The organism is Acidimicrobiia bacterium, from assembly GCA_035471805.1.
Classification (GTDB): Bacteria; Actinomycetota; Acidimicrobiia; order Spongiisociales; family JAHEDJ01; genus JAHEDJ01.
In genome coordinates, this window is the sequence record DATIPS010000014.1 from 1 (window position 1) to 57,671 (window position 57,671).

The 57,671-nt window shown below is 62.3% G+C and carries 55 protein-coding genes, 1 tRNA gene and 1 pseudogene; 44 read left to right on the forward strand and 13 right to left on the reverse strand.

Features of this window, described 5'->3' with window-relative positions:
• Positions 1-381: 381 nt before the first annotated feature.
• Entirely contained in the window at positions 382-1,404 is a 1,023-nt protein-coding gene (locus VLT15_02940) for a cytochrome c3 family protein (protein HSR44174.1), read from the forward strand.
• 123 nt (positions 1,405-1,527) lie between these two features.
• Here VLT15_02940 and VLT15_02945 read toward each other — a convergent pair whose 3' ends face one another.
• The 3 genes from VLT15_02945 to VLT15_02955 all read right to left on the reverse strand — a co-directional run bounded on the left by VLT15_02945 (position 1,528) and on the right by VLT15_02955 (position 3,226).
• Positions 1,528-2,055: a nitroreductase family protein gene (locus tag VLT15_02945; GenBank protein HSR44175.1), complete on the reverse strand. Its 528-nt coding sequence runs from the start codon at positions 2,053-2,055 to the stop codon at positions 1,528-1,530.
• A gap of 98 nt (positions 2,056-2,153) precedes the next feature.
• A complete protein-coding gene (locus VLT15_02950; protein ID HSR44176.1) occupies positions 2,154-3,011 on the reverse strand; it encodes a 3-hydroxybutyryl-CoA dehydrogenase in 858 nt (285 codons plus the stop codon).
• 80 nt (positions 3,012-3,091) lie between these two features.
• Positions 3,092-3,226: a hypothetical protein gene (locus VLT15_02955; protein ID HSR44177.1), complete on the reverse strand. Its 135-nt coding sequence runs from the start codon at positions 3,224-3,226 to the stop codon at positions 3,092-3,094.
• 81 nt (positions 3,227-3,307) lie between these two features.
• Between VLT15_02955 and VLT15_02960 the strand changes: the two genes are divergently transcribed.
• The 6 genes and pseudogenes from VLT15_02960 to lgt all read left to right on the forward strand — a co-directional run bounded on the left by VLT15_02960 (position 3,308) and on the right by lgt (position 9,807).
• Positions 3,308-4,624, forward strand: a complete 1,317-nt coding sequence (locus tag VLT15_02960; protein ID HSR44178.1) for a serpin family protein — start codon at positions 3,308-3,310, stop codon at positions 4,622-4,624.
• A gap of 63 nt (positions 4,625-4,687) precedes the next feature.
• Complete coding sequence (locus tag VLT15_02965) at positions 4,688-5,554, forward strand: PAC2 family protein (protein ID HSR44179.1); 867 nt, start codon at positions 4,688-4,690, stop codon at positions 5,552-5,554.
• Between the two features lie 68 nt (positions 5,555-5,622).
• Positions 5,623-7,227, forward strand: a pseudogene (gene leuS / locus VLT15_02970) (leucine--tRNA ligase).
• Positions 7,228-7,755: 528 nt separating this feature from the next.
• A complete protein-coding gene (locus VLT15_02975) occupies positions 7,756-8,376 on the forward strand; it encodes a class I tRNA ligase family protein (protein HSR44180.1) in 621 nt (206 codons plus the stop codon).
• 140 nt (positions 8,377-8,516) lie between these two features.
• Positions 8,517-8,954: a hypothetical protein gene (locus VLT15_02980; protein ID HSR44181.1), complete on the forward strand. Its 438-nt coding sequence runs from the start codon at positions 8,517-8,519 to the stop codon at positions 8,952-8,954.
• A 46-nt stretch (positions 8,955-9,000) separates the two neighbouring features.
• Positions 9,001-9,807, forward strand: a complete 807-nt coding sequence (lgt, locus tag VLT15_02985; GenBank protein HSR44182.1) for a prolipoprotein diacylglyceryl transferase — start codon at positions 9,001-9,003, stop codon at positions 9,805-9,807.
• Between the two features lie 35 nt (positions 9,808-9,842).
• On the opposite strand, the gene VLT15_02990 is transcribed toward lgt, so the two are convergent.
• Positions 9,843-10,646, reverse strand: coding sequence for a polyphosphate kinase 2 family protein (locus VLT15_02990; GenBank protein HSR44183.1), 804 nt, complete (start codon positions 10,644-10,646; stop codon positions 9,843-9,845).
• A 126-nt stretch (positions 10,647-10,772) separates the two neighbouring features.
• Here VLT15_02990 and VLT15_02995 point away from each other — a divergent pair, with 126 nt between their 5' ends.
• Positions 10,773-11,327 (forward strand): ComEA family DNA-binding protein, encoded by a 555-nt coding sequence (locus tag VLT15_02995; GenBank protein ID HSR44184.1) that lies wholly within the window; start codon positions 10,773-10,775, stop codon positions 11,325-11,327.
• Positions 11,324-13,459: a ComEC/Rec2 family competence protein gene (locus tag VLT15_03000; GenBank protein HSR44185.1), complete on the forward strand. Its 2,136-nt coding sequence runs from the start codon at positions 11,324-11,326 to the stop codon at positions 13,457-13,459. Before VLT15_02995 ends, VLT15_03000 begins: the two co-directional genes overlap by 4 nt.
• On the opposite strand, the gene VLT15_03005 is transcribed toward VLT15_03000, so the two are convergent.
• Positions 13,445-14,314: a hypothetical protein gene (locus VLT15_03005; protein HSR44186.1), complete on the reverse strand. Its 870-nt coding sequence runs from the start codon at positions 14,312-14,314 to the stop codon at positions 13,445-13,447. The two genes, VLT15_03000 and VLT15_03005, sit on opposite strands and share 15 nt — an antisense overlap.
• Before the next feature lie 77 nt (positions 14,315-14,391).
• On the opposite strand from VLT15_03005, the gene VLT15_03010 reads away from it, so the two are divergent.
• The 24 genes from VLT15_03010 (at position 14,392) to era (ending at position 38,991) form a co-directional block, all read left to right on the forward strand.
• Positions 14,392-14,847, forward strand: a complete 456-nt coding sequence (locus VLT15_03010) for a hypothetical protein (GenBank protein ID HSR44187.1) — start codon at positions 14,392-14,394, stop codon at positions 14,845-14,847.
• Complete coding sequence (locus VLT15_03015; GenBank protein HSR44188.1) at positions 14,844-15,662, forward strand: dihydropteroate synthase; 819 nt, start codon at positions 14,844-14,846, stop codon at positions 15,660-15,662. The genes VLT15_03010 and VLT15_03015 overlap by 4 nt, the downstream gene beginning before the upstream one ends.
• A complete protein-coding gene (locus VLT15_03020; protein ID HSR44189.1) occupies positions 15,662-16,375 on the forward strand; it encodes an SDR family oxidoreductase in 714 nt (237 codons plus the stop codon). The genes VLT15_03015 and VLT15_03020 overlap by 1 nt, the downstream gene beginning before the upstream one ends.
• 1 nt (position 16,376) lies before the next feature.
• A complete protein-coding gene (locus tag VLT15_03025; GenBank protein ID HSR44190.1) occupies positions 16,377-17,384 on the forward strand; it encodes a hypothetical protein in 1,008 nt (335 codons plus the stop codon).
• Between the two features lie 122 nt (positions 17,385-17,506).
• Positions 17,507-17,776: a 30S ribosomal protein S20 gene (gene rpsT, locus VLT15_03030; GenBank protein ID HSR44191.1), complete on the forward strand. Its 270-nt coding sequence runs from the start codon at positions 17,507-17,509 to the stop codon at positions 17,774-17,776.
• 155 nt (positions 17,777-17,931) lie between these two features.
• Positions 17,932-19,734: a translation elongation factor 4 gene (gene lepA, locus VLT15_03035; GenBank protein HSR44192.1), complete on the forward strand. Its 1,803-nt coding sequence runs from the start codon at positions 17,932-17,934 to the stop codon at positions 19,732-19,734.
• A complete protein-coding gene (gene hemW / locus VLT15_03040) occupies positions 19,734-20,888 on the forward strand; it encodes a radical SAM family heme chaperone HemW (GenBank protein HSR44193.1) in 1,155 nt (384 codons plus the stop codon). Before lepA ends, hemW begins: the two co-directional genes overlap by 1 nt.
• 9 nt (positions 20,889-20,897) lie before the next feature.
• A complete protein-coding gene (gene hrcA, locus VLT15_03045) occupies positions 20,898-21,899 on the forward strand; it encodes a heat-inducible transcriptional repressor HrcA (protein ID HSR44194.1) in 1,002 nt (333 codons plus the stop codon).
• A 2-nt stretch (positions 21,900-21,901) separates the two neighbouring features.
• Complete coding sequence (gene dnaJ, locus VLT15_03050; protein HSR44195.1) at positions 21,902-22,987, forward strand: molecular chaperone DnaJ; 1,086 nt, start codon at positions 21,902-21,904, stop codon at positions 22,985-22,987.
• Entirely contained in the window at positions 22,988-23,644 is a 657-nt protein-coding gene (locus VLT15_03055; GenBank protein HSR44196.1) for an RsmE family RNA methyltransferase, read from the forward strand.
• 81 nt (positions 23,645-23,725) lie between these two features.
• Complete coding sequence (locus tag VLT15_03060; protein ID HSR44197.1) at positions 23,726-24,205, forward strand: transcriptional regulator; 480 nt, start codon at positions 23,726-23,728, stop codon at positions 24,203-24,205.
• Positions 24,206-24,265: 60 nt separating this feature from the next.
• Positions 24,266-24,598, forward strand: coding sequence for a histidine triad nucleotide-binding protein (locus tag VLT15_03065; protein HSR44198.1), 333 nt, complete (start codon positions 24,266-24,268; stop codon positions 24,596-24,598).
• A 102-nt stretch (positions 24,599-24,700) separates the two neighbouring features.
• Positions 24,701-25,534, forward strand: a complete 834-nt coding sequence (locus VLT15_03070; GenBank protein HSR44199.1) for an ABC transporter ATP-binding protein — start codon at positions 24,701-24,703, stop codon at positions 25,532-25,534.
• Complete coding sequence (locus VLT15_03075; GenBank protein HSR44200.1) at positions 25,531-27,519, forward strand: AMP-binding protein; 1,989 nt, start codon at positions 25,531-25,533, stop codon at positions 27,517-27,519. Before VLT15_03070 ends, VLT15_03075 begins: the two co-directional genes overlap by 4 nt.
• A complete protein-coding gene (locus VLT15_03080) occupies positions 27,516-28,385 on the forward strand; it encodes a branched-chain amino acid ABC transporter permease (GenBank protein HSR44201.1) in 870 nt (289 codons plus the stop codon). Before VLT15_03075 ends, VLT15_03080 begins: the two co-directional genes overlap by 4 nt.
• A gap of 3 nt (positions 28,386-28,388) precedes the next feature.
• On the forward strand, positions 28,389-29,438 hold the full coding sequence (locus VLT15_03085; protein ID HSR44202.1) for a branched-chain amino acid ABC transporter permease: 1,050 nt from the start codon (positions 28,389-28,391) through the stop codon (positions 29,436-29,438).
• A 36-nt stretch (positions 29,439-29,474) separates the two neighbouring features.
• The gene (locus VLT15_03090; GenBank protein ID HSR44203.1) at positions 29,475-30,656 is read left to right on the forward strand and encodes an ABC transporter substrate-binding protein; all 1,182 of its coding nucleotides are present in this window, start codon (positions 29,475-29,477) and stop codon (positions 30,654-30,656) included.
• 80 nt (positions 30,657-30,736) lie between these two features.
• The gene (locus VLT15_03095; protein ID HSR44204.1) at positions 30,737-31,519 is read left to right on the forward strand and encodes an ABC transporter ATP-binding protein; all 783 of its coding nucleotides are present in this window, start codon (positions 30,737-30,739) and stop codon (positions 31,517-31,519) included.
• A gap of 8 nt (positions 31,520-31,527) precedes the next feature.
• The gene (locus VLT15_03100; protein ID HSR44205.1) at positions 31,528-32,730 is read left to right on the forward strand and encodes an AMP-binding protein; all 1,203 of its coding nucleotides are present in this window, start codon (positions 31,528-31,530) and stop codon (positions 32,728-32,730) included.
• A 130-nt stretch (positions 32,731-32,860) separates the two neighbouring features.
• On the forward strand, positions 32,861-33,808 hold the full coding sequence (locus VLT15_03105) for a PhoH family protein (GenBank protein ID HSR44206.1): 948 nt from the start codon (positions 32,861-32,863) through the stop codon (positions 33,806-33,808).
• Complete coding sequence (locus VLT15_03110) at positions 33,805-36,462, forward strand: HDIG domain-containing protein (protein HSR44207.1); 2,658 nt, start codon at positions 33,805-33,807, stop codon at positions 36,460-36,462. The genes VLT15_03105 and VLT15_03110 overlap by 4 nt, the downstream gene beginning before the upstream one ends.
• The gene (ybeY, locus tag VLT15_03115) at positions 36,459-36,923 is read left to right on the forward strand and encodes an rRNA maturation RNase YbeY (GenBank protein ID HSR44208.1); all 465 of its coding nucleotides are present in this window, start codon (positions 36,459-36,461) and stop codon (positions 36,921-36,923) included. Before VLT15_03110 ends, ybeY begins: the two co-directional genes overlap by 4 nt.
• A complete protein-coding gene (locus VLT15_03120) occupies positions 36,920-38,095 on the forward strand; it encodes a hemolysin family protein (protein HSR44209.1) in 1,176 nt (391 codons plus the stop codon). The genes ybeY and VLT15_03120 overlap by 4 nt, the downstream gene beginning before the upstream one ends.
• A complete protein-coding gene (era, locus tag VLT15_03125; protein ID HSR44210.1) occupies positions 38,092-38,991 on the forward strand; it encodes a GTPase Era in 900 nt (299 codons plus the stop codon). The genes VLT15_03120 and era overlap by 4 nt, the downstream gene beginning before the upstream one ends.
• Positions 38,992-38,995: 4 nt before the next feature.
• Here era and VLT15_03130 read toward each other — a convergent pair whose 3' ends face one another.
• Positions 38,996-39,283: a 4a-hydroxytetrahydrobiopterin dehydratase gene (locus tag VLT15_03130; GenBank protein ID HSR44211.1), complete on the reverse strand. Its 288-nt coding sequence runs from the start codon at positions 39,281-39,283 to the stop codon at positions 38,996-38,998.
• Positions 39,284-39,347: 64 nt separating this feature from the next.
• Between VLT15_03130 and VLT15_03135 the strand changes: the two genes are divergently transcribed.
• Positions 39,348-39,842 (forward strand): DinB family protein, encoded by a 495-nt coding sequence (locus VLT15_03135; GenBank protein HSR44212.1) that lies wholly within the window; start codon positions 39,348-39,350, stop codon positions 39,840-39,842.
• On the opposite strand, the gene VLT15_03140 is transcribed toward VLT15_03135, so the two are convergent.
• From VLT15_03140 to VLT15_03150, 3 genes are read right to left on the reverse strand one after another with little or no spacing between them, the layout of a single operon-like run.
• On the reverse strand, positions 39,839-41,980 hold the full coding sequence (locus VLT15_03140; GenBank protein HSR44213.1) for a sulfatase-like hydrolase/transferase: 2,142 nt from the start codon (positions 41,978-41,980) through the stop codon (positions 39,839-39,841). The two genes, VLT15_03135 and VLT15_03140, sit on opposite strands and share 4 nt — an antisense overlap.
• Entirely contained in the window at positions 41,973-43,379 is a 1,407-nt protein-coding gene (locus VLT15_03145; protein ID HSR44214.1) for a methyltransferase, read from the reverse strand. The genes VLT15_03140 and VLT15_03145 overlap by 8 nt, the downstream gene beginning before the upstream one ends.
• A gap of 7 nt (positions 43,380-43,386) precedes the next feature.
• Positions 43,387-43,734, reverse strand: a complete 348-nt coding sequence (locus VLT15_03150) for a hypothetical protein (GenBank protein HSR44215.1) — start codon at positions 43,732-43,734, stop codon at positions 43,387-43,389.
• Here VLT15_03150 and recO point away from each other — a divergent pair.
• The 7 genes from recO (at position 43,720) to VLT15_03185 (ending at position 50,876) form a co-directional block, all read left to right on the forward strand.
• A complete protein-coding gene (recO, locus tag VLT15_03155) occupies positions 43,720-44,436 on the forward strand; it encodes a DNA repair protein RecO (GenBank protein HSR44216.1) in 717 nt (238 codons plus the stop codon). The two genes, VLT15_03150 and recO, sit on opposite strands and share 15 nt — an antisense overlap.
• Complete coding sequence (gene uppS / locus VLT15_03160; protein ID HSR44217.1) at positions 44,429-45,166, forward strand: polyprenyl diphosphate synthase; 738 nt, start codon at positions 44,429-44,431, stop codon at positions 45,164-45,166. Before recO ends, uppS begins: the two co-directional genes overlap by 8 nt.
• A gap of 188 nt (positions 45,167-45,354) precedes the next feature.
• Positions 45,355-46,662, forward strand: coding sequence for a glycine--tRNA ligase (locus VLT15_03165; protein ID HSR44218.1), 1,308 nt, complete (start codon positions 45,355-45,357; stop codon positions 46,660-46,662).
• Positions 46,663-46,785: 123 nt separating this feature from the next.
• Positions 46,786-48,126 (forward strand): ABC transporter substrate-binding protein, encoded by a 1,341-nt coding sequence (locus VLT15_03170; GenBank protein HSR44219.1) that lies wholly within the window; start codon positions 46,786-46,788, stop codon positions 48,124-48,126.
• 101 nt (positions 48,127-48,227) lie between these two features.
• Entirely contained in the window at positions 48,228-49,382 is a 1,155-nt protein-coding gene (locus VLT15_03175) for a sugar ABC transporter permease (GenBank protein HSR44220.1), read from the forward strand.
• Positions 49,379-50,320, forward strand: a complete 942-nt coding sequence (locus tag VLT15_03180; protein HSR44221.1) for a carbohydrate ABC transporter permease — start codon at positions 49,379-49,381, stop codon at positions 50,318-50,320. The genes VLT15_03175 and VLT15_03180 overlap by 4 nt, the downstream gene beginning before the upstream one ends.
• Before the next feature lie 28 nt (positions 50,321-50,348).
• On the forward strand, positions 50,349-50,876 hold the full coding sequence (locus VLT15_03185; GenBank protein HSR44222.1) for a hypothetical protein: 528 nt from the start codon (positions 50,349-50,351) through the stop codon (positions 50,874-50,876).
• A gap of 12 nt (positions 50,877-50,888) precedes the next feature.
• Here the strand turns inward: VLT15_03185 and VLT15_03190 are convergent, their stop codons facing one another.
• Positions 50,889-51,620 carry a VIT1/CCC1 transporter family protein gene (locus tag VLT15_03190; protein ID HSR44223.1) on the reverse strand — a complete coding sequence of 244 codons (732 nt, stop codon included), beginning with the start codon at positions 51,618-51,620 and terminating at the stop codon, positions 50,889-50,891.
• Between the two features lie 14 nt (positions 51,621-51,634).
• Entirely contained in the window at positions 51,635-53,104 is a 1,470-nt protein-coding gene (locus tag VLT15_03195; protein ID HSR44224.1) for a glycosyltransferase, read from the reverse strand.
• 56 nt (positions 53,105-53,160) lie between these two features.
• On the opposite strand from VLT15_03195, the gene dnaG reads away from it, so the two are divergent.
• Together dnaG and rpoD are read left to right on the forward strand one after the other, a co-directional pair.
• Positions 53,161-54,936: a DNA primase gene (dnaG, locus tag VLT15_03200; protein ID HSR44225.1), complete on the forward strand. Its 1,776-nt coding sequence runs from the start codon at positions 53,161-53,163 to the stop codon at positions 54,934-54,936.
• Positions 54,936-56,078, forward strand: coding sequence for an RNA polymerase sigma factor RpoD (gene rpoD / locus VLT15_03205; GenBank protein HSR44226.1), 1,143 nt, complete (start codon positions 54,936-54,938; stop codon positions 56,076-56,078). The genes dnaG and rpoD overlap by 1 nt, the downstream gene beginning before the upstream one ends.
• A gap of 50 nt (positions 56,079-56,128) precedes the next feature.
• On the opposite strand, the gene VLT15_03210 is transcribed toward rpoD, so the two are convergent.
• Positions 56,129-56,374 (reverse strand): hypothetical protein, encoded by a 246-nt coding sequence (locus tag VLT15_03210; protein ID HSR44227.1) that lies wholly within the window; start codon positions 56,372-56,374, stop codon positions 56,129-56,131.
• 59 nt (positions 56,375-56,433) lie between these two features.
• Here VLT15_03210 and VLT15_03215 point away from each other — a divergent pair.
• Positions 56,434-56,506, forward strand: a tRNA-Asn gene (locus tag VLT15_03215).
• A 173-nt stretch (positions 56,507-56,679) separates the two neighbouring features.
• Here VLT15_03215 and VLT15_03220 read toward each other — a convergent pair.
• On the reverse strand, positions 56,680-57,516 hold the full coding sequence (locus VLT15_03220) for a hypothetical protein (protein ID HSR44228.1): 837 nt from the start codon (positions 57,514-57,516) through the stop codon (positions 56,680-56,682).
• Between the last annotated feature and the right edge of the window lie 155 nt (positions 57,517-57,671).

The window sequence follows — 57,671 nt, forward strand, 5'->3', positions numbered from 1 at the left end:
GTCTTTGAGGCCTCGCTACAGACAGAGGGCGCAGTTGGTGACCCTCCACCGAATGACCGGTCGTGGTGGCAGCGCCTTGTCAAGTTCCTCAGGGAAATCGACCTTGAGGAAAGGTGACAGTGACCCAGATGGGCCCGTTTCGTGTGACCTCGGGCTGAGGCCTCAGCGTTCTTGAGGTCCGTCTTTGCAGTCTTCCGTTCGCCCTGCGGGATTGCGGAACACGACGAAGGGAAACACCGCCTCGAGCACTGGAGATTCCCATGTCGTGAGGGGGTAGTTCTCCGGTTTCCGACAAAGAGTCGAAAGGCCCTAAGCAGCTTTCGTGCTGATAGTCCAGAATCAAGGTTGTATTCAAATAAGCGATGCGCAGGGGAGATGACTATGCGCCGAAGATATGGGTTCGTCATTCTGGCGATGATGCTGATTCTGGCAGCGTGTACCGGCGAAGTCGGTGACACCGGTCCGGCGGGTCCGGCGGGTGCGGCGGGTCCGGCTGGTCCGGCTGGTCCGGCTGGTCCGGCCGGCGCAGATGCGTCCGCCATGGCCGCAGGGGATCTGTCCTGCACCGATTGTCACAACGACTCTTCGCTGATCACCGGGAAGAAGACGGCCTGGGAGGCAACGCTTCATGGTTCGGGCGGAGCCTATGTTCGTGGGGCTAGTGCCAGTTGTGCGGGCTGCCACTCGGGTGGCGGTTTCAGCGCGAGGATTGCCGCAGGGCAACACCCCGGCGAGCTTGAGGCCGGCGATCCCAATCCGACCCGCCAGGATTGCCGCACTTGCCACCAGATCCATACGACCTACTCGGGCGCCGACTGGGCGTTGGAGACCACCGATCCATTCGATTTCTACGCCTTTGAAGGCGTGACCTACGATGGAGGCGAGGGCAACTTGTGTGCCCAGTGTCACCAGCCTCGACGCGGCATCGCCGACGCTGTGGACGGAATGATCGAGGTCACGAGCACTCACTGGGGCCCCCACCACGGTGGACAAGGCTCGATGCTGCTCGGCATTGCCGGTGCAGGCGTAGAAGGCCGCCCGGCCTCTCACTACACGATGGTTGCCGACACATGCGTGACCTGCCATCTCGGCGAAGGTGCGGATCACAGCTTTGAGCCGGACGTTGCCGCCTGTGCGGAGTGCCACGGTGAGATCGAGGACTTCGACTTCAGCGGCCTGCAGACCGAGGTCCAGGCGATGCTGGATGAGCTCGAAGAGGCTCTGGTTGCCAAGGGCTGGCTCGACGAAGAGGGTCATCCGATGGTGCAGAATGTCCCCGAGGCTGAAGCTGCTGCGCTGTGGAACTGGATCTACATCGCCCATGAAGACGGCAGTCTCGGTGTTCACAATCCGGCATACACAAAGGCGTTGCTCGAGGCCGGCCTCGCAGCACTCGGCGGGTAGATACCACCCGACAATCGCTAGTAATACAAAGCGGGGCTGCCGTACGGCAGCCCCGCTTCTATGCCTCGGATCTCTCTAGTGCTTTGTGCGAAGTTGCACGTCGCACGTGTCTTCAGTCAGAGTTCACGAGAACCGTTCGTATCTGACCAGATCCTCGAGCGACTTCCGGCCGGCCATCGCCGAGGCGGTCCGCCCAGCCCGTTCGGCGGGTTCGTCCGGGTAACCGAGCGCAACAACATACCGGCATCCGTGATCGCCCGGTATGCCCAGCGCCTCTCGAGCACAGTCCTCTCTGTGCAAAGTGATCGGACAGGATCCGACTCCAATCGCCGCAGCGGCGAGCATTATGTTCTGAGACACCCTTCCCATGTCCCATTCGTAACCTTCCGGGAGACGGACCGGTGCAATCACGAGAGGAGCATTTCGAATGGGAACTGTGAAATCGCCGCATTCGGCCAGTCGATCGAGTTGTGCTCGCTCGCGCACCACGACGAACGACCAAGATTGGCGGTTCTTTGAACTGCCGGTCCAACGTGCCGCCTCCAGGATGCGGGTGAGGTCGTTTTCGGTCACCGGTTTCGCCAGGAAGCGTCTGACGGTTCTGAGTTTGAGTACGGACTCGTAGGTCTCTTCTGAAGTGTTGAGCATCATACGTCGAGCCTAGCTAGCCCCTTTTCCACCAATGTTTCTCAGCAATGCTGGACCCGGTTTTACGTACTCAGCATTGCTGAGAAAACGGAGGCGGAGCGCTACTGGTACTCGTAGAAGCCCCGGCCGCTCTTTCGGCCCAGTAGACCCGCCTCGACCATTCTGACCAGAAGGGGAGGTGGGGCGTATTGGGGCAGCTTGAACTCGTCGTAGAGCACGTCGGCGACTGCCTTGCAGGTATCGAGGCCGACGAAATCAGCGAGGGTCAGCGGTCCCATGGGATGGTTGGCTCCAAGGCGCATGCCGGTGTCGATGTCATCCGCCGTCGCCACCCCATTCTCATACAGACGTATTGCCTCGAGCATGTAGGGCACGAGCAGCATGTTCACGATGAATCCGGCCCGATCCTTGGCATGGATGACCGTCTTCCCCAGCTGGTCGGAGGCGAATCCCTCGGCCCGAGCTTCCACCGCCGGCGACGAAAGGACCGTGCTGATCAATTCGACCAGCCCCATTACGGGTACGGGGTTGAAGAAGTGCAGTCCGACGACCGAATCCGGACGGCTCGTCGCTCTGGCCAGGCGGGTGATGGGGATGGAGGACGTGTTTGAGGCCAGGATGACGTCTTCGTCTTCGAGTATGCCGTCGAGGGTCTTGAATATCTCGAGCTTCAGGGTTTCGCTTTCCGTGATCGCCTCGACTACCAGTTGCCGGTCGGCCAGATCGGCGAGGTCCGTGGTGTAGGTGATGCGTTCGAGGATTTCGTCACGTGCCCCGGCCTCGAGTTTGCCCTTGTCAACGGCCCGCCCGGTCGACTGTTCGATCTTCGACCGAGCCAGCGACACCGTCGCTTCGTCGACTTCTCTGATCGTGACATCTAGGCCCGCCTTGGCAGACACTTCGGCGATTCCGGACCCCATGAGTCCTCCGCCGACGATTCCGATGCGATGGATGGTCATGTGGCGCCTCCTGTCTCGCTGGCCCAATACTCCCACGAAGCTAGTCCCGTTGGCAGGGGAAAACGGATGGATGGGATGGGCTAATGGGTTCCTGTTCGGTAGCGGCACAGTAGCTCGAACAAGGTATGGGCCGTCTGCTCGATCGCAGCGACCGGAATGCGTCCGTCGGCGGCACAGGAGGACGCCTGGAACGCGTAGGCGGGTGGGAGCATCATCGTTCCTCTCCCTCAGCCTGGAACCGTTTGGGTTGTGCAGGCGTCATAATCATGTGTAGAGACTCGATAAGGAGGCGTGCAGTGCGTCTCATCAGGTTGCTCGCTGTTCTTTCCCTGTTGGCCTCCGCCTGCGCGGGCGCCGATTCATCGTCGTCGACCGCATCGACCGCGTCGACCGTGCCCGGCGACTCCCCGGTGGCGGGGATGCTCGTTGCCTCAGACGTGGAACGTGATGATCCGCTTGCTCCGGCCTCCGATGTCGAGCTGGTGGTGGCCGGCCTTCGGTCGTTTGCAGCAGAGCTGTACACCGAGCTGGTCGGCGACGGCAACATGGTCTTCTCGCCTGTGAGCGTGTACACGGCGCTGGCGATGACCTACGCGGGCGCGGCAGGGACTACCGCCGACGAGATGGCGGCGCTCCTGGGCGACGGCCTTTCCTTCGAAGCCTTCCATTCCGCGATGAATGCATTCGATCAGGTGCTCGCCACACGGAATCATGAGGCGAATGCGTCGGAAGGAGCGGTCGAGATAGCCGTCGCCAACAGCCTGTGGGGACAGCAGGGAATGGCCTTTGAGGCCCCGTTCCTGGATCTACTCGCCCGCGACTACGGATCGGGGATGCGCATCGTCGACTTTATCGATCCCTCTGCCCGTGAGGAGGGGCGCCGGGCCATCAACGACTGGGTGGCTGGTGAGACGAATGATCGTATCGAGGAGCTGATTCAACAAGGGGTGCTCGACGATATGGTGAGGCTCGTCCTGGTGAACGCGGTCTACCTGGACGCCGCCTGGCAGAGTCCGTTCGAGCCGGCGGCTACCACTGACGATCCGTTCCTGCTCCTCGATGGTTCTGAAACCTCTGTTGAAACGATGCACCAGCGAGTTACGGTGCCCTACGGCGTGGGTGAGGGATGGCAGGCCGTCCGAATCCCTTATGCAGGCAACGAGCTGGGGATGCTTGTGGTTCTACCCGACATAGGTAGCTACGAGCAGGTCGAAGACTCATTGAGCCTCGGACTCCTCGATACCGTGTCCGGTGCACTGTCGTTGGAACCGGTAATGCTCTCGCTTCCGAAGTGGGAGATAAGGACTCAGGTCGGGCTGGTTCCTCCTTTGCGGGCTCTGGGACTGAGCGAAGCTACCAGTGGGGCCGCAGACTTCAGCGGGATGACAGGTGAAGGGCATCTGTTCATCAGTGAGGTCGTTCACGAAGCGTGGATTTCTGCCGACGAAGCGGGGACCGAAGCAGCAGCCGCAACCGCCGCGATCATGAGCCTCACCGCCTTGCCATTGGATCCGATCCCCTTCACAGTCGACCGACCATTCATCTTCGCGCTCGAGGACATCGAGACCGGTTCGATACTCTTCATGGGGCGGGTGGTGGATCCTGGGTCCTGATGAGGCCTCTCCTCCCGAGCTCGGTGTCTGTCAACTCAGCGCGGCGAGTACCCTCTGGTCTTGATGTCTCTTTATTCCTATTCGCCACCTGAGAAACTCGACTCCCCGGTTCTCATCGCCTCGCTTCGAGGATGGGTGGATGCTGCAGGTGTCGGTTCTGCGGCCGCTGAGCACCTTTCCGGCCACGGACCGGTCGTCGCGGAGTTCGACGGCGATCAGCTCTTCGACTACAGGTCGAGCAGGCCGGTAGTGGATTTCATCGACGGGCATCTACGCAAACTCGAATGGCCGGAACTGGTCGTGCAGTACAGGCGAATCGGTGGTCGCGACCTGCTGATCCTGCGCGGTACCGAACCGGATTTGCGGTGGCGGGCATTCTCCTCCGCAGTGTCGGCCCTTGCCGCCAGCGCGGGCGTGTCGGAGTTCATAGCCATCGGGTCGGTTCCGGCCCCGGTTCCGCACACGATCGCTACCCCCCTGATGATGACTTCGCCGGATTCTGACTTGCTCGTCGACGACACACGAACACCTGAGGGTCTCCTGCGAGTCCCGGGGGCGGCGCTCACGGTGCTGTCCCATCGGCTCTCCTCCGATGGAATACCGGCGCGAGGCTACTGGGCCCAGGTTCCACAGTATGTCAACGGCCCGTTCTATCAGGGAGTGATTGTGCTGTTGGAGCGGATTGCCGATCGTCTTGGAATCGCCATCCCGCTCGACACCTTGCCCGAGGAAGCCCTCCAACAACGTGAACACTTAGATGGGATTGTGTCGAGCCGGCCCGAGATCCAGAAGGTCGTCGAGAAACTCGAAGAGATCGCCGAACAGGGTGACGAGATACCGACGGCCGACGAGATCGGTTCACAGGTCGAGCAGTTCCTCCGCGAAGCTTCCGACGATGGAGGCGACCCCTTCAGGTCCGAAGGACCTTAGGTCACTTCTATTCCGACCGGATCCGGGTCCAGGGTTGGTACGCTGGCGCCCATCCCAGGAGCAAGGTAATGGCTGCGTACGACCACAGCACGATCGAGAAGAAGTGGCAGGACCGGTGGGAGGCCGAGGGCCTCTACCGTTCGAGGGTGGACTGGGCGAGGCCCAAGCACTACGCCGTGACCATGCTTCCCTACCCATCCGGCGACCTGCACATCGGCCACTGGTATGCGATGACGCCCTCCGACGCCCGGGCGCGCATGATGCGGATGAAGGGATACAACGTGTTGTTCCCGATGGGGTTCGACGCGTTCGGCCTTCCGGCTGAGAACGCCGCCGTCCAGCGCAATGTGCACCCCGCCAAGTGGACCTACGAGAACATCCGGCGCATGAGAGCCCAGCTGCGCTCGATGGGCGCGATGTTTGACTGGGAGCGGGAAGCCGTGAGCTGCGAACCCTCCTACTACCGGTGGACCGAGTGGTTCTTCAAGGAGATGTTCGAACACGGCATCGCCTATCGCGGTGAAGCGATGGTGAACTGGTCGCCGACCCTCCAGACTGTTCTCGCCAACGAGCAGGTCATAGACGGGCGCGACGAACGCACCGGCCAGCCGGTCGTCCAGAAGCTGATGGAGCAATGGTTCTTCGCCATCACTAAATACGCGGACGAGTTGCTGTCGTTCGACGGAATCGACTGGCCGGATGCCATCAAAGCGATGCAGCGCAACTGGATAGGTCGGTCCGAGGGTGCAGAGGTGATCTTCCGCACTGAGGCAGGTGACGAAATCGTCGTTTTCACCACTCGACCCGACACGCTGTGGGGAGCAACCTTCATGGTCTTGGCACCCGAACACCCGCTGGTTGATTCGCTGGCGACGGCGGATCGACGTGAGCTAGTCGATGCCTACCGCGTGGCGTCTGCCGGCCGGTCCGAGTTGGAGCGGATGGAGGAAACCAAGGAGAAGACCGGTGTCTTCACGGGCGGATTCGCGATAAACCCCGTGAACGGCTAGCGCATCCCCGTGTGGATAGCCGACTATGTGCTGCTCTCCTACGGCACAGGCGCCATCATGGCCGTCCCGGCCCACGATCAGCGTGACTTCGAGTTCGCCCGCCAGTTCGAACTGCCGATCATCCCGGTCATTCATCCACACGGGCGAGAGCCATTGGTGGAGTCTGAGATGGAGGAATCCTTTGTAGGCCCCGGTGTGATGGTCAATAGCGGACCGATCAACGGCGTCGAGACGACGCTTGCCAAGGGCCGCGCCAACCCGTCGGTGGCCGCCGCCATCGACTGGCTCGAGGAGTCCGGCGCCGGGTCGGAGGCCGTCAACTACCGGTTGCGGGACTGGTTGATCTCGCGGCAGCGCTACTGGGGATCGCCCATTCCGATGTTGCACCGTGCAGATGGGCGGCTCGAACCGGTCGCCGACGCCGACCTACCGGTGGTCCTGCCGGAGGATGTGGCATTCGAGGGCCGCAGTCCACTGGTCACCAATGCCGAGTTCCTGAATGCGGTCGATTCGGAGGGTGTGCCTGCCCGACGAGAGACGGACACGATGGATACGTTCATGTGCTCGTCCTGGTACTGGTTCCGGTACCTCTCACCGTCGTTTGAGTCGGCCCCGTTCGATCCGGAAGAGGCGGCTTACTGGCTGCCGGTCGACGTCTATACCGGCGGGGCCGAGCACGCGGTCATGCATCTGCTGTATTCCCGTTTCTTCGTCAAAGCGATGCGTGACATGGGCGTGTTCGGTGATGCCGAGTTGGAGATGGGCGCCCATGGGCGGGATTCAGCCGGTCTGTTCGATGAGCCGTTCCTGGTGTTGCGTAACCAGGGCCAGATTCTCGGTGAGGAGCGATCGGGTGATCGCCTCGTGATCGAAGGCGTCCACGAGGCTGAACTGGTTGTCGCCTCTTCGGTCCGGGTGGATCCGGCCGCGACTCCGGACTCCGGTCTCGTCGTCGGAGAACTGATCCGGCGCACCGAGAACGCACTGCAGGTTCAGACCGAATCCGGCCTCGTGGCCGTCAAGGTTCCCGAGGGTGCAACAGTTGATATTCCTTCTATCCCGGGGACGAATGATGTGACCCAGTTGAAGCATCATCTCGACATCGAGCGTATGTCGAAATCCAAAGGAAACACGGTCAACCCGGATGAACTGGTTGCAGAGTACGGCGCAGACACCGTGCGGACTCACCTGATGTTCGCCTTCGAGTGGCAGAAGGGCGGGCCGTGGGACAGTCGGGGGATAGTGGGGTCGAGTCGCTTCATTGAGGATGTCTGGAAGATCGGTGTAGCCGAGTATCGCCCGGGCGAAGTATCGGCTGAGGCGTCAGCGTCTCTGAGGCGGCGGGTGCATCAGACGATCGCAAAGGTCGATGCGGACATGTTCGACTTCAAGTGGAACACAGCGGTGGCAGCGCTGATGACCCTGCGCAACGAAATGCAGGACGCATTGCGGGCGGGTCGGGTATCCGTTGGGGTCTGGACTGAGGCGACGGAAACCATGCTGAAGCTGCTCGCGCCGATTGCTCCGCACGTCACTGAGGAGTTGTGGCGCTTGCGGGGCAACGCGGACTCGGTTCATGTTCAACCGTGGCCGGAAGGCGACGCGGACGTCGCCCGTGAGGAAACCGTGACGATGGTGATCCAGGTCAACGGAAAAGTACGGGATCGAGCGGAGGTCGATGCGGACATTACGGCCGAAGAGGCCGAGGAGGTAGCGCTCGCCTCAGCGAAGATCGAGGAATGGATCGCCGGAAAGACGGTTCGCAAAGTGATTGCCCGGCCGCCGAAACTGATAAACATCGTCGCCGGCTGATCCGGCAGAGCTTTCTCGGCAATACTGTTGCGCGTGGAGGATGACAGTATTGCTGGGAAACGGGTCGTCTCTTTTTCGGCAATACTGTTGCGCGTGGAGGATGACAGTATTGCTGAGAAAACGGATCTAGGAGCTTGGTCGTGAAGCACGTCTATCAATCACCCGATCTCAAGTCGCGCGCTCTTTGGGCGGGCGGTTTTGTGGTCTTGGTGATTGTCGGGTTCTCCATATTCACCCCCACGCTCGGGCGGAGGGTGGGGCTCTGGGTAGTTGCGGTGGCGGTGATCGCCTATTTCCGGCTCATGGCGAGTTCACGTGTTGAGGTCGACGGATCCGATGTCACGGTTATCAACTATGCCCGGCGCCGTCGGGTCCGCCGCGAAGACATCATCGAATGCGGTATGGACACCCGCCCGCTGGTCGGACCGGTGGGTCGACTGCGGATGCGGGACGGATCGTCGATCTATCTGTACGGGCTGCAACCGCGACGCGAAGCAGGCGACGACACGTTGCGGAGTGATGAGTTGGCGGCGCTCGCACTGTCGATCGGTTCCGGCGGTCCCATGAGACCTTCCTAGGCCTGATGGTTCCGCGTAAAGGCCGGCTTGTGCCACCATTGCTCCTGTGATTCTCGCATCCATACCTTCGCCGCCGGTCAACGTTATCGAGGTGGGCCCGCTCGACATCCACTTCTACGGGATTCTGATCGGGATAGGCGTCGTCATCGCGATGATCATCACCGAACGTCGCTATCTGAGGTTCGGAGGGCACCCGAAGGACGTGGAGAAGGCTGCCTTCTGGGCTGTGGTCATAGGCTTTCTCGGTGCCCGACTGGCCTACGTGAGCACTCACCTCACCCGTTTCGAGGGCCGCTGGCTGCATATCTTTGCCATTTGGGAAGGCGGCCTTGCACTGTTCGGCGGCCTTACCGGTGGAGCCGTCGCCGCCATCTGGGTGATGCGACGCCGGAACGGCGATTTCCCAGCCTTTGCAGACGCCGTCGCCATCGGGCTACCGGCTGCTCAAGCGGTCGGGCGGTGGGGCAACTACTTCAACCAGGAGTTGTTCGGCATGCCCACCGACCTCCCCTGGGGGCTCGAGATCGCCCGTCGCTATCGTCCGGCCGAGTACATCGAGTTCGAAACATTCCACCCGACCTTCCTCTACGAATCTCTCTGGAATCTGGGAGTCATCGCTCTTCTGCTGACCGTCGAGCGCCGGTTCAAACTGAGGCGTGGCTCGATTCTGCTCGTCTACTTCATCATGTACGGTACGGGCCGTTTCCTACTGGAGTTGATTCGGACGGACACAACTTTCCGATTCCTCGGGTTGAGTCGCAACGGATGGGTCAGCCTCGCCGTGGTGATCGGCGGCGCCGTCGGCCTGTGGTTGCGCAATCGAACCGGAGAACAGGAACCCTCGACCGTCTGACCGGGCTGCCGCCGCTTGGATATCGCCGTGCCGTATTACTCGATCACGATCCCGGCGAGCTCTTCTTCCGGTTCCGGGTATCTCATACCCAGGCTCTTGAGGGTGTCCACGATGATGGTCGAGATCGCCAGGTTCCGGTACCACTTGCGATCGGCCGGGATCACGTACCAGGGCGCCCACTCGGTTGAGGTGCGAGTGATGGCCTCCTCATAGGCCGCGATGTAGGAATCCCACAGCTTTCGTTCGGCCAGGTCACCCTTTGCAAACTTCCAGGTCTTGGTTGGTTCATCGAGGCGGGCCTGGAGGCGCTGCTTCTGCTCTTCTTTGGATATATGGAGGAAGAACTTGAGGATTGTGGTTCCTTCGTCGGCCAGGAGTTCCTCAAACGCATTGATGTGGTCGTAGCGCCGTCGCCATCTGTGCTCCGGTACCAGATCATGGACACGCACCACGAGAACATCCTCGTAATGGGATCGATTGAATATCGTGATCTCGCCTGAAGCGGGAGTGTTGCCGTGTACTCGCCACAGGTAGTCGTGAGCCAGCTCCTTCTCCGTCGGTTTCTTGAAACCGGCCACCTTGACGCCTTGCGGGTTGGTGCCGTCGAACACGTGGCGAATCGTTCCATCCTTTCCGCCGGTGTCCATGGCCTGGAGAACGACGAGGACCTTGTGCTTGCCTTCCGCGTAGAGCAGCTCCTGCAACTGTTCGAGTTCCGAGTTCAGGATCTTCATGGCCGCCTTTCCGGCGGTCTTGTCTCCGGCGAAGCCCCGGAGATCCTTGGTGTTCCGCGCCATGATTTGCGCGTCGCTACCGGGTTCGACTCGATATCGGTGCATTTCAGATCTCCTCTTCGCGCGAGCTCTTGGAACCCTAGTGACCGGTCTCAGACCTCTTCCGCCGGATGGCGGATCGTGATAGACGTATGGATGGCGTGAGACGGGAGGGCGACGCGGAGGAGACGCGTGCAACCCCAGCATCTGGTCGCCGGTGGCGTAGCCCTGTTGATAGCCATCGCGTCGGGGGTGTGGTTCGGGGGGAGACCGGCGCAACCGGTACCCGTAGTAGTCGACCGCACGTCCGATTCCGGCACGACGCCGACTGTTGATCGACTGACCGTGCACGTTTCGGGGGCCGTCGTATCCCCGGGGCTCGTCGAGTTGAGCGAAGGTGCGCGCGGTGCAGACGCTCTGGCGGCGGCCGGCGGGGCGTTGCCCTCGGCGGACCTCAGCGCCATGAATCTGGCTGCTCCCGTCGTCGACGGCACACTGATGATCGTGCCGCGTCGCAACGATGATGCGCCGCCGGCCGCGCAGAGTGGAGACGGTCGGATCAGAGTCAACTACGCGTCGGCCGATGAGATCGCTTCCCTGCCCGGCATCGGCCCCGTGCTGGCCCGGCGCATAGCGGATTACCGGGATGACAACGGACCGTTCGTCGTCGTCGAGGATCTCCTCGACGTGCCCGGGATCGGCGAGGGCAAGCTGGCCGCCATACGGGACTCGGTGTCCATTCCGTGAACCTGCCGGATGAAGTGGGCAAGTGGACCCTCGGTGCGGCGGCGGCCGTCTGGTTGGGTGCCTGGTCGGGACGTTCCGCCGGAGTCACGGCAATGGTGCTCTGGCTGGCGGCAAACTTCGTATTGCTGGCCTGGGGAAGGCACCGGATGGTTCTGCTCGCTGCCTTCGTGTTGGCGGGTTCGCTGTCCGGTTTGCTGTCTTCGCAACGAGATCAGGCGATTGTCGAGAGTCTGGTGATCGATGGATACGTCGAGGTACACGGAACCGCGGTTGACGACCCGCGCCCGGGACGGACTGGTTTCTGGTTTCTCATCGAGCCCGGCCATCTGGAGACCCGCCACCGGGAATACCGATGGACCGGGCCGCGCTTGCTGGTCGGTTCAGAAGAGCCGCTCAGCATCATGGCCGGAGATCTGGTGTCGGTGACCGGCCGACTCTCGTCGGGGTCCGGCACGGCCAGAGGCGATGTGTTCGCGGGGCGAATCGACGCCCGCCGGGTCGAACGGATCTCGGAAGCGACCGGGTTCTTTCGCGCGGCGAACCTGATCAGATCGAGAGTTCAGGAGCAGCTGGCCGGCAACGCGGACCGGCCTGCTGCCGCGCTGGTTTCCGGGTTCCTGATAGGCGACATACGGGAGCTGCCCCGACCAGACGGCGAGGCTCTCCGCCGGGCCGGGCTTTCCCACTACGTGGCAGTTTCGGGGAGCAACGTCGCCCTGTTTCTCGCCCTCTGGTGGGTGGTCGTCGGGCCCCTCGGATTCGGGCCGCGTCGACGGGCGTTCCTCGGGCTGATCGGCCTGGTCCTGTTCGTGATGGTGACGAGGTGGGAACCGTCGGTATTGCGGGCGGCGGCAATGGCCGGCCTCGTCCTGGTGATTCGAGCCTTCGGATTGTCGATCGGGCCGTGGGCGGCTCTGGGCGGCGGAGTTGGCGGCCTGCTGCTGGTGTCGGGAGAACTCGTGTCGGACGTCGGGTTCCAGTTGTCGGTTGCCGCCACTGCCGGTGTCATTGCCGGCACTGGTTTTCGACCCTTGCGTCGTTTTCCAATAGTGGGGGCGACGCTGGCCGCCACAGTTTCCGCTCAGCTGGCGGTGGCTCCGCTGCTGCTGATCCACTTCGGAACCCTGCCGCTGCTGTCGCCTATCACGAACTTGCTTGCCGGGCCGCTGGTAGTCGCGGCGACGAGCCTGGGCGGCATTGGGGTGCTCATGGGCCTACCGGTCCTCCTCGACTCTGCGACCGCCATAGCTGGGATCGTGCTCGACATCGCCCGGTCTGCCGCGCCCTGGCCGCAGATCGGCTGGTTCGGCTACTCGGGCGTCATGCTGGCGGCCGTGCTGGCCAAGGTGTCGGGTTTGCGCCGGATCATGAGCCTGGCCGCCGCGGCCTGGGCGTTCATCACCATCGGCCTCGCTCCCGTCCCGGTCACGCTCCCGGCCGTCGTGTTCCTCGACGTCGGTCAGGGCGATTCGTCGCTGTTCCTGGGTGACCGTGGAGCCGTGGTGCTCGTTGACGGAGGACCCGATCCGGGGATTCTGATCGAGCGCCTTCGCCACTATGGGGTCGATCACATCGACCTCCTGATTGCTTCGCATCAACATCATGATCATGTCGCCGGATTGATCGGCGCACTGGAATCGTTTCCGGTAGGCCTCGTCTGGCACTCCGGCCAATCGAGTCCGGAGTCCGAAATGCAGGCCTTGCTCGACCTGGCCGCCCGGATCGGAGTCCCGGCCGAGGTAGTCCGCCCGGGATGGACGGCAACAATCGGTCGGTTTCATCTCGAAGTGCTGGGTCCCAAACGCCGATACGCTTCCCCCAACGATCAATCGGTCGTGCTCCTGGTCGAGGCGGGTGGGCGATCGATCCTCATGCCGGGAGATGTCGAGATATTCGCACAGAGGGATCTGGGCCCGATCTCGGCAGATCTGCTCAAGGTTCCGCATCAGGGGGCCGCCACCAGCGATCCCGGGTGGCTCCGGTCGACCGGGGCGGACCTGGCAATCATCCCGGTCGGGCCCAACGATTACGGCCATCCGTCGGCGGAGGTTGTCCGGCTACTCGAGGAGATGGGCGCCGATGTGCGCCGGACGGATCATGAAGGAGATATCGTCGTCTCAGTCGGCGAATGATCCGGCGGTCTCTGGGAACTCGTTCAGCGCGATCGTGCGAAACCGGGCCGTCACCCGATCCACTCCCGTCGGGTCGTCGGGAAACGAGACGACCATCGTCGAGATTGCGGCCGGGTCCAAGCCCATTCCGTGTTCGGCCGCAAGGGCGACGACCTGCTCGCTCAGCTTGCCTGCGAAGATGCGGGCCCCCTGCGCGGAAGTCTCCGGTAGGACGAACGCCAGCACCTCTTTGTCCCCGTCGCTCGCATGGGCGGCGTGGTCGACGGCTCTGACGCTGCGCTGCACGCGGTCGCCGAGGTCGGTCAGGTAGTTGCGTTTGGTACGTCGATTCAAAGAGACGGGAGAGGGGAGATCGGCGGTGACGAGCGAGAAGACTTTCTCATATCGATTGGCTCGGGACTTCTCCAGTTCGACCTTCTCGACCAGGCTGCGGGAGTTGAACAGCCCGGTCGCGTCATCGACCTGGTCGTAGAGGTCGAGTTTCGTGATCGAGTCGCGCAGTTGCTCCGTCGCCCACCCGCCGATCATGCCGAACGCCATGTACCCGGCACCTCGGGCGAGGATCAGGCCGAGGAGTTCGCTCCAGCCGACCAGGTCGATGGCGGGGGAGCGGATCCAGATGTAGGCCGCAGTCGCGGCAGCCCCGAGCGCCGCTCCGCCGCGAACTCCCCAAAACAGGAACCCGACGAATACCGGTAGGAAGAACATCGTTGCAGACACTTCGGCCGGATCAACCCGGCGGACGTACATGATCAAGGCCACGACGGCCAATGCGACCAGGCCGACGAGCAGTACGAGAGCGCGAGCCTGGGGGTAACTGACGGATCGGGTTTGGTTGGGGGAGGCGTCGGCCATGGACGCATGCTAAACGCTCGTAGGGGAGGCATTCGGCGATCTTTGACTTTGAGGTCTCCGGCGGGAACACTGGTGGAATGCCGTCCATCCTCAAGTCGCGTGTGGCGCTGGCCACGCTCATCGGCGTGTTCCTCATTCCGATCATGACTTCGTCGTTGCGCGGGCTGACTCACGTTCTCACCTGCGAGGGTCAGGTGGAAACCCCTTTCTCGGTCGTGATCGAGAGTGGATTCGACCCGATGGTGCTGAGCGCGCAACAACTCGTTGCGGGAGAAGACGACTCCATCTGCGGCGGCATCAGCGTCGACTTCCGGGCGCGGGCCGCCGAAGGAAACCGGATTGCCCTGACGCTGGCCGTCGTCAACGAAACAGCCGACCCCTGGCGCGGAACGATCGATCTCGAACTCGGTCGGGTGAGGGTTCCGATCTCCATTGGCCGGGTGGCGGCAGGTACCGAAGAGACCGAGACGGTCGTCTTGAATCTCGATGAGGGGGAGAGTGAGATCGCCGGGTCCTTGCTCGTAGGGCCTTGACGGGGTCTCCCGCATCCACGCTTCGGGTCGGGACGCGCATCCTCGACTTCTCCGGCGGGCGAGTCCATCTCATGGGTGTCTTGAATCTGTCGCCGGAGTCGAAGAACACACAAACGGTCGCCGGGAATGCCGGCGAGGCGATGCGGATTGCGGAGAATCACCGGCGGCACGGCGCCACCATCATCGATGTGGGCGCGCAATCCTCCCACTTCGATAACGTGGAACTGAGTCCGGAGGAGGAACTCGAGCGGCTCGCCGAGACGGTCCGGCGCCTCGTCGACGAAGGATTCATCGTATCCGTCGACACGTGGAAGCCGGCAGTCGCGGCGGGGGTCATCGAACTCGGCGCGACGATCGTGAATGACACAGGCGGCTTGCAGAACCCTGCGATGGTCGATGCCGTGGCGCGAAGCGAAGTGGCGGCGGTGGTCATGTTCATAGAGGGGGACACGCCGCTCTCGGTGGAGGAGATAGATCTCGGGGGGTCCATCGTGGCCGGGGTTGCAGATCGACTCGGTGCCAGATTGCGCCATCTGGCCGCAACCGGCATCACCGATGTAATCGTCGATCCCGGCATCGGGATCTCTTATCGCGGAGATCGGGCCCGATACACCGAGCACCAGATAGATGTCATCAGACGGTTGGGGGACTTGCGAGCGCTCGGGCAACCGGTGCTGGTTCCCGTGCCGCGCAAGGCCGAGCTTGCGCCTACTCTTGCCCTGGCCACTCTTGCTCTCGAGTACGGCGCGGACATCCTGCGGGTGCACGATGTCTCTGCGGTGGCGGAAGTCGCTCGAATGATGGGAAGATTGTGATGAGTCGTCGTGTATTGGTGACGGGATCAGCCCGGGGACTCGGCCGGCACCTGGCGGTCGCCCTGGGATCCGATGGGTTCGAGGTCGTCGTTCACTACCGGGCGAGCCGGGATGGCGCGGAGGAGACGGCACGCCTCGTCACCAAGGCCGGGGGAGCCGCCGAACTCGTCTCCGCCGATCTCACGGATGCCGGTTCGGTCGACGAGATGGCAGCCGCGCTGAAACGGTCTGGCGGCCTCGACGTTCTCATCAACAACGTCGGTGGATTCATCATCCGCCACACGGACGATCTCACGCCCGAAGATTGGGACAGAGTCCTGGCCGCCACCGCCAGTGCCACCTTCTACACGACCAGGGCGCTGTTGCCGCTCCTCCGAGATGGGCAGCATGCCCGGATCGTCAACATCGCCGACTCGGGAGCCGACAATCTGCGTGCCTCTCCCAAGTCACTTCCGTACTACGTCGGCAAGACCGGAGTTCTGATCATGACGAAGACTTTTGCGGTCACCGAGGCATCGCGCGGGGTAACGGTGAACGCCGTCATGCCGGGTGTGCTCGAGAACAGCATCACGTTTCCGGCATTGGACAAGATACCGGCCGGCCGGTTGGGAACCCTCGACGACATCGCCGGAGCGGTCCGCTATCTGGTATCTCCGGCGGCCGATTACGTGACCGGTTCCTATCTGCAGGTCGGCGGTGGGTGGAATCTCTGACATGAACATGATCTGGCACGTCTACGGTCCACGCGATGCAGGGCCCGGAGAGCGGCAGCAGATGCTGAGCCGGGCGCAGGCGATCTTCGATCAGCTGGGGGTCCAGGCTGCCGACGTCGTTCGTGTCGACGTTCCCGGGCGCGGGGCTTCTGCCGAGAATGCCGATCGCGAAGGAATCGTGAGAGCTGAAGTCGACCCGGCGCTACCCGCGCTTCAATCCGGTTCGCTCTTTGGAGGCCGTCAGGGTCTCATGGTCGTGGACGGCCACCAGTTGCTCAAGGGAGAGGCAGACATCATCGCCGAGTTGCTGGCTGCTGCCGACCGTGAAACGGTGGTGGTCGTCGTTTCCTCCGGAGCACTTCCCTCCACGTTGGCAAAGGCTCTGAAGGCCGGCGAGACGATCAAGATCGAGAAGCTGAGGGAGAAGGACGCCGCCGCCTGGCTTGCCAACGAGATTCGCGATCGGAAGATGAAGATGCCGACGGAAGCCCGCGAGGCGTTGCTCCAACGGTTTGGCAGCAACGTTGCCGCGATGGGCCAGGCTCTCGACCAGCTGGCCGGTGGGGCGGCGATCAGCCGCGAAACGATTCTCGTGCGCTTTCAAAATCGTCCCGACGAACCGATGTGGCACCTCGCCGACGCGATCAGCGCCGGGAAGGTCGGCGAAGCACTTCGCCGCCTTGCCGACTTCCTCACTCACGGACATCCGCTCCAGTTGCTCGGTTATCTCGAAGACGATCTCAAGAGGCGATCGCTGGCCTCGGCCGCCGCGACCATCGACGAGTACGCCGAGCAGGTCGGCGGCAGGCCCGGAGACTGGCGGGTGAAGCGCGATTGGACGAGAAGATCGCGAGTGTCGGATTCCGAGCTGCGGGCGGCCCTGTCCGCTCTGCTGAAGGCTGACGGTCTGCTCAAGTCGGCGCCGGAGGAAACTCATCGCTTGACGATGGAACGTTTGACGGTGGCCATGTGCCGGCTATACGGTGGCCGACCGGTTCAGGTCGGCTGAATCTCTGCGGTTGTGGCGGGGGTGTGGCCGTCGATCTTGCCCCGCCACCTCGTGCACTGCTACGATTCGCTACCCGCGCGGCTTCCGGCGCGCCCTGTTTCCATCAGAGGTTTCGATTTCGTATGGCCAATATCAAGTCACAGATAAAGCGCAATCGTCAGAACGAGACGCGCCACTTCCGCAACAAGGGTTTTCGCTCCGAGTTGAAGACCCGTGTCAAGAACGCTCTGGCTGCTGCCGAAGCCGGTGACGGCGACCGCGCACAGGAACTCTCCCGCCAAGCTCAGAAGCGGATAGACATGGCTGTGACCAAGGGTGTGCTCCACCGCAACACGGCCGCCAGGCGCAAGGCCAAGCTCGTTCGGGACGTCAACCAATTGCTTGGTTCGTAGTCAGCATCAGTGCGTTTCGACCGTTCGGTCACCAGCTCTAGGTTCAAGGTAATAGGTTCACCTGTGACGTACCCGACTTCCGCGAACCCAGAACTCGGAACTCAAAACCCAAGACCGTCTCTGAGTGCAGTGACGTCCGGCCTTCGACCGCCGTCATGACCTCTCCCGCCATTCGCAATTTCAGCATCATCGCCCACATCGACCACGGGAAGTCGACTCTGGCGGATCGCATGTTGGAGCGCGCCGGCGCGGTCTCTGCACGTGAAATGCGGGCCCAGGTGCTCGACACAATGGATCTCGAACGCGAACGCGGCATCACCATCAAGGCGCAGGCAGTTCGCCTCGAGCACAAGGCGCCCGGCGGGGAGCGATTCGTACTCAACCTGATCGACACGCCGGGTCATGTCGACTTCAGCTATGAGGTGTCGCGGTCGCTCGCTGCCTGCGAGGGAGCAGTACTGCTGGTCGATGCCGCTCAGGGAGTGGAAGCACAGACGCTCGCCAACGCCTACCTGGCGATCGAAGCCGGCCTGGAGGTCATTCCGGTCATCAACAAGATCGACCTGCCTGCTGCCGATCCCGAGAGAGTCTCCGAAGAAATCGCCTCGATCCTCGGCGTCGACCCGGACGAGGTGATTCGTGTCTCCGCCAAGACCGGCCAGGGTATCGATGATCTGCTCAACCGGATCGTACGGGACGTACCTCCCCCTACCACCGACGGGGGAGACCTGCGCGCCCTCGTGTTCGACTCGTATTACGACTCCTATCGAGGCGTCGTGTGCTACGTCCGCGTGGTGGACGGAACCATGGCCCCCGGCGACTCGCTGCTCTTCTCGGCGACCGCAGAACGCCACACTGCGTCGGAGGTCGGAGTTCTGACGCCGGTGGCGGTGCCGGTCGCCAGGCTCGGACCCGGTGAGGTCGGGTATCTCATCACCGGCGTGAAGGAAATCGATCGAATCCGAGTCGGGGACACGATCAGCCATCCCGGTTCGGCCCGGGTCCAGCCGCTTCCGGGCTATGCAGAGCCCCGACCGATGGTCTACTCGGGCTTGTTTCCTTCGGACGGCGAGGATTTCGAGAGACTGCGCGAAGCCCTCGAGAAACTGCGCCTCAACGATGCCTCACTCGTGTTCGAGCCGGAGACCTCCCGTGCCCTGGGCTTTGGTTTCCGGTGCGGTTTTCTGGGACTGCTTCACATGGAGATCGTCCGGGAGCGTCTCGAGCGTGAATACAACCTCGATCTCGTTGCCACTGCCCCGTCGGTCGCCTACCACGTAACCACCACCGACGGTGCCAGCTTCGAGATCCGATCGCCCCAAGACCTGCCCGATCGGGGGCGAATCCAGTTTCTCGAAGAGCCCTACGTGCGTGCGATGATCATTGCGCCGTCCGAGTACACCGGAACGATCATGGAGCTCGTTCAGGCGCGGCGCGGCACCATGGACCACATGCAGTATCTGTCGCCGGAACGGGTTGAGCTGATCTACAACCTTCCTCTTGCCGAGGTCGTATTCGACTTCTTCGACCAACTGAAGTCCCGGACGCGCGGATACGCTTCGCTCGACTACGAACCGGGCGCATACAAGGCATCAGACCTGGTGAAGGTCGACGTCTTGCTCAACGGACAATCGGTGGACGCCTTCTCCGCGATAACTCACCAGGACAAGGCCTATCAATATGGAAAGCAGATGGTCGAACGTTTGCGCCGCCTCATTCCACGTCAGCTCTTCGACGTCCCGATCCAGGCTGCGATCGGAAGCCGGGTCATTGCCCGTGAGACGGTCAAGGCCCGGAGAAAGGACGTCATCGCCAAGTGCTACGGCGGTGACGTGAGCCGCAAGAGGAAACTTCTGGAGCGTCAGAAGGAGGGCAAGCGGCGCATGAAGATGGTCGGCTCGGTCGAGGTGCCGCAGGAAGCCTTCATATCGGCGCTGCGGATCGACTCCGACACGTGATGCAGCCCGACGGCGTCGAGCTCGCCGACTCGGCAGCTGCCTGGTCGGGTGCCTACGTTCATGTTCCTTTCTGTGCGCGGGTCTGCCCCTATTGCGACTTCAACGTCGTTGCCGGCCGCGACGACCTCCAGCACCGATACGAATCGGCTGTCCTGGCGGAGATAGAAGGCGAACCTGCCTGGCGGCCTCTCGACTCCGTGGCTTTCGGAGGCGGCACCCCGAGCCGGCTTCCTGGTCGATCGCTTTCTGCCATCGTTCTCGCGATGCGGCAGCGGTTCGGCCTCGTCGAAGGTGCAGAAGTGAGCCTCGAAGCGAATCCTGAGGACTGGTCGGAGCCCCTGGCGGAGTCGTTGATTGCCGGCGGATTCAATCGGGTGTCGTTCGGAGCTCAGTCGTTCGACCCCGGCGTTCTGGCGGACCTCGGCCGGCTTCACGATCCGGCCGACATCGAGAACGGTGTGAACGGTGCGAGACGGGCCGGATTCAGATCGATCAGTCTCGACCTCATGTTCGGCACTCCGGGAGAGTCGATGGAGTCTTGGCTGGGATCGGTGGAACGAGCCCTCGCGCTCGAGCCGGATCATCTCTCGCTGTACGCCCTGACGGTGGAGCGGGGTACGGCTCTGAGCAGGGCCATCAGGGACGGCGCTCCTGCTCCGGACGAGGACGATCAAGCCGACAAGTACGAAACCGCGCAGGAGTTGCTGGCGGCCGCCGGGTTCATTCGGTACGAGGTGAGCAACTTCGCTCGTCCCGGTCATGCCTGCCTGTACAACCTGCTCACTTGGGCACAAGGCGAATACCTGGCATTCGGTCCGGGTGCCCACGGACATCGCGCAGCGTCCCGATACAGGAACATTCACAGGCTGGATGCCTATCTGGACGCGGTCGAAGCCGGGATTCGTCCGGAGCAGGGGAGAGATCACCCCGGCTCCTGGGAGAGGGAACAGGAACGGTTGATGCTCGGTCTCCGCCGGACCGCCGGCGCCGTGGCCGGGTGTGCCGGCGAAGCTCTTCTGGAGAGTGAGTGGGGTCGCCGCCTTGTCGGCGCCGGAGTTCTGGGTTCGTTCGGCGGCCGGATCGTCGTTGAGAAACCGTTGCTCGGCAACGACGTCGCAAGAGCGGTCTTAGCACTCGCACCCATCGACTGCTAACGTGATCTCGTGTTGGACGAGCGAAGATCTGAAGTTCTCAGGGTCCTTGTCGAGGAATACATTTCGTCAGGTGAGCCCGTCAGTTCCCGCGCCATTCTCGAGTGCTCGAAGCTCGATGTCTCGCCTGCGACGATCCGAAACGACCTGGCCGCGCTGGACCGCGACGGTATGGCAATCCAACCTCATACCAGTGCCGGGCGGGTTCCGACCGGTCGCGCCTACCGCTATTACGTCGATCATCTGACCCCCCGACGGCTGCGCGCTCCCACCCGCGAGCGGATCAGGGAGTTCTTCTCGTCTGTTCACCAGGAGTTGGGCCGGCTGCTCAAGTCGACCAGCGAGCTGGTGGCCGATCTCAGCAAGTATCCGGCAATCGTCACCGGTCCCGGCATGGCCGGTGAACACGTGCACAGCGTCAGCCTCGTACCCCTCGGCGGTCACGCCATTCTCATGGTGCTCGTGAGCGATGCCGGCCGGGTGGGCAAGGAGGTGCTGACCCTGGATGGCCTGGTTGAGCCGTCGGTTGTCGACGAATCCGAACGCGTACTGGCCGCAATGCTTCACGGCCGCCTTCTGGCCGGGGTTTCGAGCCTGCGTGATGAAATGCCGGGTGGTCTGGCAGCCGGCATTAGGGAAGTGGTCGAAGCGGGATTGGAGGCGGTTGGCCTATCCGAGAACTCGACTCGCGACGTCTATGTCGGCGGAACCAGCCAGATGGCCGAACTCTGGGGGGACCTGTCCACGGTTCACCGGGTCCTCGGGATGCTCGAACGGGATGCGCTCGTGATGAGCATCATGGCGTCTGCTCCTCCCGGAACCGTGATCCAGATCGGCGAGGAGCTTCCGATGAATGAAAAGGTCGACCTTGCGATGGTCTCGACCCCTTACCGGGTTGGGGGAGTTGCGGCGGGACGAATCGGTGTACTGGGGCCGATGCGAATGGACTACAGCAGGACCATCTCGATTGTTGAAGAGGTGAGCGACAATCTGGCCGACAGCCTCGGTTCCTGATCATGAAAGCCGATTATTACGAGATCCTGGGCGTAGCCCGAGACGCCGGCGCGGATGAGATCAAGAGGGCTTTTCGGAAGCTGGCCCGGGATACGCACCCGGATGCGAATCCCGATGACCCATCCGCCGAGGCCCGGTTCCGCGAGGTCGCAGAAGCATATGAGGTGTTGTCGGATCCCGAACGACGGCAGCGCTACGATCGCGGCGACCGGGTCGACATCGGCGACCTCTTCTCGAACCTGGGTGCGTTCGACGATCTGCTCCGCTCGGTATTCGGCGACAGCGGCCTGTTCGGCGGTGTGAGACGTCAGGATCGTCAGAGGGGCCGCGACGTCCTGGTCCCGGTTGAAGTCGATCTAGCCGAAGCGGCCTTCGGAACCGACTCATCGGTGGCGTTTCACGCCGCGGTGACCTGCCAGAACTGTTCGGGAAAGGGTGCAGCTCCCGGTACCACCGCCGACACATGCTCTCAGTGCGGTGGAGCCGGATCAGTCCGCGTTGCCAGGCGAACCATGTTCGGGTCCATGATGTCGATCGCGCCGTGCGCCCAATGCGGGGGTACAGGTGAGATCATCGTGACCCCGTGCCTCGAGTGCCGCGGGCGAGGCACGGTGGAGAGCGAACGAACCGCCAACGTTGAGATTCCGCCCGGTGTGTCGGATGGGACGCGTCTTCGAATCTCCGGCCAGGGTGAGGCAGGTGCGCGCGGCGCGGCCGCTGGTGATCTCTATGTTGAGGTCCGGGTGCGTCCGGACGAACGGTTCCAGCGGGAGGGCATCGATCTTCACCACCCGCTCAAGGTCGGCCTGGCGCAGGCGGCGCTCGGTTTTGAAGCCGTGGTGCCGTTGCTCGAAGAGGGTGAGACAGATCTGGAGATCCCGCCCGGCACCCAACCGGGCACCGTCTTCCGGCTGGCAGGCAAGGGCGTACCGCGCCTGGGGCGGCGCGGGCGCGGGGATCTCCTGGTTCACGTCGATGTCGTCGTGCCCACCGAACTCGACGCCGACCAGGAGTCGTCGTTGAGAGCATATGCGGCGGTCGCCGGCGAAGAGGTGTCCAGGGCGAAGCGCAGGCGCAAGGCGCGCTGAATGGCTCACGTACCTCATCTGCTCCTGCCGGATCCGTGGGGCGAGGATGGGATCGAGCTGAATGCGGCGCAGCGTGACCATCTGGCCAAAGTCTTGCGCCGTTCCCCGGGTGCAACCGTCTCCTATACAGACGGCGCCGGTCGTCGAGGAGAAGGCACCTGGGAGGGAGATGTTGTTGCGCGGGGCATCGAGGAGATCGCGGCGCGTCCCTCTCCCGTGCTCTGTCTGGCCGTTGCGCCGCCGCGTTCTCGGGATCGTGCGCGGTTCATCGTCGAGAAACTCGCCGAACTGGGAGTCGATGAGTTGTGCTGGCTGAAGGCGCGGTTCGGGCAGGACGACCCACCAAGTGCCGAGAAGGCCAGAGCCTGGTCCATCGCCGCCCTCGAGCAGTCGCGCGGGTCGTGGTTGATGGACGTGTCGGGACCCGTTTCGCTCGATCAATTGACCGGGGTGCTGGTAGTGACCGATCTCACTGGAAGTGACGCCGTGCCACTTGGAGCATCCCGCTACACGGTACTGGTTGGACCCGAGGGTGGTTTCCACGAAAGTGAGATTCCCGAGCATGCGGCCAGGCTCCAGCTATCTGATCGGGTGCTGCGAACCGAGACTGCTGCCATCGTGAGTGCAGCACTGATCCTAAAGGGACTAGACCGTTGAGGACGGCGATTCTCACCCTTAGTGACCCTTTCCGCGCAGTGCCTTGTCTGGTAGAGTTCCTTGTGGGAGGAGGGTCCGTTAATGAGCGAAACGCCGTACAACGAAGCTGTCGGTCGGCGCTTGCGGTCGATCCGCAAGCAAAAGGGACTGTCTCTGCAAGACGTGGAGGCCAACTCGGAGCTTGAGTTCAAGGCGTCCGTACTCGGAGCGTACGAACGTGGCGAGCGGAGTCTGTCGCTGCCCAGGATGCAACGCCTGGCATCGTTCTACGGGGTACCGGTGGATCAGTTGCTGCCTCGTGATGATCTCTCGGCGCAAGCATCCAATCACGGTATCCCGACCGGCGGGGTGAGTATCGACCTGAACCGGCTCGAGCGCGACGAAACCACCGATGTGGTGGAACGGTTCATGCGGGCCATTCAAATCATGCGACAAGACTTCAACGGTCGCGTGCTGACGATTCGGTCGAGCGACCTGCGGCTCCTGGCCGGTCTACTCCATCAATCGGAAGAGTCTGTTGTGGACGTCCTGACGACGCTTGGGGTCGAAGGGACCGCCTAACTTGCGGCGCAGTGGCCGTCACTTCTGCGCTTCTCTCTCTCCGCTTCGTATGGAGCGATGATGCGCGATTGTGTCTTCTGCAAGATCGTCGCCGGCGAGATCCCCTCGTCAAAGGTTGCCGAGACAGATCGGATCTATGCGTTTCGCGACATCGAACCTCACGCTCCGACGCACGTCCTGCTGGTTCCCAAGGAACACGTCCTCGACTCGGTAGCGGACCTGGGCGCAGACGACGCGGACTGGCTGGCTGAACTCATGGTCCTGGCTGCAGAGGTCGCCCGGGAAGAGGGTCTCGAGGATGGATGGCGAATAGTCACCAACGTCGGGCCGGCTGCCGGACAGACTGTGTTTCACGTCCACTTCCATCTCATGGGTGGTTGGTCCGACCGATAACCGCCGTCGACCGTCCGACGCTGCACTCGAACCTTTCCTCCGCTTCAGACGACGCGGTAGCACCCCTGTTGATAGGGTTCCTCTAGAGCTCGGAGATCAACCATGTCGCGGGCATATAGATTCAACCTGAACGGCAGCAAGCTCGAACCGGGCTCATTGCAGCTCGAAGCACAGGGCGTCTCTCTCTCGTTCGGCGGTGTCCAGGCGCTGCGCGACGTGGATCTGAATGTGCGGCAGGGGTCCATACACGCGGTCATCGGGCCCAACGGTGCCGGCAAGACGAGCCTTCTCAATTGCATCAGTGGCTTGTACAGGCCGCAAGAGGGTGAGATCCGGTTGCACGACGGTGTCGAGCTTCGGAACCTGATCTCCGTCCGACCGAGCACCATCGCCGGATGGGGGGTAGCCAGGACCTTCCAGAACATCGAGTTGTTCCGGCATATGACCGTCCTTGAGAATCTAATGCTGGGTCGGCATGTTCACATGAAGAACCGCCTGCTGCCCGCGCTCTGGTACTACGGGTCGGCCCGCCGCCAGGAGATTGCCCATCGTGAGGTCGTCGAAGAGGTGATTGACCTCATGGAGATTCAGGCTTTCCGTAAACAGCCGGTCGGCGCGCTTGCCTACGGGATCCAGAAACGAGTCGAGATGGGCCGTGCGCTTTGCATGCAACCCTCGCTGCTTCTGCTCGATGAGCCCATGGCGGGAATGAATGCTGAGGAGAAAGAGGATATGGCCCGGTTCGTCCTCGACGTGAACCAATTGGCCGGAGTGACGGTGGTGCTGATCGAGCATGACATGGGAGTGGTGATGGACGTGTCGGACATGGTCAGTGTTCTCGACTTCGGGGAGCTGGTCACTTCGGGCAGCCCGGAGGTTGTGTCGGCGGACCGGCGCGTGATCGAAGCGTACTTGGGCGAGGAGCACACGGTTTGACGACTGCCGCGACCGTGCCGCTGCCGGCAGAGGCCGGCACCACCACCACATTTCCGAAGCTGCTACGTGAGCTGGCCGTCGGGGAGACCCGAGATGAGATTGCGCTCCAGGAGAAGCGCTACGGGATCTGGCAGTCGATCGCCTGGTCCGAGTACTACGAGCGGGTTTGCGCGTTTGCCCACGGCCTTGCATCCCTCGGTGCCGGTGAGCGAGAGATCATCGGTGTGCTTGGAGACAACCGACCCGAGTGGCTGATCTCGGAGCTTGCCGCCCAGGCGCTCGGTGGCGCCACGGTGGGGATCTACCCGACCTCGATCGGCGAGGAGGTGGTGCACATCCTCAACCACGCCCGTGTGCGCTTTGTCGTTGCCGAGGACCAGGAACAGGTGGACAAGCTCATTGAACTGGAAGACGAACTAGAGACTCTGGAGAGGGTCATCTTCTACGATCCACGCGGCCTCGAACTCTACGAGCACGAGAAACTCATGGAGTTCACCGACGTTGAGGAAGCCGGCAGGGAGTTCGCCGGAAGTCGGCCCGGCTGGCTCGATCGGAGGATCGATGAAGGTCGCAGCGGCGACGTGGCGATTCTCTCGACGACTTCGGGGACCACCGGCCAACCGAAGCTGTCGATGCTCACGCATCACAATCTCCTTTCGATGGGCCGGAGTCTCATGGAGGTGGACCCGATTCAACGCACGGATCGGTTTGTCAGCTTCCTGCCTCTCGCCTGGATCGGCGAGCAGATGATGGCGATTGCCTGCGGTCTCCAAGCCGGCTTCCCGATCAGCTTTCCCGAGGAGGCGGCGACGGTTCAGGCCGACATGCGCGAGATAGGACCCGACGTCATGTTCAGTCCGCCGCGCATCTGGGAGAGCATGCTCTCTTCCGTGCAGGTGCGGATTTCGGAAGCCGGCTGGCTGAAGCGCCGGGCATTCGCATGGGGCTTCGAGGTCGGTGAGAAGGCGTCGGAGATGATCGTTCAGGGGCGGCCACTCCCGCCGCAGTTGCGTTTGCGGCTGCGGTTCGCCGAGTGGGTCGCCCTGCGACCTGTGCGCGATCAACTCGGTCTCACGCGGATTCAGCGGGCGTATACCGGTGGTGCCCCGCTCGGCCCCGATGTGTTTCGATTCTTCCATTCGATCGGCGTCAACCTGAAACAGATCTACGGCCAGACCGAAATATGCGGAATAGCGGTTGTGCATCGAGACAGCGACATCGCCTTCCACACCGTTGGGACACCGATCCCGGGCACCGAAATGAAACTCGGCGACGACGGAGAGATACTGCTGAGATCACCTGCGGTCTTCACCGGTTATTACCGAAATCAGACGGCGACCGCGGAAGCTCTGGACGGCGACGGCTGGCTGCACACCGGAGATGCAGGCTTGATCGAGAACAGCGGTCATCTGGTCGTGATCGACCGTGCGAAGGATGTGATGCATCTCCCGGACGGCACCGCTTTCTCGCCGGCATTCATAGAGAACAAACTCAAGTTCAGTCAGTTTGTCGAAGAAGCCGTCACATTCGGTGGCGAGGAGCCGTACGTGGCCGCAATCCTGACGATCGACGGCCAGACCGTCGGCTCCTGGGCCGAACAGGAACACCTCGGCTATACGACCTATACGGATCTGGCGCAGATGGACGAGGTCTATGCGCTGGTCGCCGAAGACGTCCATCAGGCGAATCTGGATCTGCCCGAGTCGGCGCGGATACGCAGATTCCTGTTGCTCCACAAACAGTTCGACCCGGATGACGAGGAGATCACCCGGACTCGAAAGGTGAGAAGGCGGACCATTCGCGAGCGATACGGACGGTTGATCGAAGCGCTCTACACGGACGGTCAGGATGAGGTGACGATCACATCGACGATCACCTACCAGGACGGTTCAACCGTCGACCGGGAGGTGCGCTTGAAGATCCTCTCCATGGATGAGTTCGTTCCAAGCGGAAAACGGCGCCGATATGCGTGGAGCCGCCGATGAGTAACTTCATCCAGCTGACTCTGACCGGTCTTGCCAACGGAGCAATCCTGGCGGTGGCTGCGCTCGGGTTCGTTCTGATCTACAAAGCGACGGGCGTGATCAACTTTGCGCAGGGCGAGTTCCTCCTGATCGGCGGATATGTCATCTGGGCCTTCACGGTCGCAGGCCTGCACTGGAGCATCGCGATACTCCTTGCGCTCCTCGTCGCCGTGGCGATGGGAATGCTGATCGAACGTCTCGTGCTTCGTCCGATGGTCGGAGAGAGTGCGATTTCGGTCATCATGGTCACCGTCGGCTTGGCCGCGGTGCTCGGCGCCCTGGTTCAGGGTATCTGGGGAACCACCCAGGAGTCTTTGGATATCCTGCCGGCCTCGTCGATCGCTCTCCCCAGCGGTGGGGCTCTGCCCGTCAATCGACTGTGGGCCATCGGGATCGCGGCGGTGGCTCTCACGATCTTCACGGTGTTCTTCAGGAAGTCCCATTACGGAGTGGCGATGCGGGCGGTCGCAGACGATCAACAGGCCGCCATGGTCATGGGGATCAGCGTTCGTCGGGTCTTTGCGATGTCCTGGGCTCTGGCGGCGGTCAGTGCCGTCATCGGGGGCCTGCTGATTGCAAGCCTGATCGGGAGATCCAGCGAAATCGCCGTTTTCGGCCTCATCGTGTTCCCGGTGGTGATCGTCGGTGGACTCGACTCCATTCTCGGCGCTCTCGTGGGAGGTCTCATCGTCGGTTTGTTGAGTCAGTACACCGCCGGGTATTTCGATCCGGCCCTCAGGACGGTCGTGCCGTACGTGATCCTCGTGCTGGTGCTGCTCGTCAAACCCTACGGCCTGTTCGGCGAAGAGCGGATCGAGAGGGTCTGAACTATGGCCACTTCCACCGGTATCTACCACACCACCTACCGCCGGGAGATGCGCCTTCGTCATACGAAGGCGGAGTACGCGCGCCTGGCATTGCTCGCAATCGCTCTCGTGGCTGCTCCGTTCGTGCTGTCGCCTTTCTGGCTGGCAACGGTGAACGCAATAGGTATCGCCGCCATCGGCGCCATCGGTATCAACATCCTGACGGGATTCACCGGGCTGATCAGCCTCGCCCAGGGTGCCTTCCTCGCCGTTGGTGCCTACACAACTGCGATTCTCGTGGAAAGGGTCGGACTGCCGACGCCTCTCGGAATTCTGGCGGCGGTGGTGGTGGCGGCTGCGGTCGGCGCCGTGACGGGACTGCCTGCCGCCAGGCTGAAGGGTCTCTACCTCGCAATCGCAACGCTGGCCGCGCAGCAAATCATCTCGTATCTGATCCGCACCTGGGACGTTCTGACCGGCGGGGTCGACTCCCTCGTCGTTCCCAAGCCTCGTATCGGGGGCTACGTCGTCAAGGGCGACTTCGTCTGGTACTGGATCATCTTGGTGTTCGCCATCATTGCTGCGCTGGCCGCCACGAATCTCTTTCGAATCGGGCTGGGGAGGGCGTTCGTGGCGATCCGCGACCAGGACATCGCCGCCGAGGTCATTGGTGTCTCTGTGACGAAGTACAAGCTGGCGGCTTTCGCGATTTCCTCCGGGTTCGTCGGCCTGGCAGGTGCTCTGTTGGCTCACTACCGGGGCATCGTGACGTGGGAGAGGTTCACTCTCGACGTCTCGATTCTCTACCTGGCGATGGTCATCGTCGGCGGTTTGGGCAGCGTTTCGGGTTCCATCTATGGGGCTGCGTTCATGATCGGGCTCAGGGCCGGAATCTCCCAGCTCGGACAGGCTATGCGAGACGTGGTGCCCTCCCTCGCCAGTCAGGTTCCGGCAATCCAGAGGGGGGTGTTCGGTCTTGTGATCATTCTCTTCCTGATCTTCGAGCCGCGCGGTCTTGCTCGAATCTGGGAGCGAATGCGCGACTACGTCCGGCTGTGGCCCTTCAGGTATTAGGCGCGAAAGAGGCAAACGACAAGAGGAGGAACGGAAATGACCAGACGCAAGACAATCCTTGCTCTGTTGCTGGCGCTGATGCTGATCGCATCCGCGTGCGGTGGGGACGGCGGCGGTGAGGCAACCGGTGATCCGATCGTGATCGGGGCGATCTTCGATCTGTCGGGTCCGACCGCCGACGTCGGCACGCCCTATTCGGAAGGGGTGCTTGCCTACATCGACTGGCTCAACGGCGAGGGGGGCATCGACGGCCGCCCGATCGAAGTCAAGCACCAGGACTACCAGTACGATGTGGCTCAGGCCGAGACCCTCTATTCGCAATTCGTTTCTGAGGGGGCTGTTGCGTTCATGGGGTGGGGTACGGGGGACACCGAAGCTCTCCGCACCCGTGTGACAGACGATGAGATCCCATTCATGTCGGCTTCGTATTCCGAGGCGCTCACCAACCCGGCGGAAACCCCCTACAACTTCGTGGTCGGTACCAGCTACTCCGACCAGATGCGGGTTGCGCTCAAGTGGATCGACGACAATTTCGACGGGCACGCCGAAATCTCAGTGTTCCATCACGACAGCCCATTCGGGACTTCTCCGGTCGCCGACGGTGAGAGCTATATCTCAGACGAGGGCTACGACATGGGATATGCCGCCTATCCGATGCCTGGTGGTGTGACCGATTACATCGCCGAGCTGAGTCAGGCACAGAGCCAGGGTGTCACCCATGTAATCGTGCAGAACGTCTCGAGCCCTGCTGCAACTCTCGCCAAGAACATCGCCGAGCAAGGCCTCGACGTGACCATGATCTGTTTGAACTGGTGTGCGGATGAGGGGTTCGTGAACCTGGCAGGCGCCGCCGCCGAGGGCGTTCACGGCGTTCTCCCGTTCGGCTCGCCGTCCTCGGGAGGTTCGGGCTTCGATATCGCGGACGAGTGGCTCGTTGACAACGGGAGCAGCCTCGATGCGAAGGGCCTGCACTTCACGCAGGGCTGGTGGTCGATGGCTGCGATGGCGGAAGCAATCAAGGAAGTCGTCGATAGCGGGGACGATGTGACCGGTCCCAACATAAAGGCTGCCCTCGAGTCGATCAGTGGATTCGACACAGGAGGAGTCACGGTCGATATCGGGTTCTCCGAAGACAGCCACAAGGGCATGCCCGGTGCAAGCGTCTTCCAGGTCGAAGACGGCATCTGGACGAAGGTAGCCGACGAGTTGAAGCCGTAGGAGATCGTTTGGCAGACAAGCAAGAGTCCGCGGAGGTTGGGGCGGCGACGACCGCCCCAACCTCCGACGTCGTCCTCGACTTGAACAACGTCGAGGTCATCTACAACGAGGTGATCCTCGTCTTGCGCGGGTTCTCGCTCAGCGTCCGCCAGGGCCAGATTGTGGCGCTTCTCGGATCGAACGGCGCCGGCAAGACCACGACTTTGAAGGCCATCAGTGGGCTGCTTCCTTCCGAGGACGGTGAGATCTCCGACGGTGAGATCACCTTCGATCAGACCGACATAAAGAACCTGGACCCGGCAAGAGTCGTACGGCTCGGGATCTCACTCGTCATGGAAGGCCGTCGTGTGTTCGAGCATCTCACCGTGAACGAGAATCTGATAGCCGGCGCCTACACCAGATGGGGTGACGGGGCGGTGGATGACGACATGGAACTCGTCTACTCCTACTTCCCGCGGCTGGCAGAGCGAACGAACCAGACTGCCGGCTATCTGTCCGGCGGCGAGCAGCAGATGCTTGCCATGGGACGGGCGCTGATGCAGCGACCGAAATTGCTGATGCTCGACGAGCCGTCACTGGGTTTGGCGCCCCTGCTCGTGGCAGAGATCTTCGGGATAGTGCAAAGACTCAATCAGGAACTGGGAACGACGGTCCTGTTGGTTGAGCAGAATGCTCGCCGGGCGCTGGAGATCTCTGATCAGGGCTACATCATGGAAAGCGGTCGCATCGTTCTCGAAGGTCCGGCCAAAGATCTGGCCGAGAATCCCGATGTTCAAGAGTTCTACCTGGGTATCGGCGAGAGCGGCGAGCGCAAGTCGTACCGGGACGTGAAGCACTACAAACGCAGGAAGCGCTGGTTGTAGGTGATCGGATGAAACCAACCGAGTACGGTCGGAGCTTTGATCAACGGGTTGCGGACCTCGTAGTCGCCGCGGCGGCGGTGCCGGGCTTCGCGGCTCGTCTCGAGGCAGCGGGCTTGCCCCAGGAAGAACTCGTTTCAGTCGCCGCGCTGGATCGTTTGCCCGTTCTCAGTAAGGATCGATTGCTGGACCTTCAGGCCGCCGAACCGCCGTTCGGGGGTCTGCTTGCGGCAGGAGTCCAACCTCGCCGTGTTTTCCAGTCGCCCGGACCGCTCTACGAACCGGAAATCACCATCAGCGATCACTGGCGATGGGCATCCGGATTGCGCGCAGCCGGTTTCGATTCGGCCGACATAGTGATGGTGTGTTTCGGATATCACCTGTCCCCGGCAGGAGCGATGTTCGAGGAGGGGGCCAGGGCGGTCGGCTGCACAGTCCTGGCTGGGGGTATCGGCAACATGGACCTGCAAGTGCAGGCAGCCGCCGATCTCGGAGTGACTGCATTCATCGGCCTGCCGAGCTACCTGAACGCGTTGCTCGACAAGGCCGACGAGATGGGACGCCGCCTCGGCTTGGAGAAGGCTTTCGTGACCGCGGAGCCTCTGCCCGCTTCGCTGCGCGCCCGGCTCGAAGCCCGCCTCGGTGTCGTCCGGCAGGGCTACGGCACGGCCGAGGCAGGGAATCTCGGGTTCGAGTGCAGCGCGGTGGACGGTTTTCACGTGCCGGATGATGCACTGGTCCAGGTGACCGACCTCTCGACCGGCGAGGCACTCTGGGACGGGAGTGAAGGTGAGGTGGTCGTCACCTTGCTTCACCCGGAGTACCCCCTCGTCAGATTCGGAACCGGCGATCTTTCGGCATTCATCATCGCCGACTGCTCGTGCGGTACTCCGACGCCGCGTCTCAAAGGATGGCTCGGACGGGTCGGGGATGCTGTCAAAGTGAGGGGAATGTTCTTGCACCCTCGCCAGGCTGCTCGGGCTCTCGAAGGGGTGCCCGGCGTCGGCTCTTTCCGGTTCATCGTCGACCGGGTCGACCATCGTGACTCTCTCAGCTGCGAGGTCGTGGCCGCCGGCTCCGCGGCGGGAAGTGATCTCGCTGCCCGGGTCTCGGAGCACATCCGGTCTGCGTTACGGTTCAATGTCGTTGTCGAACTGGTGGAGCAGATCGATGAGGGAACACCGGTGATCGAAGACCGGCGCATCTGGGAATAGGGGCTCGCCGCGACATTTCACCTTTTCCCTTTCGAGATGGGCTCCGGATTCCCTATACTGCGGGTTCCCCGTATGCATACCTCCTGTAGAGGAATCATTGCTATCTAGCGCATCCACTTCCGAGTTACGTTTGCGCGTTCCCAGCAACCATCTGATGCTGGATCTCCTGGGAGAGCAGGATCAGTTTCTGCGACGCGTCGAATCGGCCTTTCCGGAGGTCAAGATCGTCGCGCGCGGAAACGAGTTCCACGTGAGCGGTCCCGAGCAGCAAGCCGCCAACGCCCATACGGTCCTTTCCGAGCTGTTGCTGGTCGTGCAGGAGGATCAGCGGCTGGACGGGGAGCAGGTCGATCGAGTTGTGCAAATGGTCCGCGATGAGGTTCCCAGTCCCTCGGGTGTCTTCTCGTCCGGCATCCCGGTCGGCGGCGGGAGGGTTATTCGCCCCAAGACCCTCGGGCAGCGCAAATACATCGATGCCATCCACGATTCGACCGTCGTTTTTGGCATCGGACCGGCCGGTACCGGTAAGACCTATCTGGCGATGGCCACCGCAGTCGAAGCGCTGCGATCGGGAGCGTCCCGACGCATCCTTCTTACCCGGCCCGCCGTGGAAGCCGGCGAGCGTCTTGGGTTCTTGCCCGGTGATCTGTCGGCAAAGATCGATCCGTATCTGAGACCCCTCTACGATGCTCTCTACGACATGCTCGGCGCCGATGAGACTGCCAGGCTCATGGAACACGGAACCATTGAGATCGCCCCACTCGCCTACATGCGCGGTCGGACCCTCAACGACGCTTATGTGATCCTCGACGAAGCGCAGAACACGTCGCCCGAGCAAATGAAGATGTTTCTGACCCGTTTGGGGTTCAATTCGAAGATGGTGATCACAGGCGATGTCACCCAGATCGATCTTCCTTCCGGGAGAGGGTCGGGCCTCAAACTGGTGCGCGGGATTTTGCGCGGTATTCCGGGAATTTCCTTCGTGGACCTAACGGCCCGCGATGTCGTTCGAGCGAAGATAGTCGCCGACATTGTCGAGGCGTACGGCCGCTACGACGAGAACGGCAGCGACGTATGAAGTTCCTGGGGCACCGGGTTGGACTGGGCCGCGCCGCATTGCTCGTGGTCACCGTATTGATCGCGTTCGGTCTGTTGGCCCTTGGTCAAGAAACCAGCGAATTCAATCTGATCATCAACGGTGTGTCGCCGAAGACCTTCCAGGTCGACCCGGAGGGTGAGGAGATCTCGGTGGAGGATCCGGAACTGACCGGCGCTGCTCGTGCCGCAGCTTCCGCATCGGTGGAGGCGGTGACCAGTGTCAGCCCCGAGACCAACCAACTGGTTCTGGCGGATATTCAACAGGTGTTCGACACCGTCCGGGAAGGAGTTTTCCTTCCCGAGGAGGAGCTGACAACGACGACCACGCTGCCGGTACCCGAGATCACCACCACTACGACGACTACTACCACCGTGCCGACAGACACAACGGTGCCGTCCGATGACTCGACCACCACCACTCTGCCACCCGAGCCGGCCACAACCACCGTTTCGGGAGTGCTGTTCATCGATGCCGACAACCTCGGCGTCGACGCCAACGGCGTGTACGACCCGGAAGAGGGCGATCTGCCGCTCGCGTCTGTGACCGTCAGCATCACCGACAGCACGGGTGAGGTTTTCCAGGTCAATACCGACTCGTTGGGCGCCTTCGAACTCAGCGGGGTTCTGGTCGGAACGATCTATCCGCGCTTCGACCCAACCGACGTTCCCGATCACTTCCTGTTGTCCACCGAACCGTGGCCTTCGGAGGTGACGGCCCAGGAGGGAACGCCGGTCGCACTCGATTCCGTTGGCTTTGCGCCGCAGCTCACGACGCTGGACACACAACGCGCCGTTCTCGGCGAACTGACCCTGCTCGACACGGAGACGATCGAGACTCTGATCAGGCTCGCCACGGACGACGTCATGCGTGTCCAGGCCGGTCGTTCTTCCCACCTCGATGCAGTGGAAGCGGCGGCTGTTGATCGGGCCAATGAGCTGCTTGCTTCAGGTTTGGATGCCGAACAGGTCACGACCGCGAAGAGGCAACTGCGCGATGCTCCGCCTCTTGTCCGGCTGGACGGAGAAATCAACGACCAGGCGGGCGAGGCGGCGGCCGCCGTGGTCAGCGAGTATCTGACTGCCAACGTGCAGTTCGACCTGGCCGCCACGGAGACGGCCCGGGTTGAGGCGGCCGACGCCGTCGGGCCGGTGATGGTCACGTATATACCCGGTGAGGTCATCGTGGACAAGAACGAAGTCCTCACGGCCGCAGATTTCAATGCCATCAGCGCCGCGGGTCTGAATGATCCGTCGACCTTCGAGTATTACCAGTTGGCGGCCGTCGTTGCCCTGACGGTCATCGTTGTGTCCATCTACCTTGCGCGTTTCCGGCCCGCTTTCTGGGGAGCCGGGCGGAGGGTTGCCCTCTTCGGGATACTGATCGTGCTTGCTGCGGCGGGGGCGCGAGGAGCGGTTGCGATGGCGTCGGCGTTCGACGTCCTCGATGGTCTGGCCGGCTATGCGGTGCCTGCCGCAGCCCTCGGGTTCATGGCGGCGATCCTCTTTGATCCGAGAATCGGCGTGCTCCTTGCTCTGGTGACTTCGGTGCTGACCGCACTCGCCACGGGTGACAGCGGATTCGCCGTGTTCGCCCTCATCTCTGCCATGGCGCCGATTCTCTTCGTTTCTTCGATCTCCACACGCGGGGATCTGCGGCGCGCCATCCTCTATTCTTCGGTCGCGGTCGCGGTCGTGGCCGCCATCGTGTCATGGTTCTTCCACAGTCCGGGCGCGGACAACCCCGCTTCCATCGTGGCCCAGGCGACGACCGTCGCGTTCGTGACGACGATCGGCACCAGTCTCGTGGCTCTGGCGGCGCTGTCGTTCTTTGAAGTGATGTTCGACATCACGACAACGCTGCGTTTGCTGGACGTGATCGACCGCAACCACCCGGCTCTTCAGCTGCTGCAGGAGAAGGCCTGGGGCTCTTTCAATCATTCGCTGATGGTCGGAACGCTCGTAGACAAGGCGGCCCGGTCGATCGGTGCCAACAGGCTGCTGGCTCTGGCAGCCGCCTACTACCACGACCTCGGGAAGACGGAGAGTCCCACTCACTTCATCGAGAACCAGTTCGGGATTTCGAACCCTCACGACCTTCTTCCACCCGAGGAGTCGGCCGAACTGATTCGCAATCATGTTCTCCAGGGTGTTCAACTGGCCAAGCAATACCGGATTCCCAGCGAGGTAGCCGAGGGTATCGTCTCGCACCACGGTGACGGCATAATGCAGTTCTTCTATCAGAAGGCGCTGGACCAGTACGGTGCGGAGAACGTGGACGTCGAAACGTACCGGCATGCAGGTCACAAGCCGCGCGCCAGGGAAATGGCGATTCTGATGATGGCCGACGCGCTCGAAGGGGCATGCCGGGCTATCTTCCAGGATGAGGATCCGTCGCCGGAGAGTATTCGGGAAGTCTGTGATCGCATCGTCGGGGAGAAGGTCGCAGACGGACAGCTGGATGAGAGCGAGCTCACCATGGGCGATCTGGCGAACGTCAAGGAGGCTTTCGTCGACGCTCTGATCGGGCATTATCACCAGCGGATCCCGTATCCGAACTTCCCGGGTACCGCCCAGAGGCCTGTGGAGACTGAGGATGGAAGCGTGGATGCTCTCGCCGGTGAGGATCTGCCATGAATGTGTTCTTCGCGGACGAACAGGACGAACCGCTGCCTGCCGATGATCTCCGACATCTCGCCGAGGTCGTCATGGAGGCCGAGGGTCTCGCGCCGGATACCGAGGTCACGGTGCTGGCGGTCGCCGAGGAGCAGATGGCCGACTACAACGAACGCTTCATGTCACGGGAAGGCCCCACCGACGTCCTCGCTTTTCCGATCGAGCAGCTCGTACCCGGTCACGTTCCCGCACCCCCCGTCAACGGTCCGCCGCTGAATCTCGGTGATGTGGTCGTCGCTCCGGCATACATCAAGAGACAGGCTGCCGAACGGCGGGTGGCATATGAGGATGAACTGGCGTTGATGGTCACGCACGGCATCCTGCATCTGCTCGGCTACGACCACACGGAAGAGGCCGCCGCCGATGCGATGGAGGCGCGCGAGGCGCAGCTGCTGCAGATGGTGGGTCGAACCCGGCCATGATCACCTTCGCGTTGGCCGTTTCGTTTCTCCTGCTGCTGGTAGCGGCCGCTTTGCGGGCCGCGGGAGCTTCCCTGGTTTCGACTCCAAGGGCCGATGCTCTTCACGACGCGGCCGAAGGTGATCTCCGTGCCTCGACGGTTGCCGAGCTGCTCGACGACCGCAGTCGGATTCAGCCGGCCATCGGCATGGTCCACTCGGCCACTCTGGTCGCTGCGGTCCTTCCGGCTGCGTGGGCGATGTCCGACAGCGTCGCCGGGTGGTCGTTTGCACTGGTGCTGACCGGACTCGGCATAGCCGTGATCCTCGTTGGCGACGTGCTGCCTCGCTCGTTCGGACGGCACAATCCGCGAGTTCTCGCCTACCGGCTCGCTCCGCTCCTGAAATGGGCCGTGGCCGTAGGCGGACGGGCTTCTGATTTCCTCCTCGAGGAAGAAGAAGACACGGAGGAGGTGATCGAGCAGGATGCTCAGGATCGCGAGGAGATCGAACTGATCAGCAGCGTTCTCGATTTCTCCGACACCATCGTTCGCGAAGTGATGGTGCCCAGAACCGACATGGTCACGATTCGCGAGAACGACGTGAGCGATCTGGCGGTCGATGTTGTCGTCGAGCACGGATACTCCCGTCTCCCGGTGACGGGCGAGGGGTTCGACGACATCCGGGGAATCGTCTATGCCAAAGATCTGCTGCGATTCCTCGATGAAGGATCCATGCCCAGTCTGGTCTCCCAACTGATGAGACCCGCATATTTCGTTCCCGAGACCAAAAGGGTCTCGGATCTCCTACGCGACATGCAGTCGGGCAAGGTGCACATCGCCGTCGTCGTCGATGAGTTCGGTGGTACGGCGGGAATCGTGACTATCGAAGATCTGATCGAGGAACTGGTCGGGGAGATCGTCGACGAGCACGATACCGAGGAGTCGATGGTCGAAGTCGCCGCCGACGGAAGCCTCCTGGTGGATGCCCGCCTGGCGGTAGAGGCTCTGAGTGAGTTGGTCGGTGTGCACCTCCCAGATGAGGAATGGGACACGGTTGGAGGCCTGGTGCTCGGCCTTGCCGGACGTGTGCCCCGTGAATCTGAGACGTTTGAGGTGGAGGGCGTCCTTCTCACGGCGACACGAGTTCAGGGCAGGCGGGTCGCGCAAGTCAACGTCACTCCTCCGTCGTCATGACCCGCTCGGGGTTCGTCGCCGTTGTCGGAAGACCGAACGTCGGCAAATCGACTCTGGTCAACGCACTGGTCGGGAGCAAAGTTGCGATCACGTCCAAACGGCCCCAGACGACCCGTAATCGGATCCGCGGGGTCGTCACCCGCCGGAATGCCGCGGGTGAGCCCGAATCGCAGGTCGTGCTCGTAGACACTCCCGGGTTACACAAGCCGAAAACGGCGCTCGGAGAGCGACTGAACGCCCTGGTGTACGGAACGCTCGCCGAATCGGACGTCAACCTCTTCCTGCTGGATGCCATGCAGCCGGTGGGGCCGGGAGACCGGCTGATCGCCGAACGTCTCGGCGCGGCCGGTACTCCGGTGGTGGTCGTGGTCAACAAGATAGACATCGCGCCCAAGCCGGCCGTGGCTGAGCGACTGATTGAAGCTGCCGCCTGGGACTTCGACGCGTACGTGCCTGCCAGTGCTCTCGAGAAGGAAGCCCTCGAACCGGTCATGGATGAGCTGATCGCCCGCCTGCCCGAGGGCCCGCTTTTCTTCCCGTCGGACGCGGTGTCGGATCAGCCCGAACACCAGCTCGTCGGAGAAATCGTCCGTGAGAAGTTCCTCGATCGTTTGCGGGAGGAGCTGCCTCACAGCCTGACCGTGGTCGTCCGCGAGATGGAGGAGCGCGAGTCGGGCACTCTCTACGTCGACGCGGTTGCGATCGTCGAGCGCTCATCCCAGAAGGGGATCATCATCGGCAAGGGCGGTGAGATGCTGCGCACGGCGGGCTCTGAGGCTCGCGCCGAACTGGAGACAATCTTCGGTACGAAAGTCTTTCTCGATCTCCGCGTGAGAGTCGAGAAGGACTGGCAGCAGCAGCCGGAGTTGCTGGACCGGCTCGGGTTCCCCGGATAGGCCGTCAGACGTCGCCGGCCAGTTCCTCGATCGCCTTTGCAAGGTTCGTGTCCTTGGCGGTCAAACCACCTTCGTCGTGGGTCGACAACCTGATCGTTACCCGGTTCCAGCGGATGTCTATGTCCGGATGGTGGAAGGCTTCCTCCGCCGACCGCGCGACCCTGCTCACAAACCCGATCGATTGGACGAAATCAGAGAACTCGAATGTGCGCGAGAGGTTCTCACCGTCGATGGTCCAGGCGGGATGGCCGGCGAGAAACTCGGATCGCTCAGGTTCTTGAAGGATTCCCATCAACCAAGTCTCGCACGTCCGGCGTTTTGTGAGTCGAAGACGCCGGACGCCCTATCCTCCACGCATGCCCGACCTGAACGCCCCGGAGAAGGAGACGCTCTCTCGTTACCTGGATACCTACCGTGACATCATCGTTCACAAGGTGCTCGGAGTCGACAGGGAGTCGGCCGTCCGCCCGATGGTCCCTTCGGGGACGTCGCTGCTCGGCATTGTCAAGCACATGGCCTACGTCGAACGGTGGTGGTTCCAATCGGTCGTTGGTCGGCGTGTGGTCGCGTTTCCGTGGTCCGACACCGATCCGGATGCGGACTGGCGTATCGAGGATGGAGAATCGGTCGACTCCGTCGTCGAGCTGTATCGGCGTGAGTGCGCCGAGAGCCGGGCAGTTGTGAATGGATTGGGTTCGCTCGAAGACGTGTTCCCCACCGGAGATTCCTACATCTCTGCCCGCCGGGTCCTCGTCCATATGCTCGAGGAGACTGCCCGGCACGCCGGCCACGCGGACATCCTTCGTGAGCTGATAGACGGTTCGACCGGTTGGGGTCCCGACGGGGCCTAGGAGTCCGAGTCCAATAGGCGGCTGAGTACCCGCTTCGCCGCATCCTCGACGAGGAAGAACTCAACCTGGTTGTAACCCTCGCGGAACTCTGTGTGCGGCAGCATCGCCGAGAAGCTTCTGCTTCCGTCCTCTCCGCTGAATGTTCGGGTGACCGCGACCACGTGGTTGTTCATCACAACTGCCAGGTAGACGTCCGTGCCGCTCGAGTCGGATGAGCGAAAGGTGCCGGTGACGCGTGCCGGCAGAATCGCGGAAGCGGGATCGACGTCTACGTATCGCTCCGGGTGATCCATCTCGATCGAGTCCGCCGTGGCTGTATCGGTGACCTCGGCCGACGACATCCCGAGCAGGTGCTCGTATCCGGCCGGGGCGAAACCGGCCGGCCCCTTGTCGTGAAACCAGGCGGCCTTCTCTCCGGCAAGCTCGAGAATCTCGAGGCCGGCTGCATCGAACATAACCGGGCCCTTGGTGCCCACGACCTCCGTGGCGGTGCGCTCCGGGCGTTCGTCGGCGAAGAGGGAGAAGCCGGTGGTCTGCCACGGGATGGTAAAGCCCAGTATGTCGGCGATCGTGGGCAGTACGTCGGTCGTCTCGGCGCGGTAGTCGTCGACCGTTCCGCCGGATTCATACGGTCGTTTGATGAAGAGCGGAACGGCCGCGACGTCGGCCAGGGTCTCGCCGGTCACGACGCGGCGGTGTTCGACTTCGGGGCGGATCGTGATTCCATGGTCGGCCAGGACGATGATCAGCGAAGGGTCGTACAGGTCGGCGGCGTCGAGACGATCGAGGATGTTGCCGAGGAGCCCGTCGACCAACTGCACCTGAAGAAGGTGGCGCTGGTAGGCCTGTGCCACCAGGAAGGCGTCGCCCGTCCAGCCCGTGGTGGCGCTCCCCGGAATAGGACTGCCCGCCGGATACTCCTGCCCCGTCGGCAGGTAGCGCCACGGGATGTGGGGGAGGAGAAAGTGTCCGAAGTACAGCGGCGGTTGTCCTCCCGCCGGGGTTATCGATTCGATGAAAGCCGACACCGGTTTGCGACGATCCTCGCTGTCGAGGTCTCGGAACTGTTCGATGATGTCGAAACCGTGTTCGTCCGAGGTGTCCGGCGAGGCTGCCGCCGTGTTGCGGAAATCGCCCCACGACTCGTCGATGGAGGGCAGTCTTCCCGTCAGGTCTCGTGGGATCAGCAGATGTCCGAGAATCACCGTGACATCACTCACCATGGTCTTCCACCGGTTCGCGAACGGCTCGGTCTGCCGAAGTCTGTTCTGGCATGCGTAATCCGGACATAAACCGGTGACGGCCTCGAGGACGTGCAGGTCGTAGCCGTCGCTGAGCACCGTGAACAGGTTGTTGGGATAGCTGCTGGCAAACGGCAATCTCCCCGTTGAACCGGCGCTCCCGGTGAGAATGGCCGGAACGGAGTCTTCAGTTTGCTGACGAACCGTCACCGCATTGCGGAACCAGGTGCCGTCGCCGGCCAGCCGCGCGAAGTTCGGGTATACGTCCTCCTCCAGGTTTCCCGAGCCGTCCATGAGGGAAACCGTCGGGAACTCGTCGAAGATCACCAGAACCACCGGGGCAGGATTCGCCGGGTCGACGGCACCCGGCCTGCTCAGCGACTGTGACTGGATGACGGCGGTGGATGTCGGCGATGCGAACAGGAACACCAGGACGAAGACGATGGGTGCGGGTGTCGCATATTTGACAAGCAGTCGAACGTTCTCGAACCGTCTGTAGGCAAGCGCGAACGAGGCGCCGGCGGCGGCACCGGCTGCGAGGATCAGCTTGCCGTCGAGGTCGCGCGCCGGTGTTCGCGCGGCGATGGTCACGACCAGAGACCCGAACAAGACGCCGAGTGTCGCGAGGTGCGCGGTTCGAGCCAGTCGCTCGTTCCAACGGGCCGGCAGCTCAACGGCGAGGCCGAGCAGCGCAGGGCCGATCACGCCTGTGACGAGTGCCAGGAGCACGGCGTCGATGGGAGGCGCCGCCCTGGCGAGAAAGAAGACCGCATTGCGACCGAGGAGATCGAGGATCGGCTGTGAAAACGCAAACGACGACAGTACGAAGACGGACAGTACCCGGGTCCGTGGCGACGAGCCCGAGACGATGGGCGGGGCGAGCGTCCTGTCAGTCACGTGGGCGTAGTGAGAAGAGGCGTCGTTGGCTATCGGCCACCGGCTCCTCCAGTTCGATCTCGAAGAACCGGGATACTTGTCTCCGAAACGCCTCTTCCGTGTAGTCGCGGTGCACGTCGTCGGCCCGTTTGTTCGCGACCAGCCTTGCGGTCAGGGGATCCTCGAGCGGCACGAACTCGATGATGATCCGGCTGCCCAGCTCGGCGAGCCACTCGACCACTTCCCGGACCGGGATGTTCCCCCCGATCACCATGTGGTGGATGATTGCGTACAGAATCACGAGCTCCGGCTTCCCTCGATGCTCGAAGGGCGTTCGTTCGCTTTGGCGCCACCCGGTGGCAGGTGATGGATCGGTGACGTCCAGTACCAGCGGGAGAATCTTTCGGGACTCTTCGCTCACCAGTTTCCGGTAGAGCGCATCGACGACGGCTTCGTCGGCGTCGGCCGCGACGACGTATGCCCCCCGACCGGCGGCCAGCCTCGAGAAGTGCCCGTCGTTCGCCCCGAGGTCCCAGACAAGGGACGGGTTCCCGAGGGTGCGGACGAGGAAGTCGGCTTTCTGGTCGCGGCTGGCCTGCACGTGCGCCTGGTCCGGGTAGTCCATCCAGGCCGACGTTCGGCGCGCCGGTGACAGGCCGGCGACCGTCTTGCGAAGGCCGCCGATGTTGTTCTCGATCAACTCCTTGCGGAAACCCGCTTCCCGCATTACCTCCCGGACGTTCTGTTCGGAGTTCTGATACCGGCGTTCGGCTCTGGCCTGAAGGACAGTGTGGAGCATGACTCCCCGGCGGAGGAGGTCCCGGCTGCCGAGCATTCCCCTGAACTCCGTCGCGGCGATGCCGTCGAGCCGGCCCCGCAACCAGGGTGCGAACGGTAGGTCCTTGTAGGCCTGCATCATCAACGGAAACAGGAACATCCGGCAGAACTGTCGATAACCGGTCCACGCCTCTCCCTGCTTGAGCGGTTCGAAGGATCCGATGTCGATGAACGTCGGCTGGGTGCCTCGCCACTGGACGTTGTAGGGGGTCGCATCCTTGAGTATGAAGTCTTCCGGGAGTCCCGCGGCCAGGATGTCGAGCGTCAGCAGGGCGGCGTCCTTGAGCATCGAGAACGGCCATTCATAGGGATAGGAGATGAACGGTATGGCCTGGTGCTCGAGAGCACCTGCCCATGCGGACCCCGCGAGGTCCGTCTCTTCCAGTGGGATCTTCCGGCTGGCGATCACCTTCTCCGCTGCCGTCAGGTCTGCGAAGAAGCGCGTGGAAGACAGCGCCTCCCATGTTGACATAGCCGGTTCGTCGAGCGTCCTGATCACCCGGCCTCCGTCGATGATTACGTGGCCCGACGGATCACGGAACGACCCCGAATCGCGACGGCCACCGGAAGTGTTCTCCGCCATGGGCGTGCTATTCGTCGTGGGCGGGGGTGGAGTCACCTTGAGCCGCCGGTTCGCCGGCGGCTTCTTCCCCCGGCCGCCGGCCCTGGAATATGCGGCGCCTTCCTGCCCTCAGGAGCACCGCCAGCCCCGCGAATCCGCCGAGGACGGCCTGCAGGATCAGGCTGCCGGTTCCTGGGTCCAGATAGGCGGTAATCGCTTTGAATTCCATACGCTCCTGGCGTTTCGTAGACGTGCTGTGGAGTTTACCGTTGACCGGGAGCGTCACGATCAGAACATGAGCCTTCAGTCGGTGATCCGTTCCGGCTCTCGAAGCTCCCGGCACCCTGTACCCTGCAATCCGATGGCTATCCGGCATGATCAGGGCATTGTCTTGCGCAGCTACCCGTTCGGGGAGTCCGACCGCGTGGTCATCATTCTGTCTCCGAATCATGGGAAGTTGCGCACGGTCGCCAAGGGCGTTCGCAAGACCAAGAGCCGGTTTGGGGGCAGGTTGGAGCCGCTGACTCATGTCGATCTCGTGTTGTACGAAGGTCGCAATCTCGACACGGTCACGCAAGTCTCGGTGATCGAGGCCTTCCCGCATGTGAGGACCGATCTGGAGCGGGTTGGAATTGCGGGCGCAATGTTGAATGCCGTCGACGCGGTTGCACAGGAGAACGAGTCTGCGCATCGTCTCTTCTTGCTGCTGCACCGGGGCTTGCGAGTGTTGGACTCGGGTCCGGCCGATCCCGGACTCTTGACCGGGTTCTATCTGAAGCTCGCGGCTCTCGTAGGTATAGCGCCCTCGCTGGGTGGTTGTGCCAGTTGCGGTGGCGATATCGATGTTGAGCGTTTCAGTTTTCCAGCCGGGGGAGTGGTGTGCAGCCGCTGCGCGACGGCCGACGCCGTGAAGCTGCGTCCCGGTCTGATCGACTACCTGGCGAGTCTGGCCGGCAGCGAACTGGCATCCCTGCCGGCGAGCGGAGGCATGGCGGCCGACGGTCAGGGGCTCGCCCGCCGTTTCCTCGAGTATCACCTCGAGCGGAAGTTCACTGTCGCGGAGGTGCCCGGTGGCTGAACTAGACACGTCGCGGTTGGATTACGCGCGCATACCCCGCCACGTCGGTGTGATCATGGACGGCAACGGCCGGTGGGCCAACCAGCGCGGACTCGAACGCACGGCTGGACACGCTGCCGGGGAGGCGGCTCTCTACGAAACCGCCCTCGGCGCCCTGGATATCGGACTGGAGTGGTTGACCGTCTTCACGTTCTCGACCGAGAACTGGTCGCGCTCCGCCGAAGAAGTCCGGTTTCTCATGCTATTCAACGAGGATCTGCTCGGTCGCCGCCGGGATGACCTCCACCAACGAGGGGTACGGATGCTGTTCGCAGGTGACCTCGACGATCCTCGCATACCGCAGAGCAACAAGGACAACATGCGGGACGCCATGGAACTCACTGCGTCCAACGACCGGCTGAATCTGGTCTTCGCCTTCAACTACGGCGGTCGTTCTGAGCTGGCGCGAGCTGCGGCAGCGATCGCCAGGAGGAGTGTCGCCGGAGAGCTCGATCCGGACGCGGTCAACGCGGAGGTCTTTGCGTCGCACCTGGCGGTGCCGGATATGCCCGACGCCGATCTGATCATCAGGACGTCCGGGGAACAGAGGATCAGCAACTTCCTGCTGTGGCAATCCGCATACGCCGAGTACGTTTTTCCGGAAATCCTGTGGCCCGACTTCCGGCGACAGGATCTGGTCGACTGCATCGTCGAGTATCAGGCGCGGCAACGCAGATTCGGAAGGGCCTAGCCCTTCCAAGTTCCAGGTTTTGGGTTTTGGGTCCTACGTTCTGGTCGGCCGGTCACGTGACAGGCCTCGCAGACTCAGAACTCAGAACGCAGAACTCAGAACTCAGTTCGCAGTTCGTAGTACGCAGAACCTGGATCAGTCATCGCGGCCTATCATTCCCGGGCTAGACAACAGGAAGCCCTCTCTTCATGACCATCACCCTCGATACGATCACCAACCTCTCGAAGCGACGCGGGTTTGTCTTTCCGTCTTCTGAGATCTACGGCGGTCTGCGGTCGGCCTACGACTACGGCCCGCTCGGCGTGCAACTGCTGCGCAACGTCAAGGAGCAGTGGTGGCGGTCGATGGTGCAGCTTCGCGGCGACGTGGTCGGTATCGACTCTGCCGTTCTGCAGGCTCGCCAGGTGTGGCAGGCGTCCGGCCATGAGGCGGTCTTCACCGATCCGATGGTGGAGTGCAAGAACTGCCACACGCGGCATCGGGTCGACAAACTCGTCGACCCCGACCTGTGTCCGAGTTGTGGCCAGCGTGGGCAGTTCACCGAAGCGCGTGACTTCAATCTCATGTTCAGAACCAACATGGGTCCGGTGGAGAGCGACGAGAACAGGGTCTACCTACGGCCGGAAACGGCGCAGGGGATCTTCATCAACTACGAAAACGTTCGGCAGACCCAACGCTTGAAGCTTCCTTTCGGTGTTGCGCAGGTCGGCAAGTCGTTCCGCAATGAGATAACTCCGGGACAGTTCGTCTTTCGGACCCGTGAGTTCGAACAGATGGAGATGGAGTACTTCTGCCGTCCGGAAGAAGCAGGGCGGTGGTTCGAGTACTGGATCGAAGAGCGATCTGCCTGGTATCGGAATCTCGGAATGAACGAGAACAACCTGCGCATTCGCAAGCACGACGATGACGAGTTGTCCCATTACTCGGCAGGCACCGTCGATGTCGAATACCGCTTCCCCTGGGGTTGGGACGAACTCGAAGGGATTGCCAACCGTACTGACTTCGATCTGCGCCAACACGCCGAGCACAGCGGGCAGGACCTGCGCTATTACGACCAGGAAGCCGACGAGCGTTTCTTCCCCTATGTGATCGAGCCGGCCGCAGGAGCAACCAGGACGACTTTTGCCTTCCTGATCGACGCCTACCACGAGGAAGAGGTGCGTGGCGAGAAGCGTGTCGTGCTGCGACTGGACCACCGTCTGGCTCCATACCAGCTGGCGGTCCTGCCGCTGTCGAAGAAGCCCGAACTGATTGAAGGGTCGGAGAAGGTGGCAGCCCTGCTGCGGCCTTCCTACAACCTTGAGGTCGATGTCACCCAGGCAATCGGCCGCCGCTACCGGCGTCAAGATGAGATAGGGACCCCCTACTGCATAACGTACGACTTCGATTCGCTCGAAGATTCGGCCGTGACCGTGCGCGATCGGGACTCGATGGAGCAGGATCGTGTGGCGATCGACGCCCTCGAGGAGTATCTGAAGGCGAAACTCCCGTCGTAGGCACAGCGAGCCGGCCGACTGGTCCGCTTCGGCGGTTTCGTCGATTCACAGTCGTATTCCCGCCTTGAGTAGGGTATGTGGTGGGAGTCGGACGACTCTCACAAGAAGGAGGAACAAATCTCCATGAGAAAAGCAAGATGGCTGGCTCTGTCCATTGCCATGCTGCTTGTCCTGGCCGCGTGTGGCGGGGATGAGGCAGACGGCGGGGACGGGGATACGGCGACCACCGTCGCCGAAGACAAGCCGGTAGTCAACGTATTCGGTGCCTTTTCCGGCGTCGAAGCTGCGGAAGTCCAGAAGATCATCGACTCTGAGATCAATGCCGTGAAAGGCTACGACGCGATCTACGAAGGGTCCGATAGCTTCGAAGAGCAGATCAAGATTCGTGTCGACGGCGGAAACCCGCCGGACATCGCCCTCTATCCGCAGCCGGGTGCACTTGTGCAGCAGGCTGAAGCCGGCAACCTCGTCGCGCTCGAGGATCTCGGCTTCGACATGGCGGAGTTGGAATCGACATTCGGCAAGTATCTGCTCTCCCTCGGAGAGGTGAACGGCAAGCACTACGGTTTGCCGACCAACACGAACCTGAAGAGTCTGATCTGGTATCCGCTGCCTGAGTTCACGGACGCAGGCTACGAAGTGCCGACCACCTGGGATGAACTGATCGCGTTGAGCGACCAGATCGTTGCCGACGGCGGTACGCCATGGTGCATCGGCACCGGCAGCGATGCCGCGACCGGTTGGACTGCGACGGACTGGATGGAAGACATCATGCTCCGGACGGCCGGATCTGATGCCTACGACAAATGGGTGACGCACGAGCTGCCCTTCAACAGTCCCGAGGTCAAGCGTGCCGCGGAACTGTTGGGCCAGATCGCGTTCACCGAGGGCTATGCGCTCGGTGGGGCAGCTTCGATACCGGATATCGACTTCCGCGATGCTCCCGATCCCATGTTCAACAATCCACCCAGCTGCTTCATGCATCGGCAAGCTTCGTTCATCACCCAGTTCTTCAACGCTCCGGGTGACGAAGAAGGTGCTTCCGGTCTGGAAGCCGGCGTCGACTACGGCGTCTTCGCGTTCCCAGACATCGATCCCGGTGTAAAGGGAGCCCTGGGCGCAGGTGAGTTGGCGGCGATCTTCGTCGACCGTCCCGAGGTGCGCGAGTTCCTGGTCGATTTCACGTCGACTGAGGTCCAGTGCGCGCAGGGAGGGAGTGCGGCAGGCCGAATCTCGCCGAACACCAGTGTTGGCGCGGACTGCTATCGCGACGACATCCTCGCCACCGCGGCTGAGGCAATCGTTGCGGCACTGGCCACCGAGGGGTTCCGGTTCGATGCGTCGGACCTGATGCCCTCCGAGGTCGGATCCGGACAGTTCTGGACCGGCATGAACGAGTACATGCGTGGTGGTCCCGATACCCTTGATGGGGTGTTGACCGACATCGACAACGCCTGGCCGTAAGCCGGTATCGCATAACGACAAACACCCGAAGGGCGGCCGCTTGGCCGCCCTTCGTCGTGTAGTGTCTTGTGGGTCGTTCATCGGGAGAATGCGAATATCAGATGGAAGGTCAAGGCGGAGACCTGGATTTGATGACGGGGGGAAAACCGGCAGATGCGGACCGATTGGGCCGCTCCTCAGGGATTCTCATCTTCCTCTACCGCATCGTCGCTTCCCTTGCCGTTCCCGTGATTTCTTTCGCCGTCATGTGGGTGACTTTCACCTGGCTGCGTGACTCTGACGCCAGTCGCTCCCTGCAGGTCCTAGTTGCCATCGTTGTCGGAGTCGGTGGAGTCTTCGCGTTGTTCTGGGGCATGGACTTCGCCATCAATCAACTGCCGGCGAAGTTGCGGGAGCACGTCCGGCCCTTCGTGTTCGTTGGTCCCGCTCTGGTGATCTTGAGCGTCTTTCTCGTCTACCCGCTCATCAACACTTTCATCATCAGTTTCAAAGACAAGGCTCAAGATGCCTGGGTGGGACTCGAGAACTACGGGTTCGTCTTCACCGACGAGGCGATGCTCCGCTCGATTCGCAACACCGTCATTTGGATAATCGTTGTTCCTTTGTTCTCCGTTGGAATCGGCCTGGCCTTTGCGACGCTGGCCGACCGACTGCGGCGCGGGGAGGCGTTTGCCAAGTCTCTGATCTTCCTACCGATGGCCATCTCGTTTGTGGGTGCGTCCATCGTTTGGAGGTTCATCTACAGCTTCCGTCCGGAAGGTTTCGGCGAGCAGATCGGTCTCCTCAACGGAATCCTGATTCAGCTTGGAGGCGACCCCAAAGCATGGTTGTCGTGGGAACCATGGAACAACCTCTTCCTGATGGTCATCATGATCTGGCTTCAGACCGGGTTCGCAATGGTGATTCTCTCTGCGGCAATCAAGGCGGTTCCCGATGATCTCCTGGAGGCGGCTCGGATCGACGGAGCGACCGAACTGCAGATCTTCTGGAAGATCATCGTTCCCTCCATCATGTCCTCGGTGGTGGTCGTGTCCACGACGATGGTCATCAGCGTGCTCAAGATCTTCGACATCGTCTGGGTCATGACCGGGGGTGAGACCGGAACGGAGGTAATCGCCGAACGCATGGTGCGCTGGTTCTTCCGCAACGACCACGACGGCAGGGGGGCGGCGATCGCGGTCGTGCTGTTCATCGCAATCATTCCGATCATGCTCTTGAATGTCCGAAGATTCCGTGCAGAGGAGGCGATCCGATGACTGCCCCGACGCTGGATCGAAGCAGTAGCACCGAGAAACATCGGCAGAGCTTGATTGCGCGGATCTTCGATAGATGGCCGGTGAAGCTGGGCCTACTGATCATCGTGATTCTGTGGATCATCCCGACGTTGGGCCTGCTCATAAGCTCGTTCCGGGTTCCGAACCTCGTCTCGACCAGTGGCTGGTGGACTGTATTCGGGAAGCTGTTCGAAACTGCACAGTGGACATTCGAGAACTATCAGAATGTCCTGTCCTCCGAGGGATTCGGAAACGCCTTCCTGAACAGTCTGGCGGTCACGATTCCGGCGACTGTCATTCCGATCGTGATCGCGGCCTTTGCCGCGTATGCATTCTCGTGGATGGACTTCAAAGGGCGGCAGTGGATGTTCGTAGCCGTTGTCGGGCTATTGGTGGTGCCGCTGCAGATGGCGCTCATTCCGATCCTTCGCCTGTACAGCTCCGGCGGGTTCATCGGCGACTTTCAGTTCTTCCCTGATCTGAACCTGAACGGAACCTACATGGCGGTGTGGCTGGCACACACCGGATTCGGGTTGCCGTTGGCCGTGTATTTGTTGCGCAACTACATAGGCGGATTGCCTTCCTCCACGATCGAGTCGGCGCATATCGACGGCGCGAGTCACTTCACGATCTTCTGGCGTCTGGTCGTTCCCCTGTCCGTTCCGGCGCTGGCGTCGTTTGCGATCTTCCAGTTTCTCTGGGTCTGGAACGACTTCCTGGTGGCGCTCGTCTTCCTTGGTGGTACACCCGATGTGAGGGTGTTGACCCAGGCTTTGGCAGAGTTGAACGGAACGCGCGGAGAGGCCTGGCATCTGCTGACTGCCGGGGCGTTCATCACCATGGTGCTGCCGTTGACGGTGTTCTTCGGGCTGCAGCGCTACTTCGTGCGTGGCCTCACCGCTGGATCGGTGAAAGGCTGATTCGACGCGACGCTAGCCTCGGTGGATCATGACGATCCCCACTGAAGCCGAAATAAGCACCCGGCGGCGATGGCTGGCCATCGCGGTGGCCACAATTCCATTGCTCTTCAGCTACGTCTCGATTGCGGCCGCGTTCACGACGGACGACGAAGGTGATTCTCTGGTGGGCGCCGGTGGTGCGGCGCTCGGATTCGGTCTCGTTCCGTTTGTCTTTCTGTTGCTGGCTTTCGTATCCGTGCACAAATCGGCGAGCATGGCTGTCCTGAAGGCAATGGGCCTCTTCCTGCTGTTTGCCTTTCCCATCGGCGTCCTTGCCCCGGCCCTCGGGGCTACTGCCGGATTCGCCGCCGGCGGCGCGATGGCCTTGCGTCCGTCGGAGATGACGCAAATGAAGGCCCGGTATATCGCCACCGGGCTCGCCGTCGTATACGTCCTGTTCCTTCTTCTGTATATCCCGTCGGCCGGGGTGATGGCCGGAGCGATGACACCGCTCATGGCGATCGGGTTCGCTGATGAATACTCGATCTGGATGGCCACTCGATCGAGTCGGCCGTGAGCGTCGCCGGACTCATCCGTTCACGATGTTGTCAAAGCCGACGCCGATCCAATAGGCCAGGCCGCCGCCGGCGCCTGCGATAAGGAGATTCTCCACGGCCGCGCGCAACGGTTTGCCGCGCGTTGCCCATGTCTTGATAGCCCCCACGATCAACAACCCGGTCACCGAGCCGATCCCCGCCGCCACCAGACCTGGCCCGGGGGTGTTGACGATGGCAAACGGAATGACCGAGGGAGCCGCGCCGAGCAGGAACAGGCCGCCGGACATTCCGGCGGCCGCATATGCCGACCGTCGTTCCTCTTCGATGACTCCGAACTCGAGCGCCGTCATCACCCTGAGAAGGGACTCATCGTCACCGTTGAAGTGCTGCACCACCTGTTCACGCAGGTCGCCGTCGATTCCGATGCCGTCCAACAGATCACGCAGTTCATGTAGTTCGTCATCGCGGAAGTCCCGTATGTGCTCACGCTCGAGTTCGATCTCACCTTGGAACACCTCATCCTGGGACTTGGTCGCCATGTATTCGCCGGCCGCCATGCTCACCGCACCGGCAATTGCCCCGGCGACGGCGGTGAGGAGGATATTGCGAGTCGCCATGCCGCCGCCGACGACACCGGCGACGAGCAGGAACATCGAGACGAGTCCGTCGTTGACGCCGAGGATGATGTCTCGCCAGTACTGGCGGTGCTTTCCCAGATGCTCGGTGAAGGCTGGGCGATGCCGGTATTCGTGGTCGATGTCCATGGCAGGAGTGTACGTCAGTACTCAGACAGTTCGCGAAGCCTATCCGCCCGGATATCGGGTGACCGGTCTGTGAAGTAGGCATGGATCGGGAGGAGATCGCGGCCGCCTGCTGCGGCTGCCTGCTCGATGGCCCGGACGTATCCAACGGCCGTTCGGTCCCATGTATAGCGATCGAGCACTCGTCTCCTTCCGGCCGCGGCGAGAGTTTCCCATTCTGACCCGAGGGCCCGCTCGAGGCCTCTCGCGATATCGACCGGATCGGTCGGGTCGATCAGGACACCGTATTCCCCGTCCCCGTCCAGGAGACTCTCAGAAGGGCCACCATTGCGAGTGGCGACCACAGCCAGGCCTGCCGCGGCGGCTTCGAGGGGGGCGAGGCCGAATGGTTCGTACAGGGCAGTCAGCGCAAAGACCGATCGCCGCCGGGCGAAGTGCCGGTAGGCGGAGGACAAGCCGTGCTGGCCCTGTATTCCGAAACCTGCAACCTTCCCGCTCAGGCCTGTGTCGATGACGGTGCGGCGCAGATCGCGCAGCACGCTCAGCTCCATCTCACCCGCCCCGGCATCAGATCGCAGGGGGTCGTCCAGCGCCCCGGTTATGAAGACGAGATTGGCTGTTTCCTGAAGATGTGTGCTGGCGGCAAAGGCCTCAACCAGCACCACCGGATTCTTCTTCGGGTCCAGCCGGCTAGAGGCGACGACGGCCGGCAGCGAGGTGCGCCCCGGATCGAGATCTCTCGCCAACCTGGCTTCCACCAGCCTGCGCGTCTCGGTTTCTCCCGCATGACTCACATCGGCCCCGAAGATGTCGAGAGCGACGCCGGGCGGAACGATCGAGAATCGATCGTCGTCGTCGGTTTCAACCGCACCCGTGTAGGCCGGGTGGCCGTACTGTTCGAACCGCTCCTGTGCCGTGCTGGTGATGATGGCACCAGCATGATTCATAGCGATCCGTTCCGCCTCGATCCTGCGGGCGAAACGGTAGCGAGCGTCGAGAGCATCGACGGTGGACCCTGCTGCCAGCAGCTTGTCGAACTTCTGAGCCCCAAGGCTGTGGCCTGTGAACGTATACGGAATTCCGGCCAGGTTCCGGAGGAGTGCGGCGGCAAGTCCGCCGTCGCCGTAGTGGCCGGTAGCCGCGTCGGGCATGCTGCCTTCGGCACGGTAATGGGCGATCATGCCGGGGACCCAGTCTCGACCGAGATACGGCCAGAGGTCTTCCTTGCGCAGGAATCTGCCGTCGTCGCCGCAGTCGATCCTCAAGATGCGCACTCCACCCGGATAGGCGTCGGCTATCGCAGAGAACTCGGGCCAGTCGGGGTCATCGATCCGGCGTGTAACGATGTCAACCCGGTGGCCGAGTGCGGCAAGGGCGAGAGCCACGTTTTTCACGTATACGAGCTGGCCTCCGAAGTCCGGGTGCTCCGTCCAGTAAGAGTCGGCCGGATCGAAGTTTCCCTGGGGGTTGAGGAACGCTAGATGCATTGGTTGATGCTAGGCACAGAGAACCACTCATCCCGCCGCTCTACACTCGACTCGCGATGGCATTCATGCGCGAAGACATCGAGAGGGTCCGCTCTTCGACGAGCATCGTCGATCTGGTGGATTCGGTGACGACCGTCCGCAAGCGCGGGCGGGCGGTGAAAGCTATCTGCCCGTTCCATCAGGAGAAGACCCCTTCGATGTCGATCGATGTCGCCCGAGGGCTCTACCACTGCTTCGGGTGCGGTGTCGGCGGCGATGTCTTCAAGTTCGTGCAGGAAACCCAGGCTTTGGATTTCTCCGAAGCGGTCGAGTTCCTCGCTGCTCGGGCCGGTATCACCCTGCGCATAGATCACAAAGCGGCACAGCGGCGCGGCGAGCGGCAGGCCCTCATCGAGGCAGTTGACAAGGCCGTGGATTTCTATAGAGATCGTCTCAAGAACTCGCCGGACGCAGCATCGGCGAGGAGGTACCTGCGCAGTCGCGGCTACGACACAGACGTGGTTGACCGTTTCGGCCTCGGTTACTCGCCTGCCGAAGGTTGGGACCAGGCCGTTCAGTACCTCAAGGGCAAGGGCGTCACGGAGAAGGCGATGCTGGATTCCGGGCTGGCGGCCCGAAATCAGCGGGGACGACTGCGCGATTGGTTCCGCGGCCGGATCATGTTTCCCATCTACGACATCGGCGGTTCACCCGTCGGGTTCGGGGCGAGATTGCTGGAGGGCGAAGGACCCAAGTATCTGAACTCTCCGGAGACCCGCATCTATCGCAAGGCGCAACTGCTCTACGGTCTCAACTGGGCCAAGGCACCGATCACCCGTTCGGGGTACTCCCTCGTCGTCGAGGGATACACCGACGTCATCGGACTGCACCTCGCAGACCTGCCGGTAGCCGTAGCCACCTGTGGAACGGCGCTGGGTGAGGATCATTTCGACCTTCTGCGAAGATTCTCCGATCGCATCGTGCTTGCCTTCGACGCGGATGAGGCCGGCGTCGGAGCAGCACTACGGGGTGATGAGCTGTCCACTCCCGCAGACCTCGATCTCGATGTTCGTGTGGCGCTGATGCCTGAGGGCGCAGATCCGGCCGACCTCGTGCAGTCCGATCGCCTCGACGAGCTGCGCAAGGCCGTCGATTCTTCGCGGCCGCTGTTGGAGTTCCGCATCGACCGCGAGGTGGAGCGGCACAATGTGGAGGAGGCCGAAGGCAGGGCAAGGGCGGTTCGTGCTGCGGCGCGGCTGATTGCACGCCAGTCCGATGAGATCGTCCGGTCTGAATACTCTCGCCGTGTGTCGCGCGCGACCGGCGTCGACCTGGCCGCCGTGCAGAGAGCCGTGCAGCAAGCGTTCCGAGAAACAGACGGCCGGTCGGAGTCCCGCGCCGCAATCCGACAGCCGCCGGCGGTGCGTCCTCGCTCGGCCCTGTCGGGTCCGGAGTTGGCCGAACGTGAGTTGCTGCGGCTGATGCTTGCGAACGACGGCCGGTTGCCGGCCGAGGAGCTCGACGTCGATCTCTTCACCCTTTCCGAGCACCGCGCCTACTTCGAGGCTCTGCATCCGCTGATGACGTCGACCCCGCCGGGGAAGGTGATCGACCTCAACGCCCTCCCGGACGGATTCGCCGAACAGCTCAGCGCGGTGGTCCTCGACGATCTTCCGCTCGACAACGATCCGGCCGCGCTGGTGCGTCGTCTGGAACGTTGGCGGACGGAGAGACGCATCGGGGTGATACGACATCAGGTGGAATCGGAGGCGCCCGGATCAGAAGCCCATTCAAATCTGTTGCGCCAGTTGATAGCTTTGGAACGACGCAAACGAGAACTGGACTCCGAATAGTGGAACAAGTCGTAGAGAGAGTCATCGCCGAGTTGGCCAAACGCGGCCAGCAGCGCGGATTCCTGACCATGGCTGAGGTGCAGCAGGAGCTCGAGGAGGCCGAGGCACCGGTCGACGCCTTCGAAGCAGTCGTCGACCGGCTGCGCAACGGCGATGTCCGCATCCGGGAAGACGGTCCGCAGGTGTCGGATACGACTCTGGGGGATGAGGAGCGTATCTCGCTGTCCGACCCCGTTCGGATGTACCTTCAGGAGATCGGACGCTACCGCCTGCTCACCACACAGGAAGAGGTCGAACTGGCCATGCGGGTCGAGGCCGGCAACCGGGCGAGAGAACAGCTGGCCGACCCGGAAGCCGGCAACGACGACTTGAGCCTCGAGGACCGGGCGATATTGGACCGTGAGGTCCGGCAGGGGGCCCGTGCACAGAGACAGTTGGTCGAGTCGAACCTGCGGCTCGTCGTCTCCATTGCCAAGAAGTATGTCGGTCGCGGGATGGCGCTTCTCGATTTGATCCAGGAAGGAAACCTCGGATTGATGCGGGCGGTCGAGAAGTTCGACTACCGCAAAGGATTCAAGTTCTCCACCTATGCCACATGGTGGATCCGTCAGGCGGTCACCCGCTCGCTTGCCGACCAGGCCAGAACCATCCGGGTGCCCGTCCACATGGTGGAGACGATCAACAAACTGGCCCAGATCCAGAGGACCTTGCTCCAGGAGCTGGGCAGGGAACCCACCATCGAGGAGATCGCTTTCGAGCTCGAAGTCGCACCGGACAGAGTGACGGAACTCCGCCAGATTGCTCAGGACCCCGTATCGCTGGAGACTCCGCTCGGCGAGGAAGAGGATTCGACGCTGGGGGATTTCGTGGAGGATACCGAGGCCGTTGTGCCGGTGGAAGCCGCAGCATTCAAACTCCTTCAGGAGTACATGGGGAGGGCGCTGGAAGACCTCAATGAGCGGGAGCGGACGGTGCTGGTCATGCGATACGGACTCGACGAAGGAGCACCCAGGACGCTCGAAGAGGTCGGCGGCCATTTCGAGGTGACGCGGGAGCGAATCAGGCAGCTCGAAACCAAAGCACTTGCCAAACTGCGGCATCCGGCGCGGTCGAAGCGCCTGGAGGGTTTCCTGGACGAGTAGACCGCAGTACCTCTCGTGCAGCTGCGGAGGGTTACCTGTGGGGGAGGGAACTACCGGTTGGAGCGCTCCCGGATCGTTTCGGCTGCGGTTGCCAAACCCTCGCTCATGACTTGCTTGGCCCTGGCCGCGCCCAGGTCGGCGACCGCCGCCCCCTTTTCCAAGAACTGCTGGGCAACGTCGGTCGCGGCGATGCGTCCGGCAACGGAGACGATCTGCTCATACCTTTCGCGCCCGGCTTTCGCGCCGAAGACGTATCCGACCCCAAAACCGATAATCAATCCGGCCTTCAACTTCACGTCCAACCTCCGAGGGAATCGAACCATTGTGGCATACGGTGGTATTCTTCCGGCCGCCTTCCGGGGTAGCTCAATTGGCAGAGCGCCGGACTGTTAATCCGTAGGTTGTGGGTTCAAGTCCCACCCCCGGAGCGAAGGTGAATCCCCTGTATTTGCAGGGGATTTCGCTCATTTCGGGTTTTCTGGCCGGGACGGACAGGACACCAATCTGCGGCAACTTCCCTCTCGTCAGCCGCGATGGACTTCATTGGGAATCGTCTGTCCGGTCTGGCCGGTGTCCAGGGGGTGGGGGAGGTGGCTGGTGACTAGTCGAGGGTCGAGACCGTGAGAACTTCGAAAGCGACGGGCAGTGCCCCATAGCGCAGCTTGACGGACAGGTCCTCGGCTTCCTGCTGGGACGACACGGTGATGACCGCCACCCCACCGGTGATACCTTCGTCGGACGTCACCCACGGCGCTGACAGGATCACTCCGTCGAGGACTATGGCAATGCGGCGGCGAGGATCAACGTACAAGTCGTATTGGGCAGACTCCCTCGTCATCGCCTCGAAGGCCCCGGCACCGGCGGAATCGAACGTGAGTTGGATAACCCACTGGTCGGCGGTCGAGTCGAACAGCGGTGTCGCCTCCGATATCTGAGCGCCCGTCAGTGAGGTCGCACCTACCAGAAGGACTTCGTCGACCACCCCGTTTCCCGCATGGGACGCCAGCCAAGCAGACGTCGACGGGTGGTCTGTCATGGTCAATCCCGTGTCAGGATCAACCCTCTCAACGCCACCGGACTCCTCCTCACTTCCTGTGGGGTCCCGTTGATCAAGTACTGGCCGAAGGGACAGCAGGCCGGGCACGGCAATCAAGTCGACTGCTCTCTGGTGATCAACCTCACCCGTCAGGCTCACCGTGAGATTTCGTTCACCCGACCATTCGATTTCGGCTTCCGTGACTCCCGGCATCGACTCGACCCTCGTCTTGATGATTCCGATTGCCTCATCGAGTGACTCCGCAGGGGTGCCTTCCGGGGCCACAAGTTGAATCGAAACCCCAGCCCCGTCTATTCGAGCACTCGGCTCGGTTGAACCGCTACCGCCACAAGCCCCAACCCACAAGGACGCCCCCAGTATCAAGCAGACCGGACGTCTCATACGGACCTCCACTCGTATGACAAGCCGTGTGCCGGGTCGCCCCATCAGGATGCCTCTATCCCTTTGAACGGACTAGAGGCATACGACCCTCAACCTCCTCGACGACCCCTAGCAGCCACCCCGCTGAGTTCGCTCGGTCGCCACACCTGAAGGGC

Coding starts and splice junctions, on each gene's coding strand:
- VLT15_03150 (HSR44215.1), bottom strand. CDS start 43,734: ATGCCGGATAGCCATCGGATTGCAGGGTACAGGGTGCCGGGAGCTTCG.
- VLT15_03185 (HSR44222.1), top strand. CDS start 50,349: ATGACGATCCCCACTGAAGCCGAAATAAGCACCCGGCGGCGATGGCTG.
- dnaJ (HSR44195.1), top strand. CDS start 21,902: ATGAAAGCCGATTATTACGAGATCCTGGGCGTAGCCCGAGACGCCGGC.
- VLT15_03190 (HSR44223.1), bottom strand. CDS start 51,620: ATGGACATCGACCACGAATACCGGCATCGCCCAGCCTTCACCGAGCAT.
- VLT15_02965 (HSR44179.1), top strand. CDS start 4,688: ATGTCTCTTTATTCCTATTCGCCACCTGAGAAACTCGACTCCCCGGTT.
- VLT15_03110 (HSR44207.1), top strand. CDS start 33,805: ATGAAGTTCCTGGGGCACCGGGTTGGACTGGGCCGCGCCGCATTGCTC.
- VLT15_02975 (HSR44180.1), top strand. CDS start 7,756: ATGTTCGCCTTCGAGTGGCAGAAGGGCGGGCCGTGGGACAGTCGGGGG.
- VLT15_02950 (HSR44176.1), bottom strand. CDS start 3,011: ATGACCATCCATCGCATCGGAATCGTCGGCGGAGGACTCATGGGGTCC.
- rpsT (HSR44191.1), top strand. CDS start 17,507: ATGGCCAATATCAAGTCACAGATAAAGCGCAATCGTCAGAACGAGACG.
- VLT15_03055 (HSR44196.1), top strand. CDS start 22,988: ATGGCTCACGTACCTCATCTGCTCCTGCCGGATCCGTGGGGCGAGGAT.
- era (HSR44210.1), top strand. CDS start 38,092: ATGACCCGCTCGGGGTTCGTCGCCGTTGTCGGAAGACCGAACGTCGGC.
- VLT15_02945 (HSR44175.1), bottom strand. CDS start 2,055: ATGATGCTCAACACTTCAGAAGAGACCTACGAGTCCGTACTCAAACTC.
- VLT15_03120 (HSR44209.1), top strand. CDS start 36,920: ATGATCACCTTCGCGTTGGCCGTTTCGTTTCTCCTGCTGCTGGTAGCG.
- VLT15_03170 (HSR44219.1), top strand. CDS start 46,786: ATGAGAAAAGCAAGATGGCTGGCTCTGTCCATTGCCATGCTGCTTGTC.
- lepA (HSR44192.1), top strand. CDS start 17,932: ATGACCTCTCCCGCCATTCGCAATTTCAGCATCATCGCCCACATCGAC.
- VLT15_03025 (HSR44190.1), top strand. CDS start 16,377: ATGAACATGATCTGGCACGTCTACGGTCCACGCGATGCAGGGCCCGGA.
- VLT15_03010 (HSR44187.1), top strand. CDS start 14,392: ATGCCGTCCATCCTCAAGTCGCGTGTGGCGCTGGCCACGCTCATCGGC.
- VLT15_03070 (HSR44199.1), top strand. CDS start 24,701: ATGTCGCGGGCATATAGATTCAACCTGAACGGCAGCAAGCTCGAACCG.
- hemW (HSR44193.1), top strand. CDS start 19,734: ATGCAGCCCGACGGCGTCGAGCTCGCCGACTCGGCAGCTGCCTGGTCG.
- VLT15_03165 (HSR44218.1), top strand. CDS start 45,355: ATGACCATCACCCTCGATACGATCACCAACCTCTCGAAGCGACGCGGG.
- VLT15_03065 (HSR44198.1), top strand. CDS start 24,266: ATGCGCGATTGTGTCTTCTGCAAGATCGTCGCCGGCGAGATCCCCTCG.
- VLT15_03080 (HSR44201.1), top strand. CDS start 27,516: ATGAGTAACTTCATCCAGCTGACTCTGACCGGTCTTGCCAACGGAGCA.
- VLT15_03060 (HSR44197.1), top strand. CDS start 23,726: ATGAGCGAAACGCCGTACAACGAAGCTGTCGGTCGGCGCTTGCGGTCG.
- VLT15_03020 (HSR44189.1), top strand. CDS start 15,662: ATGAGTCGTCGTGTATTGGTGACGGGATCAGCCCGGGGACTCGGCCGG.
- recO (HSR44216.1), top strand. CDS start 43,720: ATGGCTATCCGGCATGATCAGGGCATTGTCTTGCGCAGCTACCCGTTC.
- dnaG (HSR44225.1), top strand. CDS start 53,161: ATGGCATTCATGCGCGAAGACATCGAGAGGGTCCGCTCTTCGACGAGC.
- VLT15_03220 (HSR44228.1), bottom strand. CDS start 57,516: ATGAGACGTCCGGTCTGCTTGATACTGGGGGCGTCCTTGTGGGTTGGG.
- VLT15_03085 (HSR44202.1), top strand. CDS start 28,389: ATGGCCACTTCCACCGGTATCTACCACACCACCTACCGCCGGGAGATG.
- ybeY (HSR44208.1), top strand. CDS start 36,459: ATGAATGTGTTCTTCGCGGACGAACAGGACGAACCGCTGCCTGCCGAT.
- VLT15_03175 (HSR44220.1), top strand. CDS start 48,228: ATGGAAGGTCAAGGCGGAGACCTGGATTTGATGACGGGGGGAAAACCG.
- VLT15_03145 (HSR44214.1), bottom strand. CDS start 43,379: ATGGCGGAGAACACTTCCGGTGGCCGTCGCGATTCGGGGTCGTTCCGT.
- VLT15_03195 (HSR44224.1), bottom strand. CDS start 53,104: ATGCATCTAGCGTTCCTCAACCCCCAGGGAAACTTCGATCCGGCCGAC.
- VLT15_03100 (HSR44205.1), top strand. CDS start 31,528: ATGAAACCAACCGAGTACGGTCGGAGCTTTGATCAACGGGTTGCGGAC.
- VLT15_02940 (HSR44174.1), top strand. CDS start 382: ATGCGCCGAAGATATGGGTTCGTCATTCTGGCGATGATGCTGATTCTG.
- VLT15_03005 (HSR44186.1), bottom strand. CDS start 14,314: ATGGCCGACGCCTCCCCCAACCAAACCCGATCCGTCAGTTACCCCCAG.
- VLT15_02955 (HSR44177.1), bottom strand. CDS start 3,226: ATGATGCTCCCACCCGCCTACGCGTTCCAGGCGTCCTCCTGTGCCGCC.
- VLT15_02990 (HSR44183.1), bottom strand. CDS start 10,646: ATGCACCGATATCGAGTCGAACCCGGTAGCGACGCGCAAATCATGGCG.
- VLT15_03130 (HSR44211.1), bottom strand. CDS start 39,283: ATGGGAATCCTTCAAGAACCTGAGCGATCCGAGTTTCTCGCCGGCCAT.
- VLT15_03180 (HSR44221.1), top strand. CDS start 49,379: ATGACTGCCCCGACGCTGGATCGAAGCAGTAGCACCGAGAAACATCGG.
- VLT15_03135 (HSR44212.1), top strand. CDS start 39,348: ATGCCCGACCTGAACGCCCCGGAGAAGGAGACGCTCTCTCGTTACCTG.
- VLT15_03090 (HSR44203.1), top strand. CDS start 29,475: ATGACCAGACGCAAGACAATCCTTGCTCTGTTGCTGGCGCTGATGCTG.